Origin of the sequence: Novosphingobium sp., from assembly GCF_040398825.1 — a bacterium.
Lineage (GTDB): Bacteria > Pseudomonadota > Alphaproteobacteria > Sphingomonadales > Sphingomonadaceae > Novosphingobium.
Genome location: NZ_JBBATI010000007.1, coordinates 57,044 through 114,714 on the forward strand (window position 1 = coordinate 57,044; position 57,671 = coordinate 114,714).

The 57,671-nt window shown below is 64.4% G+C and carries 48 protein-coding genes (2 of these 48 running past the window's edge); 20 read left to right on the forward strand and 28 right to left on the reverse strand.

The features are described from left to right. Nucleotides 1-836, reverse strand: the 5' end (the start) of a protein-coding gene (locus ABWP89_RS05725) for a hypothetical protein (RefSeq protein WP_353227853.1). The gene continues 844 nt to the left of window position 1, outside the view; the window shows 836 of its 1,680 coding nt (coding positions 1-836); it begins with the start codon at nt 834-836; the stop codon falls past the left edge of the window. 188 nt (nt 837-1,024) lie between these two features. Beyond that, on the reverse strand, nt 1,025-1,867 hold the full coding sequence (locus ABWP89_RS05730; protein WP_353227854.1) for a PhzF family phenazine biosynthesis protein: 843 nt from the start codon (nt 1,865-1,867) through the stop codon (nt 1,025-1,027). A 124-nt stretch (nt 1,868-1,991) separates the two neighbouring features. On the opposite strand from ABWP89_RS05730, the gene ABWP89_RS05735 reads away from it, so the two are divergent. After that, the gene (locus ABWP89_RS05735) at nt 1,992-3,269 is read left to right on the forward strand and encodes a class I SAM-dependent methyltransferase (protein ID WP_353227913.1); all 1,278 of its coding nucleotides are present in this window, start codon (nt 1,992-1,994) and stop codon (nt 3,267-3,269) included. Nucleotides 3,270-3,905: 636 nt separating this feature from the next. On the opposite strand, the gene ABWP89_RS05740 is transcribed toward ABWP89_RS05735, so the two are convergent. Beyond that, on the reverse strand, nt 3,906-4,514 hold the full coding sequence (locus ABWP89_RS05740) for a hypothetical protein (RefSeq protein ID WP_353227856.1): 609 nt from the start codon (nt 4,512-4,514) through the stop codon (nt 3,906-3,908). A gap of 261 nt (nt 4,515-4,775) precedes the next feature. Between ABWP89_RS05740 and ABWP89_RS05745 the strand changes: the two genes are divergently transcribed. After that, nucleotides 4,776-5,348, forward strand: a complete 573-nt coding sequence (locus tag ABWP89_RS05745) for a hypothetical protein (RefSeq protein WP_353227857.1) — start codon at nt 4,776-4,778, stop codon at nt 5,346-5,348. A gap of 39 nt (nt 5,349-5,387) precedes the next feature. Here ABWP89_RS05745 and ABWP89_RS05750 read toward each other — a convergent pair whose 3' ends face one another. From ABWP89_RS05750 to ABWP89_RS05760, 3 genes are all read right to left on the reverse strand, one after another. Continuing rightward, nucleotides 5,388-6,209: a class I SAM-dependent methyltransferase gene (locus ABWP89_RS05750; RefSeq protein WP_353227858.1), complete on the reverse strand. Its 822-nt coding sequence runs from the start codon at nt 6,207-6,209 to the stop codon at nt 5,388-5,390. A gap of 101 nt (nt 6,210-6,310) precedes the next feature. Beyond that, nucleotides 6,311-8,527: a C2 family cysteine protease gene (locus tag ABWP89_RS05755; protein ID WP_353227859.1), complete on the reverse strand. Its 2,217-nt coding sequence runs from the start codon at nt 8,525-8,527 to the stop codon at nt 6,311-6,313. A gap of 141 nt (nt 8,528-8,668) precedes the next feature. Next, nucleotides 8,669-9,682, reverse strand: a complete 1,014-nt coding sequence (locus ABWP89_RS05760; RefSeq protein ID WP_353227860.1) for a hypothetical protein — start codon at nt 9,680-9,682, stop codon at nt 8,669-8,671. Nucleotides 9,683-9,927: 245 nt separating this feature from the next. On the opposite strand from ABWP89_RS05760, the gene ABWP89_RS05765 reads away from it, so the two are divergent. After that, entirely contained in the window at nt 9,928-11,142 is a 1,215-nt protein-coding gene (locus tag ABWP89_RS05765) for an argininosuccinate synthase (protein ID WP_353227862.1), read from the forward strand. A 159-nt stretch (nt 11,143-11,301) separates the two neighbouring features. Here the strand turns inward: ABWP89_RS05765 and ABWP89_RS05770 are convergent, their stop codons facing one another. Beyond that, a complete protein-coding gene (locus tag ABWP89_RS05770; RefSeq protein WP_353227864.1) occupies nt 11,302-13,332 on the reverse strand; it encodes a tetratricopeptide repeat-containing sulfotransferase family protein in 2,031 nt (676 codons plus the stop codon). Between the two features lie 554 nt (nt 13,333-13,886). On the opposite strand from ABWP89_RS05770, the gene ABWP89_RS05775 reads away from it, so the two are divergent. Further along, nucleotides 13,887-16,379, forward strand: a complete 2,493-nt coding sequence (locus tag ABWP89_RS05775; RefSeq protein ID WP_353227865.1) for a TonB-dependent receptor — start codon at nt 13,887-13,889, stop codon at nt 16,377-16,379. 91 nt (nt 16,380-16,470) lie between these two features. Here the strand turns inward: ABWP89_RS05775 and ABWP89_RS05780 are convergent, their stop codons facing one another. The 7 genes from ABWP89_RS05780 to peaA are packed head-to-tail and all read right to left on the reverse strand — an operon-like array spanning nt 16,471 to nt 24,717. Then, nucleotides 16,471-17,091, reverse strand: coding sequence for a S8 family serine peptidase (locus tag ABWP89_RS05780; RefSeq protein ID WP_353227866.1), 621 nt, complete (start codon nt 17,089-17,091; stop codon nt 16,471-16,473). Then, nucleotides 17,091-18,764 (reverse strand): ABC transporter ATP-binding protein, encoded by a 1,674-nt coding sequence (locus tag ABWP89_RS05785; RefSeq protein ID WP_353227868.1) that lies wholly within the window; start codon nt 18,762-18,764, stop codon nt 17,091-17,093. The genes ABWP89_RS05780 and ABWP89_RS05785 overlap by 1 nt, the downstream gene beginning before the upstream one ends. Nucleotides 18,765-18,811: 47 nt before the next feature. Next, nucleotides 18,812-19,852, reverse strand: coding sequence for a hypothetical protein (locus tag ABWP89_RS05790; RefSeq protein WP_353227870.1), 1,041 nt, complete (start codon nt 19,850-19,852; stop codon nt 18,812-18,814). A 36-nt stretch (nt 19,853-19,888) separates the two neighbouring features. Then, the gene (locus tag ABWP89_RS05795) at nt 19,889-21,013 is read right to left on the reverse strand and encodes a YncE family protein (protein ID WP_353227871.1); all 1,125 of its coding nucleotides are present in this window, start codon (nt 21,011-21,013) and stop codon (nt 19,889-19,891) included. A gap of 52 nt (nt 21,014-21,065) precedes the next feature. Then, nucleotides 21,066-21,410 (reverse strand): quinohemoprotein amine dehydrogenase subunit gamma, encoded by a 345-nt coding sequence (qhpC, locus tag ABWP89_RS05800; protein ID WP_353227872.1) that lies wholly within the window; start codon nt 21,408-21,410, stop codon nt 21,066-21,068. Further along, nucleotides 21,407-22,864 (reverse strand): quinohemoprotein amine dehydrogenase maturation protein, encoded by a 1,458-nt coding sequence (peaB, locus tag ABWP89_RS05805; RefSeq protein WP_353227873.1) that lies wholly within the window; start codon nt 22,862-22,864, stop codon nt 21,407-21,409. Before peaB ends, qhpC begins: the two co-directional genes overlap by 4 nt. After that, nucleotides 22,861-24,717: a quinohemoprotein amine dehydrogenase subunit alpha gene (gene peaA / locus ABWP89_RS05810; protein WP_353227874.1), complete on the reverse strand. Its 1,857-nt coding sequence runs from the start codon at nt 24,715-24,717 to the stop codon at nt 22,861-22,863. Before peaA ends, peaB begins: the two co-directional genes overlap by 4 nt. Nucleotides 24,718-25,068: 351 nt before the next feature. On the opposite strand from peaA, the gene ABWP89_RS05815 reads away from it, so the two are divergent. From ABWP89_RS05815 to ABWP89_RS05850, 8 genes are all read left to right on the forward strand, one after another. After that, nucleotides 25,069-25,722 carry a TetR/AcrR family transcriptional regulator gene (locus ABWP89_RS05815; protein WP_353227875.1) on the forward strand — a complete coding sequence of 218 codons (654 nt, stop codon included), beginning with the start codon at nt 25,069-25,071 and terminating at the stop codon, nt 25,720-25,722. Nucleotides 25,723-26,047: 325 nt separating this feature from the next. Then, a complete protein-coding gene (locus ABWP89_RS05820; protein ID WP_353227876.1) occupies nt 26,048-27,235 on the forward strand; it encodes an amine dehydrogenase large subunit in 1,188 nt (395 codons plus the stop codon). A gap of 81 nt (nt 27,236-27,316) precedes the next feature. Then, the gene (locus ABWP89_RS05825) at nt 27,317-27,874 is read left to right on the forward strand and encodes a MauE/DoxX family redox-associated membrane protein (RefSeq protein ID WP_353227877.1); all 558 of its coding nucleotides are present in this window, start codon (nt 27,317-27,319) and stop codon (nt 27,872-27,874) included. 9 nt (nt 27,875-27,883) lie between these two features. Continuing rightward, nucleotides 27,884-28,486, forward strand: coding sequence for a thioredoxin domain-containing protein (locus tag ABWP89_RS05830; protein ID WP_353227878.1), 603 nt, complete (start codon nt 27,884-27,886; stop codon nt 28,484-28,486). A 159-nt stretch (nt 28,487-28,645) separates the two neighbouring features. After that, nucleotides 28,646-29,188 (forward strand): methylamine dehydrogenase light chain, encoded by a 543-nt coding sequence (locus ABWP89_RS05835; protein ID WP_353227879.1) that lies wholly within the window; start codon nt 28,646-28,648, stop codon nt 29,186-29,188. A gap of 56 nt (nt 29,189-29,244) precedes the next feature. Further along, nucleotides 29,245-29,817, forward strand: a complete 573-nt coding sequence (locus ABWP89_RS05840) for a cytochrome C (RefSeq protein WP_353227880.1) — start codon at nt 29,245-29,247, stop codon at nt 29,815-29,817. After that, nucleotides 29,814-30,773, forward strand: coding sequence for an XdhC family protein (locus ABWP89_RS05845; RefSeq protein WP_353227882.1), 960 nt, complete (start codon nt 29,814-29,816; stop codon nt 30,771-30,773). Before ABWP89_RS05840 ends, ABWP89_RS05845 begins: the two co-directional genes overlap by 4 nt. Nucleotides 30,774-30,797: 24 nt before the next feature. Then, entirely contained in the window at nt 30,798-31,361 is a 564-nt protein-coding gene (locus tag ABWP89_RS05850; RefSeq protein ID WP_353227883.1) for an NTP transferase domain-containing protein, read from the forward strand. Between the two features lie 13 nt (nt 31,362-31,374). On the opposite strand, the gene ABWP89_RS05855 is transcribed toward ABWP89_RS05850, so the two are convergent. Continuing rightward, nucleotides 31,375-31,737 (reverse strand): thiol-disulfide oxidoreductase DCC family protein, encoded by a 363-nt coding sequence (locus tag ABWP89_RS05855; protein ID WP_502915242.1) that lies wholly within the window; start codon nt 31,735-31,737, stop codon nt 31,375-31,377. 43 nt (nt 31,738-31,780) lie between these two features. Then, entirely contained in the window at nt 31,781-32,416 is a 636-nt protein-coding gene (locus tag ABWP89_RS05860; RefSeq protein ID WP_353227885.1) for a TetR/AcrR family transcriptional regulator, read from the reverse strand. Nucleotides 32,417-32,490: 74 nt separating this feature from the next. On the opposite strand from ABWP89_RS05860, the gene ABWP89_RS05865 reads away from it, so the two are divergent. Genes ABWP89_RS05865 through ABWP89_RS05875 form a run of 3 tightly spaced genes read left to right on the forward strand, consistent with a single transcriptional unit; the run spans nt 32,491 to nt 35,523 of the window. After that, nucleotides 32,491-32,865 (forward strand): c-type cytochrome, encoded by a 375-nt coding sequence (locus tag ABWP89_RS05865; protein WP_353227886.1) that lies wholly within the window; start codon nt 32,491-32,493, stop codon nt 32,863-32,865. Beyond that, a complete protein-coding gene (locus ABWP89_RS05870) occupies nt 32,862-34,277 on the forward strand; it encodes a D-arabinono-1,4-lactone oxidase (protein ID WP_353227888.1) in 1,416 nt (471 codons plus the stop codon). Before ABWP89_RS05865 ends, ABWP89_RS05870 begins: the two co-directional genes overlap by 4 nt. Continuing rightward, nucleotides 34,270-35,523, forward strand: a complete 1,254-nt coding sequence (locus tag ABWP89_RS05875) for an alanine racemase (RefSeq protein ID WP_353227889.1) — start codon at nt 34,270-34,272, stop codon at nt 35,521-35,523. Before ABWP89_RS05870 ends, ABWP89_RS05875 begins: the two co-directional genes overlap by 8 nt. Here the strand turns inward: ABWP89_RS05875 and ABWP89_RS05880 are convergent. From ABWP89_RS05880 to ABWP89_RS05900, 5 genes are read right to left on the reverse strand one after another with little or no spacing between them, the layout of a single operon-like run. Beyond that, nucleotides 35,520-37,028 carry a M28 family peptidase gene (locus ABWP89_RS05880; RefSeq protein WP_353227890.1) on the reverse strand — a complete coding sequence of 503 codons (1,509 nt, stop codon included), beginning with the start codon at nt 37,026-37,028 and terminating at the stop codon, nt 35,520-35,522. The two genes, ABWP89_RS05875 and ABWP89_RS05880, sit on opposite strands and share 4 nt — an antisense overlap. Nucleotides 37,029-37,071: 43 nt before the next feature. Then, nucleotides 37,072-38,139, reverse strand: a complete 1,068-nt coding sequence (locus ABWP89_RS05885; protein WP_353227892.1) for an alcohol dehydrogenase family protein — start codon at nt 38,137-38,139, stop codon at nt 37,072-37,074. Continuing rightward, nucleotides 38,136-40,967: a M16 family metallopeptidase gene (locus ABWP89_RS05890; RefSeq protein ID WP_353227893.1), complete on the reverse strand. Its 2,832-nt coding sequence runs from the start codon at nt 40,965-40,967 to the stop codon at nt 38,136-38,138. The genes ABWP89_RS05885 and ABWP89_RS05890 overlap by 4 nt, the downstream gene beginning before the upstream one ends. Nucleotides 40,968-40,982: 15 nt before the next feature. Then, entirely contained in the window at nt 40,983-42,113 is a 1,131-nt protein-coding gene (locus ABWP89_RS05895; protein WP_353227894.1) for a M42 family metallopeptidase, read from the reverse strand. A gap of 17 nt (nt 42,114-42,130) precedes the next feature. Then, nucleotides 42,131-43,867 carry an amidohydrolase gene (locus ABWP89_RS05900; RefSeq protein WP_353227895.1) on the reverse strand — a complete coding sequence of 579 codons (1,737 nt, stop codon included), beginning with the start codon at nt 43,865-43,867 and terminating at the stop codon, nt 42,131-42,133. A gap of 161 nt (nt 43,868-44,028) precedes the next feature. Between ABWP89_RS05900 and ABWP89_RS05905 the strand changes: the two genes are divergently transcribed. Next, complete coding sequence (locus ABWP89_RS05905) at nt 44,029-44,841, forward strand: phytanoyl-CoA dioxygenase family protein (RefSeq protein ID WP_353227896.1); 813 nt, start codon at nt 44,029-44,031, stop codon at nt 44,839-44,841. A gap of 23 nt (nt 44,842-44,864) precedes the next feature. On the opposite strand, the gene ABWP89_RS05910 is transcribed toward ABWP89_RS05905, so the two are convergent. From ABWP89_RS05910 to ABWP89_RS05920, 3 genes are all read right to left on the reverse strand, one after another. Beyond that, a complete protein-coding gene (locus ABWP89_RS05910; protein ID WP_353227898.1) occupies nt 44,865-47,276 on the reverse strand; it encodes a penicillin acylase family protein in 2,412 nt (803 codons plus the stop codon). Nucleotides 47,277-47,361: 85 nt separating this feature from the next. Beyond that, nucleotides 47,362-48,441: an ABC transporter substrate-binding protein gene (locus ABWP89_RS05915; RefSeq protein ID WP_353227899.1), complete on the reverse strand. Its 1,080-nt coding sequence runs from the start codon at nt 48,439-48,441 to the stop codon at nt 47,362-47,364. A gap of 66 nt (nt 48,442-48,507) precedes the next feature. Continuing rightward, nucleotides 48,508-49,197 (reverse strand): GntR family transcriptional regulator, encoded by a 690-nt coding sequence (locus ABWP89_RS05920; RefSeq protein WP_353227901.1) that lies wholly within the window; start codon nt 49,195-49,197, stop codon nt 48,508-48,510. A gap of 291 nt (nt 49,198-49,488) precedes the next feature. On the opposite strand from ABWP89_RS05920, the gene ABWP89_RS05925 reads away from it, so the two are divergent. Continuing rightward, complete coding sequence (locus ABWP89_RS05925; RefSeq protein ID WP_353227902.1) at nt 49,489-50,901, forward strand: aminotransferase; 1,413 nt, start codon at nt 49,489-49,491, stop codon at nt 50,899-50,901. Nucleotides 50,902-50,913: 12 nt separating this feature from the next. On the opposite strand, the gene ABWP89_RS05930 is transcribed toward ABWP89_RS05925, so the two are convergent. Further along, nucleotides 50,914-51,510: a TetR/AcrR family transcriptional regulator gene (locus ABWP89_RS05930; protein ID WP_353227903.1), complete on the reverse strand. Its 597-nt coding sequence runs from the start codon at nt 51,508-51,510 to the stop codon at nt 50,914-50,916. 231 nt (nt 51,511-51,741) lie between these two features. Here ABWP89_RS05930 and ABWP89_RS05935 point away from each other — a divergent pair, with 231 nt between their 5' ends. Continuing rightward, nucleotides 51,742-52,065 carry a CC_3452 family protein gene (locus tag ABWP89_RS05935; RefSeq protein ID WP_353227904.1) on the forward strand — a complete coding sequence of 108 codons (324 nt, stop codon included), beginning with the start codon at nt 51,742-51,744 and terminating at the stop codon, nt 52,063-52,065. Nucleotides 52,066-52,274: 209 nt separating this feature from the next. On the opposite strand, the gene ABWP89_RS05940 is transcribed toward ABWP89_RS05935, so the two are convergent. The 3 genes from ABWP89_RS05940 to ABWP89_RS05950 form a co-directional block, all read right to left on the reverse strand. After that, nucleotides 52,275-52,559, reverse strand: coding sequence for a GIY-YIG nuclease family protein (locus ABWP89_RS05940; protein WP_353227905.1), 285 nt, complete (start codon nt 52,557-52,559; stop codon nt 52,275-52,277). Between the two features lie 458 nt (nt 52,560-53,017). Then, a complete protein-coding gene (locus tag ABWP89_RS05945) occupies nt 53,018-55,138 on the reverse strand; it encodes a xanthine dehydrogenase family protein molybdopterin-binding subunit (RefSeq protein ID WP_353227906.1) in 2,121 nt (706 codons plus the stop codon). Then, nucleotides 55,135-55,608, reverse strand: a complete 474-nt coding sequence (locus ABWP89_RS05950) for a (2Fe-2S)-binding protein (protein ID WP_353227907.1) — start codon at nt 55,606-55,608, stop codon at nt 55,135-55,137. Before ABWP89_RS05950 ends, ABWP89_RS05945 begins: the two co-directional genes overlap by 4 nt. Before the next feature lie 173 nt (nt 55,609-55,781). Between ABWP89_RS05950 and ABWP89_RS05955 the strand changes: the two genes are divergently transcribed. Continuing rightward, nucleotides 55,782-56,522, forward strand: a complete 741-nt coding sequence (locus tag ABWP89_RS05955; RefSeq protein WP_353227908.1) for a gamma-glutamyl-gamma-aminobutyrate hydrolase family protein — start codon at nt 55,782-55,784, stop codon at nt 56,520-56,522. A gap of 33 nt (nt 56,523-56,555) precedes the next feature. After that, on the forward strand, nt 56,556-57,671 hold the 5' portion of the coding sequence (locus ABWP89_RS05960) for an NAD(P)/FAD-dependent oxidoreductase (RefSeq protein WP_353227910.1). Its footprint extends 213 nt past the window's final position; 1,116 of the gene's 1,329 nt are visible here — the first part of the coding sequence; its start codon is at nt 56,556-56,558; its stop codon lies beyond the right edge, outside the window.

Below are 57,671 nucleotides of genomic sequence, written 5' to 3' on the forward strand. Positions count from 1 at the left end.
TGGTTCTGTTGCCAGGTGCCGAACTGTTGCGCCGCTTGCTGATGCTGGTCACGCGCGTCGTTCCAGTACCCCTGTTCTTGATCGCGGTGCTGGTTGTTCCACGATGTCCATTCGGCATTGGATTGCATGCGCTGCTGCCACGCGTTGCGTTGCGCGGCGATATCGGCGCGCCGATCACCCCAGTCATAGGCGTTGACCGCCACGTGCGGAGAATGGTTTGCCCCGCGCCACAATGTATTGCCGCGGTCGTAATAGCGCCCGGCATAGCGCGCCGATGGCGAATTTTCGCCAGCATCGATCCATTCGCCCGACGGTGAATAGACCCCGACCAGCGCGCCATTGTCATAGGCATAGGAATTGAGCGGATCGCGCACCAGATAGGGCCGGTCCGACCCGGCATTGTAATAATAATAGCGATATCCGCCCGCGACCGGTTCACTGATCACGCGCGCGCCATCGCCCGTCGCCCAGGTCCACGGTCGCACGCCGCTGCTGTCAAAACTGTAATCGGGCGGGGCATTTTCGACGGCATTCTGCTGATAATAGGCGCGGTCGAGATAGCCATAGCCGTCTCGCCGGTTGGCCAGATGGGCCACCCGGGTCCGCCGCCCTTCGGGCAGCTCGGTCACTGGCGGTGCGGTGGCGATGGGCGTGGGCACCGCTGTTGCCAGTGGCAGCGCCGTGGGCGCCGCATCAACCGCGGCCACCGTGCTGCCGCCATCCGACGGAGCGGCACCGGGTGCCGCCTGGCCGTTGCAGGCGGCCAGTGCGCTGGTCAGCAACAGCGAAGCGGTGGTGGCGGCAAACGCACGGCGGCGTGACCTCAAAGCAGGCATGGCAGGGATATCCTTGTGCAAACGGATGCCGCCGAAAATCGACGGTCACATTACGGCGGGTGATCCCGCAGGCCGCAATCGCGGCAAAAAACCAGCCCCCTGCCAAGGACTGGTTGTCACTCTATGCACCACAAGGTGAGCGGGCGCTGAACCGCGCGCACAACGCGGGTTCATCCGCGACCGGAAAGTTACAGCGTCAGATCTTCACCACGGGAAATGATCCGCGCGCGGCCGCCGACCCAGACGGTGCCGTCGGCGTCGATGGTCACCGCAATCCGTCCGTCGGCGCCAATTTGCTGCCCCTGCCCGGCGGCATAGCCCGGCGCGGCGGCGTGGCCATGCGCCAGCAGATATTGCGCGACCGACGCGTTCAGGCTGCCGGTGACCGGGTCTTCGACCAGCCGCCCTTGCGCATTGGCAAAAAACGCGCGGGCCTCAAACTGGCACTCATGCCCGGCGGGCCACGCCCCGACCAGCCCGACATCGGTCGGCACCGGCGCGGTGGCCACCGGCGCGGCATTCAGCACCGCCTGCGCCGATGACAGGTGCAGCAGGCGCCAGCCGGGACCATTGTCGGCATGGACCGCGCCGATCACATCGGCCGCGTCGACGCCTGCGACGCGGATCGCCTCTGCCCGTTCGGCATCATTCAGCGGACCACCGCGCAACAAGGGTGGCGCGCGAAACGCCAGCATATCGCCGGTCACGCGCACCGTGATCAGCCCGGCGCCGCATTCCTGCACCACGCCATCAGCGCGCGCGGGCACACCACCCGCCGCCAGCCACGCCGCCGCGCTGCCCAGCGTCGGATGCCCGGCAAACGGCAATTCTCCCGCCGGATAGAAAATCCGCACACGGTAATCTGCGCCGGCGGCGCTTGGAGGCAACAGGAACGTGGTTTCGGAAAACCCCAGCCACCGCGTCAGCGCCAGCATTTGCGCCGTGTCCAGCGCCTCTCCACCGCGCACCACCGCCAGCGGATTGCCCGACAGGCTGCGGTTGGCAAACACATCGACCAGATCGAGTTTCATGACCCCGGCATAACGGCGCGAAGCTTGGCGGGCAACCGTGCGCGCTTGCAAAGCCCGCCCAAGTGTCGCAGGTAAAATTACCGTTTTTCCCTGCCAACTGCGATGACAGGTCTTGTTCATGTCGATGTTCCTGCTTGATGCCGCACTGAAACGTCTGGTCCACCAGGGCACGTTGACTGTGACAGAGGCCAGTGGCCGCCAACGCCGTTATGGCACCGCCACCCCCGGCTGGGACGATCTGGGCCTGGTGCTGCATGACAAGGGCGTGCCGGGCAAGATCGCACGCAACCCCAGCCTGGGCTTTGCCGAGGCCTATATGGACCAGCGCGTCGATATCACCGGTGGCAGCATCATGGATTTTGTCGGCCTGATCCGCCGCAACAACCCGTGGGACAGCGGCCGCAACCTGGACAATCCGGGGCTGTGGATGAAAACCCGGCTGGCGATTGTCGGCCGGCTCAACCGCATCAACGCGCGCGCAGCGTCCTTGCGCAACGTGTCACACCATTACGACATCGACGACCGGCTGTATGACCTGTTCCTCGATTCCAATCGCCAGTATTCCTGCGCCTATTGGGCCGACGGGATCACCACGCTGGAAGCGGCGCAAGTGGCCAAGATGAACCACATCGCCGCCAAACTGGCGCTCAAACCGGGTGACCGCGTGCTCGATATCGGCTGCGGCTGGGGCGGGCTGGCGATCCATCTGCACAAAGTGACCGGGGCAAAAATCCACGGCATATCGCTCAGTAAGGAACAGATCGGCTATGCCAAGGCCTGGGCCGCGCGTGAAGGCGTGGCCGATGCCGTCACCTTCAGCCTGACCGATTATCGCGACCAGCAGGGCAAATTCGACCGGATCGTGTCGGTCGGCATGTTCGAACACGTCGGCACGCGCAATTTCCCGACGTTTTTCCGCACCTGCCACAACCTGCTGGAAATGCACGGGGTGATGCTGCTGCACACCATCGGCCGGGCCGCACCGCCGGCGATTACCGATGATTTCACCCGCAAATACATTTTCCCGGGCGGCTATATCCCGTCCCTGAGCGAAACCGTCGCCGCGATCGAGCCGAACAAGCTGATGCTGGCCGATTGCGAGATCCTGCGCCGCCATTACGCGCCCACGCTGCGCGCGTGGTTTGACCGTTGCGTGGCGCAGCATGATCGCATCGTCGAACTGTTCGATGAAAAGTTCTACCGCATGTGGCTGTTCTATCTGGCGGGTGCGGCGACCGGGTTCGAACATGCCAGCCTGGTGAATTTTCAGCTGCAGCTGGTGCGCGACCGCGATGCCGTGCCGATCACCCGCGATTATATCGAAGCGACCGAAACGCGGCTGAATTCCGGCCAGTATGGCGCAAACGTGGTTCCGCTGCGCCGCGATACAACCCCCGCCTGACCGGGCGACCGCAACGAATCCCCTGCCGGCACAGCGACACGCAGACCTCTGCACAGCAACGCGCAAACCCCTGCACGACGCAACGTCGCGGCCAATCTGGCCGTGCCTGCGCCCCCGGGTGGCATCAGCGTGCGCAGCAGCGTGTGCACCGCACCCGAGTTATATCCATTTCGGCGGGTCCCTAAGGGAAATATATTAAGCATATTTTTCCAAGAACTTAATCATGGATTACGGCATTTTGCGACAGTGCCGCATCCGGCCACTCGGTCCGATCTCCAGTGAACTGGAGATGCCCTTAGGCAAAGCGCGTGTTTCACTCTGCCCTGTCACCGCGATGGTGGCGCCACAACGGGACCAGTTGTCCCCGGTTCCCGTGGTGTGAAGGCAGATATGCGACAGGCGGATTGGCCATAGCTCCGGAGGGTTGCACAGGGCATGGGTTGTTCTGGCAACTGCTATCCGTCGGGACCACGAAGGGTGCGTTCCCGACCCGCCGACCCAATGGTACAACCGCTCGCGATGCAGATCGAGGGTGGCCCGGTACCGTCGCTGAAACCGCCAACGCATCCCGCCGGGGTGACCGCACAGGAGCAGCCGCGATGCGCATGATACGTCACGATCACCCTGACGGTGGGATCAATCCGCGATGACCGCCCTGGCCTGCAACCGGTGCAAACGATCGGCCAGCACCCAGTAAAATTCGGCAATCGTCGCCAGCGCGGCATCGCCGATCACCAATGCCGTCGGCGACGCGTGGCCGCACCGCGCCCGGCCCATAGTCGCCGCCGCCAGATCGACCGCCGGACGGCTGGCCGCCTCAACCGCCATGTCGCCAGTGGCCATCGCCCGGATCCGGCCGATCGCGCGCAGACGCGGCATGTCTGCCGCGAAATGGGTGCGCAATGCGGTGATCCGGAAAATGGTGTGCGCGGCATCCCCTTCGCGTGCATAGACGCCGGGGGTCTTGCGTGTGCCGCTGTCCAACCATCCGCCGGCCCCGTCGGCCACCCCTGCGTCGACCAGCACCGACAACATCCGGTCCAGTTCGCGCAGGCAATTGCCCGCGCGGCGCATGGCCACCCCGCGATGCGGTGCGCGGATTGCGGGCACCCCATGCGGCCCCTGCCCGCGCGCGATCAGAAACCGGCAACCCGCCACCATCGCCGCATAGGCCGGGCCAAAACTGCCGGATGGCACAACCGCCGCGGGTGGAACCGCCGCGTACCCGGCGCCGCGATCCGTCACGCGCACCTGTTTCTGGAAATGGGGCAATGTTGACAAAGGATCACGCATCGCACTCCGGGGCAAACCACCGCGCCACAGCCTGGCACTTGCCAACGCCGGAAACACTGCGCTGACCGGGTAGCTGCACTACACGTCCTGCCGATGCCCGTCCAATTGAATGTTGCGGTGCAGCGTGACCAAATAGTTGCGCATGCCATCCCATTTTCTTGACCTTGTCATTGTTCGCACGCATTTATCGGCATCCAAACGAGGAGGCATGCCGTGGCCAGCAAACCTGAACGCAAGTGCAAGGGTAACTGCAATCACGCCACCGGCAATCTGACCAGCGTGCTGACCTGCATGGCCGTCAACGAAGGCCTGGCCATTGATCAGTTCCGCCATCCTTATTGGGGCAAGGCACGATCGGCCAACATGATCGGGGCCGGTTTCATGATCGGTTTCAAAAACGCCGCCGGTGATGGCTGGCGGCTGGATTTTGACACCAATCCAGCCGCGGAAAGCAAATTCTTTCACGTCAATTACGAAGGCGCCGACGGCACCAAAGTTTACCACTATCTCAAACTTGTCGATGCGCAGCCGTTCAAATTTCTGGATCTGCCGCCGGGCTTCAAAAAAATTACCACCCCGTTGGAACAGATGAAGCGCCTGTGGTTCACCTGGACCAAATACGCAATCGGCATGGGCACCGCCAAACTGGATGCGCAAGTCATGTTGAACATGGCGGCGGCCTACAAGGATTTCGGGATCAACACCGCCGATCAGTTCATCGACCGGATAAAAGGCGCGAACACTTATGAGGACATTGCGTTCCTGCTGACGAACGCCAAATCCTGACAGGCCGGCAACGCAACGCGCGCTGGCGTCGCGCGCGCCTTATTTCGGCTTGACGAATTTCAGCGTCAGGCGGTCGCTTTCGCCGATGGCCAGGTATTTTTCGCGGTCCTTGTCGCCCAGTTCCAGCGTGGGCGGCAGGGTCCACACGCCTTCGGGCCAGTCGTGGGTATCTTTGGGGTTGGCGTTGATATCGCTTTCCCCGGCCAGCCGGAACCCGGCGGCTTCGGCCAGATGGACCACGGTTGAACGCTTCAGATAGCCGGACTTCTGTTCCGCTGCGCTGTCGGCGGTTTCGGGCAGATGGTGGTCTTCGACGCCCAGCACGCCGCCGGGCTTCAGCATGCGGTAAAACGCCTTGAACGCGCCGTTGGCGGTGGCGCTGCCGTCCATGATCAGGTTGTGCACGTTGCGGAAGGTCAGCACCACATCAGCGCTGCCATCGGCCACGGTCGACGTTCCCGCCGCCGGATCAAGCGTGGCCGCGGTCCCGCCATGATAGCGTTCGCCACCCTCCGCGATCAGCTTTGCCAGCCCGTCCTGCGCCTTTTGGCTGTGCTGCACCAGGCCGATATAGTGGCCCTTGCTGGCCACCAGCGGCGCCAGAATGGCGGTGTACCAGCCGCCGCTGGGCTGAAATTCCACCACCGTCTGGTCGGTGCGCAGCCCGAAAAAGGCCAGGGTTTCGGCCGGGTGGCGGTACTGGTCGCGCTTGGTCTGGGCGGGCGTGCGATGCGTATCGGCCACCGCTGCCGTGATCGCGGCCAGATCGGCCGGTTGGGCCATGGCGGCTGATGAAACGATCATGACGGCTGAAAACGCCGCCAGCGGCAACAATCCCCGGCCCAGAACACGCGCGCGCATGGCAATACCCCTAAATCCATTAACCCGGGCGAGGTGTATCATCCCGTGCGGCAAAGCATAGCTGTTCTTGCGGACACAGCGCGCCTTTCCGGTTCGGGAAATCAGCGCAGGGCGGCGGCCAGATGCAGGCCGTGCAGCGCGGCCGTGCCTTGCGCGGCCGCGGCCAGCAGGCTGTCCGCCACCAGCGTTCCGGCAGATTGCGGCACGCTGGCGATTGCCTGCGTCAGTTGCGCGGCGGCATAGGCCGACGCGGTGGCACCACTGGGCGAACTGCCCCTGGCGACGATAAAGCCGCTGGAACGGCTGTTGCCGGTGGTGCCGCCCCACAGCTGATCGATGGTCTGTTCAAAAATTCCGTTCCAGCTGGAACCGCCGCTGGCGCCCCACGGGTTTTGCAGCACGAAACAGCCGGTCGCCTTGTCATAGCCGGTCACCGCGAATTCATGGCTGCTGACCAGATCGGTCTTGCCGTTGGCGGTGTCCTTGTTGTCGATAAACGATCCGAACAGCACTTCTTCGCCCGCCGCCAGCGCGGCGATCACCGCGTTTTTGACCGTGGTGTCCCATACCGCCTGCGACGTGGTATAGGCGGCGATGTAATTGGTGACCGTCTTGCCGGTGATCGCGGTCAGACCTTCGGCCCAGCCGCCGCTGATCGAATCGTAGGCATTGGCGGCCCCGTGCACTTCGTTCTTATAGGCGATGAAGGCCTTTTCCAGCAGCGTGACCCATTCGGCGCCCGTGGCGGTGCCGGCGGTCCAGCCCGATTTGGGCACCTGGCCATTGACGGTGAAATAGATCGGCGCACCGCCCGGTGTGTACAGCCGCACCCCGCAGGTGCCGTTGCCATTGTCGGTGAACATCGATGCGATCAGGCCGGGCTGCACTTTCGCGACATCCAGCGTGGCCGCGATCAGATAACAATCGCCGATCCCGCCCTGCACCGGATCGGCCGACGTCGGCCCGCTGGTGCCGAACAGATCGGCGGTTTTGGTGACCCAGCTGGTCGCCGTGGTGGTGGACCAGCTTGGCAGATCGGTGCCCAGAAACCATTTGCCCAGCAGTTCGTCAAACTGCTTGGCGCTGCTGCCCACCGCCAGGTTGCCCAGCGTAACACTGGTGGTGGCGCCGCCGGTCCAGGTGGCATTGGCGGCGTTGCCGTTCACCATCGCCGCCAGCACGCCATACAGATACGATTGCGTGCCCAGCACACTGCCGACCGCGGTGGTCAGCCGTTTCAGATCGGCCAGTTGCGCCGCAGACAGCCCGGTGCTGCCGATCGCCTTTTCCGTGGCGGTCAGGATCGACAGCAGCGCGGGATAACTGAACAGCGACTGGCCTGCCGCGCTTACTGCCTTGACCTGTGTCAGCAGGCCGCCGGTGGTCAGCCCCGACAGCAAGGTGGCCGTGGTGTTTTTTGCCAGCGTGACCTCTGCCGCCTGTACCGATGACAGCGCGCCGATCTGCGCCGATGACAGCCGGATATAGATCGCCGCAACATTGACCGGGGTAAGCCCGGCCAGCGCTGTCAGACTGATCGCCTGCACCCTGCTGCCCAACGCCATCAGCGCGCCGGGCGAGAGGTAGCCGAGCTTTGCCGCCGTCAGCCCGGCAATCTGCGCGCGGGTCAGCGCGCCGATCTGCGCCATGGTCAGATCGGCCAGTTGCCAGCCGCTCAACGCGGCCACCGTCGCCGGCGCCAGCCCGGCAATCGCCGTGGCTGACAGCCCGCTGATCGCCATGCCCAGCGCGGCAAGCTGCGCCGATGTCAGCCCTGCCGCCGCCGCCGCGGTCAACCCGCCCAGCTGCGCCGCCGACAACGATGCCAGTTGCGCCGGGCTCAGCACCGCCACTTGCGCCGCGCTCAGCCCGCCGATCTGCGCCGGCGACAGCGTGTCAACTTGCGCCAGCGTCATCGCGGCGATCTGGGTGGGGCTGAACGCGGCGACCTGCGTTGCGCTCAATGCCTTGATCTGGGTGCGGCTCAGCGCCGCAATCTGTGCGGTGGTCAGCGCGGCCAGGTGGCTGGTGCCAAGCCCGGCGATCGTGGCGGTGGTCAGCGCGGCGATACCGCCGACCGGGATGGCCGCGGTCGCCGCCGCCGACAGCGCGTTGATCTGCGCCGCGCTCATCCAGGTCCAGCTGATGCTGATCGCCGCGACCTGCGATGCCGAAAAGCCGGCAAAGGCCGCCGCTGTCAACCAGTCGGTATGCGCCAGCGCCGCCACTTGCGCGACGGTCAGCCCGGCGATCTGGCCGGCGGTGGCGCTTTTGTAATCGGCGGCGGTCCAGCTGGCCGTGTTTGCGCTCAAGGTCATGCGTGCCGCATCCGTCCCCAATGATCAGGACATCAGCCATCGCGCACAGAATTTAACGAGTTGCCCCGCGCAAGTCGTTAACGGAGCATGAAATGGGGCTGGCGCGCGAATTGACGCGCGGCCCAGCCCCGCATGGCCCGGTCAGCGCCCTTCGACAAACGCGCCGACGATGGCGCTGTTGGCGCGTTCGATCACGTCCTTTGCCGGCGGGGTAAACAGCGCCGGGCTGGAATGGATGACGAAATCGCCGGGCGTGCTGTCGGCCGGGCCGATGTCCGCGTCCGAAATCACCGGCTGTTGCAGGGTCAGCTGGGTGGGAAAGCCGCCCGAATGCGAATTCCACACCCGCACCACGGTGGCATCGTCACCCAGGATACCGGCGGCAACGGTGGCGCCTTCTTCAAACCCGGTCGACACGCGTTTGCCAAACCCGCGGCGGTTGCCGCTGCTGCTGTACACGCCATAATCGACCACCAGCGTCACCGCGATCGCGTTGACATTGGCATCGCGCGCCACATAGGGCGACCGTTGATAGGCCTGCGTGCGATCGAGCGCGCGAAACGCGGTCATCTGCTGCCCGAACATGCCCGATGTGGCGCGGTGGTCGGTGTCCCCCGGCATGAAATGCAGCTTCATGCCGGTCGGTGCGACATAGGCGCCAAACCGGCCGCGCGTGCCGTTGGGCAGCGCCGTCCAGGTGGCATATTCGGGCGAGGCCGCGGCCAGCGCGGCCTGATCGACCACTTCGAACCCGGCCGATTTCAGCTGAGCGACGAAATCGGCATAGGCGTGGTCCGCAATGGCCTGCTGGGTGGCCAGATCGATCCCGTTGAGGTGGGTGTGAATGCGGCTGGACGAATGGCTGATCATGCCGAACGCGCCCGACGCACCGCCACCCTTGGCCTTCATTTCAAAATCGTCGGGAAAGGCGACGTTGAACACCGTGATCGCCACCCGCTGCATGCTCTTCAGCTGGCTGCCGTTGGAATTGGTGATCTTCAACGGCTCGATCGCTTTGCGCGTGTTGAGCCAGCCGCGCTGCACCACCACGCCGTGTTCAACCTGCTGCGCGTGGGCTGGACCAAAGGCCGGCAGCGCCGCACACAATGCCAGCGCTGCAGCAATGGCGCGCAGATGTCCGTTTGTTGGTGTCATGGTACCGGTTCTCCCGCTTGTTCGCGCCGGGCGGCATTTGCGCGCCGCCGTTCGTGAAGTGTCTTGTGCGATGCTGTTGCAGCACTTTTCACCGGCGCACCACTTACAAACATTGTCATGTGCCGGGGGGTTGCCGCGCCATGCGCAACGCACCGGCGAACATCCGTGGTTGTTGCGTCAACCGGCGCTGCCTGTTACGCGCGCCCCCGCACCTTTACAGTCCCATGCTCTGCCAGGAATTGCTCATGTCCGATATCAAGCGGGTCGTCCTTGCCTATTCCGGCGGGCTTGACACCTCTGTCATTCTGAAATGGCTGCAAGTCACCTACAATTGCGAAGTGGTGACCTTCACCGCCGATCTGGGCCAGGGCGAAGAGCTGGAGCCGGCCCGCGCCAAGGCGGAGCTGATGGGGATCAGGCCCGAACACATCTACATCGATGATCTGCGCGAAGAATTCGTGCGCGATTTCGTGTTTCCGATGATGCGCGCCAATGCGCGGTACGAAGGCGATTATCTGCTCGGCACGTCGATCGCGCGCCCGCTGATTTCCAAACGCCTGATCGAAATCGCGCGCGAAACCGGCGCCGATGCGGTGGCCCACGGCGCCACCGGCAAAGGCAATGACCAGGTGCGGTTTGAACTGTCGGCCTATGCGCTCGATCCCAATATCCGCGTGATCGCGCCGTGGCGCGAATGGGACCTGACCAGCCGCACCGCGCTGATCGCCTGGGCAGAGGCGCACCAGGTGCCGGTGCCCAAAGACAAGCGCGGCGAAAGCCCGTTTTCCACCGACGCCAACCTGCTGCACACCTCGTCAGAGGGCAAAGTGCTGGAAGACCCCTGGGCCGAAGTCCCCGACTATGTCTTTTCGCGCACGGTCAACCCCGAAGACGCGCCCGATGTCCCCGAATATATCACCGTGGATTTTGCACAAGGCGATGGCGTAGCGGTAAACGGCGTGGCGATGAGCCCGGCCACACTGCTGACCGCGCTTAACGACTATGGCCGCAAGCATGGCATTGGCCGGCTCGATCTGGTCGAAAACCGGTTCGTGGGGATGAAAAGCCGCGGGATGTACGAAACCCCGGGTGGCACGATCTATGCCGTGGCGCACCGCGGGATTGAATCGATCACGCTCGATCGCGGCGCCGCGCATCTGAAGGATGAGCTGATGCCGAAATATGCGGAGCTGATCTACAACGGGTTCTGGTTCGCGCCCGAACGCGAAATGTTGCAGGCGGCAATCGACCACAGCCAGGCCAAAGTGAACGGCACCGTGCGGCTGAAACTGTACAAAGGCACCGCGTCAGTGGTCGGCCGCCAGTCGCCCGACAGCCTCTATTCCGAACGCCACGTAACGTTTGAGGATGACGCCGGCGCCTATGACCAGAAAGACGCCGCCGGGTTCATCAAACTGAACGCCCTGCGCCTGCGCCTGCTGGCCCAGCGCGACCGCTGAAAGTCCTTCCATCTTTAAAAGCCCTCCCCCTCAGGGGGAGGGTTGGGCGGGGGTGTCCAACGCTGATATGGCGCACAACAATTCGGGCGTCGGACACCCCTCCCCAACCCCTCCCCTGATGGGCGGGGCTCACCGCGATTCAACGCAATTGCATCACGATCAGCCAAGATCCCCAGGTACATCGGGATAGGCGGTTTCCACCGCACCCAGCGCGTCGCGCAACGGGCCCAGCCACGGTTCAAACTGCCGCCAGTGATCGACCCCGTCGGTAAAGATCGGTTGGCGCACCTGTTCGGAACTGGCGGTACGCACCGCGCGCGGGTTGCGGTAAAACGCCAGGCAGCTTTCTTCGAACGGCACGCCGACATGCGCCAGCAGCGCGCGCACTTCGCCTTCGGTATCGGCCACCATGCGTTCATAGATCACGCGATGGACAGCGCCCGGCATTTCGCGGTCAAACGCCGCCATTTGCGCCACATAGGCACGATAATACCGACCAATTTCGCCCAGATCATACGTAAACAGCTGGCCCCGCGCGAAAAACTGTTTGAACCCGGAAAAGCAGCATCCCATCGGATGGCGCCGCGCATCGATGATCGTGGCGTTGGGCAGGATCAGCCGGATCAGCCCGGTGTACATCCAGTTGTTGGGCATCTTGTCGATGAAACGCGGGCGCCCGTCCTTGCGATGCACCATGGTGCGATCGATATATTCGTCACCCAGCCGCTTTACATCCGCCGGTGCCAACGACCGGAGCAGTTCGGCAAAGCTGGCAAATTCGCCATCGTCGACCCGCGCATGCAGCCGGTCGCCGATCATCATCATGTCGGGCAGTTCCATCGTGCCTTCGATCTGCGAATGGCTCGACAGGATCTGTTCGACCAGCGTCGATCCCGCGCGCGGCAGCCCGACCACAAAGATCGGATCGTTGGCCAGGCAGCCCTGCCCGGCACGGCTGGCAAAGAACGGCGCGGTAAACAGCTCTGCATGCGCTTTGGCGCCGTCGATCAGGCGGGCCTCGTCATAATCCAGCCCCTTGCGCCGCAGTGCATTGGCGCGGGCATAGGCGGCAAAGCTGCGGTCGGCATCGCCGGCATCCTCATGCGCCTTGCCCAGCGCAAAATACATCTGGCTGGCCTGTTCATCATCCTCGACCGCGCCCTCGGCGGCCTCCATCGCGGCAATGTCGGCCGCATCCAGCCGCACGGTTTTCAAATTGGCCAGGCTGCCCCACGCCTCCCCCAGCGCGGGATCGAGCGCCAGCGCGCGGCGATAGGCGGCCACCGCATCGGCCTGGTGGCCCAGCGTCTTTTCCACATGGCCCAGATTGAGCCATACGCGCGGGCTTTCCACCCCGCGCGCCACCAGGCTGCGATAGATGGTGGCGGCATTGTCCTGTTCACCCAGCCGCACCTGCAATGATGCCTTCAACAGCGCGTGGCTGACATTATCGGGTTCATCATCCAGCAGAATGGTCGCCTGCGCCAGCGCCTCTGCCACGTCGGGCCCGGTATGCAGAATGCGCGTCAGCAATTCGCGCGCCGCGCCAAACCCCGGCGCGATTGCCAGTGTCTGTTTCAGCAGGTCGATCGCCTTGTTCAGCTGCCCCTGCCGCCACGCCACTTCACCGCGCAGGCGCAGCGCCGCCGCATCGCGCGGCATGACCATGATGCGGTGGTCCAACAGTTCCTCCGCCTCGGCAAAGCGCTGGTCGTGCATCGCGACCGCCGCCTTGATCAGCATGGGATCGCGCGCGGCGGCCTCCACCGCCTTGGCATCGGCGTGGCGCGCCTCACGCTCGCGCCCGGTTGAGCGCAACGCGCCCGCCAGCGCGTGCCAGGCCGGCAGCAGATCGGGCTTGAGCGTGACCGCACGTTCCAGCGACGCCACCGCCCGACCGGTTTCGCCCAGCCCCCCCTGCACCAGCCCCAGTTCAAACGCGGTTATCGCCGACCGTGGCTGTGATGCCAGCAGGTGAGCCAGCACACGGCCCGCTGCCGGCAGATCGCCCAGCAGCCGCAGCGCCTGCCCTTCGATCAGCAGGGCCTGCGGGTGGCCGGGCACAGCATTGAGGATTTCGCGTGCCTGCCCCAGCGCCACGCGCGGATCACGGCCCAGCATCGCGGTCGCATGGGCAAACGCGGTATCCAGCGAAACGGTGGCTTCGTCTGCCGCGTCGGGTCCTGCCATCGCCACTGCTCCCTTATCCGGTTTCGTCGGGTTTGCGCCGCACCACGCCCCGGCACCGCATCTGCCGGTTCAGGTGCAATTCGCGCGCGGGCCCGGCGCGCGAACCTGCTGGCGGCAGTCCTGCGATACTTGCCCGGACTTGTCGAGTCAGCGCGGCGCAATCGGCCGCCGTGCCGATCCACCTTTTTACGAGCGGCCATCACGATCGTTCTTGACCGGTTTATGATCACTGTCAGACTTGCACCACGTTCAGACGCGGGCATGGCCGGCCGTCCGGGCCGCAGGTAACGCTGCGATGGCAGCAACCTGCACGGCATCGCGCCGTGCTGTCGGCAATGCGCAAGCATTGGGCGACACCAACAGCTTATACGACACAAAACCGCGGCTTTTCGGCCAGTGTATCGGCCACGAATACTAGATTCAGCGTACATACCCATGAGGGAAGTACGCCTAGCCTGCATTTCTGCGATCACTGATCGCTTGAGGGAAACGGTACCTGGTACGATTGCTTTGCAAAAAATTTCATAACCAAATCAATAGAGCGGGGGCTTTTGATGACAGTAATCAAATCGACGCACAGAACGCGTTTCCTGGCTTTGCTGGCAGCTTCGACAATGCTGTCGGGCGTGGCCCAGGCGCAAACCGCACCGGCGCCGGCCGACACGCCGCAGGCCGCCGCCGAATCCAGTGGCGTCGGCGAAATCGTGGTGACCGCCACCCACAAGTCGGAAAGCCTGCAAAAGGTCGCGATCAGCTTGCAGGCGTTGGATGCCAGCAAGCTTGAACAGAACCACGTCGCCAATTTTGCCGACTATGCCAATCTGTTGCCATCGGTTTCGTTCGATACATTGGGGCCTGGTCGCAGCCAGCCATTCTTTCGCGGAATTTCGGTAAGCGGTGGTCAGGCATCGACCGTTGGCACCTATCTGGATGATATCCCGATCACCTCGCCGTCGGGAAACAATCCCGAAGTGCATATCTATGACATCGAACGCGTAGAAGCGCTGTCAGGGCCGCAGGGGACGCTGTTTGGCGCCAGTTCACTGGCCGGGACGATCCGTATCATCACGGCGAAGCCCAAATTCGACAAAATCGAAGCGGGCATAGATCTTGAAGTCAACAAATTTGGCAAAGGCAAGGTTGGCGAAACCGCCGAAGGATTTATCAACGTACCGCTGGCGTCCAACGTTGCGGTTCGCCTGATGGCATTTTACGAAAAGACCGGTGGATATATTAACAACACCCATGGAGTTTATCATTATAAGTCCGCTCCGATCACAATTGATAACACCAGTCTTGTTCGGAATTCATACAACCCTGATGAAGAATATGGTGGACGCGCTGCAATAAGCTGGCAACCCGCACCGGATTGGACGATTACACCGGCAATTACGTACCAAAATACCAATTCGGCCGGCGGTTACAACTACGATCCACGCGTCGGCGATCTACAAGTTCACGATTTCAGCCCCACATATTTGAAGCAGCATTGGTATCAGGCCGAATTATCAATTCAAGGTAAAATTGGCGATTTCGATATTGTTTCTGCGACAGGTTATTTTTCAAAAACATCTTCGAATGCGAATGATTATACCTATTATTCCGTCACCTACGACACCAATGTGACCGCGGGAATTGTGGCAAATTACTACATCAATTTCAAAGACAAGAATGGGAATTTCATTAATCCGACGCAGCAATATTACGGGCATGACCACGAAGTGAAATTTACGCAGGAAGCAAGGCTATCAACACCAAAAAGTTGGCCTTTCCAACTGACTGCCGGTGCATTCTATCAATACCAGCGCATCAGTAACGATGACAATTATTATATTCCGGGTATAAGCACAGCACTAAACACGGGCGTTCCCGATACTTTTCCACCATTTTCACCTGCTGTCGGCGGAAGCTATTCTCCAGACACCTATTATCTGGTTGAAGAAGACCGGCATTTCAAAGACGGTGCCGCCTTTGCCGAGGCCAATGTCAACCTGACGTCAACGCTGAAAGCCACCGGCGGGATACGCTATTTCATCTCCGACAATGGTCTGCGCGGGTTTGCCGGCACCTGGGGAAGCGCAGATTCGGCCAAGGCGCACCAGGCCACTGGCACAGGTGGTTGCTGGAACGAAGATCCCGCAGTCCTCTATGGCAAGTTCATCCATAACGGGCGGCTCAGCTGCATCAACACTGACACGATGTATCACCAGACCGGCCAGACCCACAAAATCAGCCTGACCTGGCAATTTGAACCCTCGAAAATGATCTATACGACATATTCGACCGGTTTCCGTCCGGGCGGCGGCAATCGACTTGCCAACGCCGTTCCCTATAAATCCGATTCGCTGTCCAACTTTGAATGGGGTTGGAAAACGCGGTTCAGCAACAATTTCCGCTGGAACGGTGCGGTTTATTACGAACAGTGGAAGGGTATTCAGTACGGGGTCATTCCGCCCGGCTATCAGGGCGCACCGGTGACGGTCAACGCCGGCAATGCCCGCGTTTACGGCATCGAAACCGATGTGGAATGGAAACCCATCGACAAACTGACACTGTCGGCCAATGCCGCGTACAACGATTCGGCGCTGGCCAACAATTTCTGCAAGCTGAAATCCAGCACCGACCTGTCGATCCGCCCCAGCTGTTCGGCGGATGATGGCCTGAACGATGTCGCTGCGGCCAAGGGCACCCGACTGCCACGGCAGCCGCAATTCAAGGGCAGCGCAACCGCCCGTTATGACTTTACCATTGGCAAATCGGCGACGTTTTTCCAGGCACAAGTGCTTCACCAGTCGGGCAGCACATCGGACCTCGACGTGTCCAACGACTTGCTGCTCGGTGATACTGCCGGATTTACCACGTTCAATTTTTCGGCCGGAACTAAGATCGACAAATTCGCAATCGAGGCGTACATCCAGAATGCCTTTGACAACCGCGGCATCCTGTCAAAAAATACTTTCTGTTCAATTCAGTATTGTTCGGGATCATCGCGCAGTTACCCGACCAAACCGCAATTTTTCGGTTTGAAAATCGGTTACAAATATTAGATCATCTTATTTTTGATTGCGAAAGGGAGGGGTCGGAACCCCTCCCTCTTGTATGTTGCCGCACGCACGTCCAGTGCGCGTGTCGCCGCAATCAGTCCAACCGCCCGGCCGCAATCAATCCGCTGATCTGCGCGGTGGCAAAGCTGACGCCGTGCAGGTTTCGCAGCTGTTCCACACCGGGAATCGGGCGGGGATAGCCAGCGGCATACCATACTCCCCCATCCAGCCGGGCGACACCGCGCGGCATATCCCAATCCAGCCCGACCGCGACCACCCCGGCGCATTGCCCGGGCCAGCATGGTGCATCATCGCCCCCCACCAATGGCGCGACCAGCCGGGCCGCACCGATCCGGGCGACCGCATCGTCAAACAGCGCGGCATGGGTCGCATTCGGCGTGCCCAGGCTGCAATTGATCACATCCGCGCGCTGTTCCGCCGCCCACACGATCGCCGTTACCAGCGCGCGCGCGCTGGCGCGCAACGCGCCCTGAAACACCCGGATCGGCAGGACATCGGCATCGGGTGCCAGTTCCTGAATGGCAGCGGTTACCGCCGTGCCATGGCCCAACTGGTCAGTCGCCTTTTCCGGCCCGTACGCTATCGTGCCATCGGCAGCGATCGCCACCCCGGGCAGTATGCGGGCCGCCACGATGTGCGGGTGCACGGGGTAAACGCCGCTGTCGATTACCGCGATCCGCACGCGTTCAGCCATCAGACCACCCGCGCCTGCCCACCGGAAAGCGTGATCACCATATCCGCCATGTCTGCCAGCGCGGGTTTGTGGGTTATGATCACGATTGTTGCATCGGGCAGCACCGCGCGCAGCCCCAGCGCGACGCGCGCCTCGGTTTCCACATCCAGCGCCGCGCTGGGTTCATCCAGCACCAGCACCGCCGGGCGGCGCAACAGCGCCCGCGCCAGCGCAATACGCTGGCGTTCCCCTGCCGACAACGCCTGCCCGCGTTCGCCCACCGGGGTATCCAGCCCCTGTGGCACCCGCGCGATCAGATCGCCCAGTCCCGCAGCATCCGCCGCCGCCCCGATCGCTTCGCGCGTGGCGCCATCGACCGCAAAGGCAATGTTTTCGGCAATCGTGGCGTTGAACAGGAACGGCGTCTGGTCGATCAGCACCACCGCCCGGCGCAGATCGGCCAGCGCCAACCCGCGCACATCCACCCCGCCGATCCGCACCGTGCCCGCATCGGGATCGCGAAACCGCACGATCAGGTCGGCCATGGTCGATTTGCCCGCGCCGCTCTGGCCCAGGATCGCCACCAGCGCGCCGGCCGGGATCACGCAATCGACCCCCGCCAGCACGGCATCGCGATCGTGGCGGAAATGCACGCCGGCAAATTGCACCGACAACCCCCCCATTGCCAGCGCGCCTGCCGGCAATGCCAGTGGCACCGCCGGTTCGTGCACATCGGGGGGCGTATCAAACAGTTCAAAAATGCGCGCCAGCGACACCCGCGTCGATGCCAGCCCCGCAGACAGCCCCAGCAGCGATTGCACCGGGCCAAACAACCGCGACTGGTACGCCATGAAGGCCACCAGCGTGCCGATCGTGGTCGCGCCGGTCAGAATGCGCCAGCCCCCATACAGCGTGACCGCCGCGCTCGACAGCGCCAGCACCGCGCCGGGCACTGCGCCCGCCAGAAATGACGCCATCTGCATCTGCAGCATCGCGGTCACGAACGCGCGGTTGCGGGTGGTGAACCGCGCCGCCTCATGCGGTTCGCCGCCCAGCGCGGTGATCACGCGCATGCCCATCACCGTATCGACCAGAAAACTGCCCAGGTCCGCGCCGCGTTCGCGCATCGTCCGCGTGATCGCCACCAGCCGCCGTTGCAGCCAGACAAACGCCGCCGTCGCCACCGGCACCAGCACCGTGCCGACCACGAACAGCCGCCAGTCGAGCCAGGCCATCATCGCCATGGACCCGATCAGGAACAGCACATTGCCCAGCACCGCCAGCAGCGTATCGCCCGCCGCGCGCTGCACATCGCTGACATCGCTGTTGATCCGGCTCATCAGATCGCCCAGCCGGAACCGCGCGTAGAACCGGGGCGACAGCGTTTGCAAATGCGCCAGCAGCGCCAGCCGGATGTCGAACAGCATCGCCGCCGACAGCGCGACATAGCGGTACGATGCGATGATATTGAGCACCGACCCGGCGATGGTAACCACCACCACCAGCACTGCAATCCGCACCAGCACGGGAAAGTTGTGCGCCAACAGACCATCGTCGATCATCAGTTTCGACAGCCACGGCTGCACCAGCCCGACCCCGGTGGCCATGAGGCTGATCATCAGTACCCCGACCAGCCGCGCGCGATAGGGCAGCAGCCAGGGTATCAGCCGGCCATACGTGCTCCAGTTCGCCACCGGGGGTGAAACGGCAGGCGGCGCAGCAGCAGAAGGTGCGGGAGTGTTCAGGCTGCGCACCCGCGCGCGACCAGCCGGTCCCCGGCCAGCACGAACCGCGCCTCTCCCGCCGCGGCCAATTGTTGTGTGCACCAGGCGTGACCCTGGGCCAGCGCGGCCGCCTCTGCCTGCCACCACGCGCCCGTGCCGCCGCGGGTATAGAATGGCCAGGCCGTGCCCAGATGGCGCCGCATCGCCGCGATCAGCATCAACCGGTAATGGCCTACCAGCGCGGCTCCATCGTGATCGGGATCGAGCGCGGGCCGATCCGCGCCAACCATCGCCGCCGCCACCGCCGCCGCCAGAATGCCGCCGCGCACCGCCGTCGCGGTGCCATCGCCGCAGATCGGATCAAGCGCCAGGCCTGCGCTACCCACCGTCAGATGCGCAGCCGTCGCACAGGGATCAGCCAGACGCGGCGCGGTTTCAAACCGGCCGGCAACCGCGCCGACCTCTGCCACCACATCAGCAATCACAGCGCTGTCACGCAACGCCTCCGCCGGGTCGGCCCCCACCGCCAGCAGCCACCCGGCATCGCCGCCGGTGGGGATCAGAAACAGCCAGCCCGCGCCCAGTGCCTCGACATAGGCAGCGCTGCGATCGGCATGGCGTTGCAACATTACCGGCGCGGCGGCCGCCTCACGCTGGCCAAACCGCAACAGGCGGGCATCTGGCCCCGGTGTTGCGGTCAGCGCGAATTGCGCGGGCATGGGCGAGCCAACGCCCTGCCCACCCACCAGCACGTCGCGCAAACGATCAGCCGCGACCACCACGGCGGAATGGGCAAAGCATTGCGCGGTATCACTGCCCCAGCGGACAATCCGCCGCGTGATCGGGTGTGCCATGGCCAGCATTTGCGCCATTTGTGCCTGCCCCGCAAACACATCCGTCAGCAGCGCTTGCGCCGCGTCGCCCAGCATCACCAGCGGTCCACGTGCCGATGCCGGAACCGCATCAGCACCGGCCTGAATGCCGATGCCGCGCTGGGTCAGGCAATGCATGGCGGTGGCCAGACCGATACCGTGGCCCGCCACCTGCACGTCGGGCATCACATTCAACACTTTAACAACGCTGGCACAGCGGGTTCACTTCAGCGCGACCATCCCGGCCATGGTCGCATCGGCACCCAGATCCCAGGTCTTTTCGTATTTCAGGCTGGCCGCATCATAGACTTCGATATCATAGCTGGCGCCATAGATGTACAGCTTCACCCCGTCCTGCGACATGCCCAGCGTGAACCGCGACCGGCAATGGAATTCCTGCTTGTCCGCCAGATTGAGCGTGGTCAGATCGAATTTCCAGAATTCGCAGCGTTTGTTGCCGGTGGTACCGGTGGTCGCCACGGTATAGGCGGTCTTGCCGTCGGGGGTGACCTCCAGCCCGGAAATCTGGTTGGTGATCGGCCCGATCGGGGTGAAGGTGAATTTGCGCGCAGTCAGGTCAAACCGGCCCAGGCCGAAAATCTTGTTGTGCACAAACGGGTCAGACGCGGTGAACAGCGACACCAGTTCGTTGGGCGTGGTCAATTGCAGGCCTTCGACCCCGCCGCCGAACGCAACGTTTTCATATCCCGTGGCATCGGCCTTTTGCACGTCGATGCGGTCCACCACCTTCAGGCTGGCGGTATCGACAATCAGCACTTTGTCCTTGAACAGGTACAGCGTCTTGCCATCGGGCGAAATCATCATCGGCGCGCGATAGCCGCCCGCCAGCGCGTCATCCTGCGGTTCCAGATCAGCGGTGCGCACGATCTTTTTCTGCACCAGGTCGATCACCGCAAACTGCTGTTTGGACACGACATAGCGATCCACCAGTTTGTCGGTGCGCAGGATCGTGGTATAAAAATAGCGCCCCGATGCATCGGGCACGCCGCCGTTGAAGCGATAGCGTTCGGTCGGGGTGTTCAGGCTGAACTGGGTCAGCACTTTGTGCGTATCGGCATCGAGCACGATCACGCCGCTGGTGGTGATGGTGGTGGCAAAGATCTTCTTGCGATCCTCGCTCAGCCGCAGCGACACCGGCAGCCCGGCATCGAGCTGGATGCGGTCCTTTACCGCGCCGGTCACGTCATCGATGGTGAACAGCTTGTCGGGATAGGTCCCCAGCATCAGCGTGCCGGCATGGGCCGGGCCAGCGATCAGGCCAAGCGTGCTACCCACCAGCGCGCAAGCGGCCAGCAGTGGTGTGAATGTGCGCACCTGAGTCAACATGGCAAGCCCCCGCCCAAAGGAAACAGTTTGTGCGGTAAAACCGCGCCCCAAATCAGGGAAACACCACGTCCAGGCTGCGCCAGTCCTTGGTCGCCGCCGCACAATTGCTGGCCCAGTCGGCCGAATAATTGACGTGGTCGGCCATCTGCACCGGCCAGAAACAGGTGACATAGCAGTCATAGATATCGCGTTCGGCGGGCTGGCACAGCCCGGCGGTGCCGCCGCTGGCGTCGACTTCCCAACCTGGCGAAAACGACAGCGAACAGCCCAGCGGCACATGCGGGCGCGGCGCCTGTTGCAGCGCCACGACATCCTCTTCGATGGCGGCAGCGTCAAAGGCGGCCAGATCGGCATCGATCCGGCGCGCCTTGGCGTTCAGTGGCTTCAAGTGCTTCATGACAAGCCCTTTCGGTCGGCAAAGCGTTCGAGGAATTCTGGATTGCGTACTGCCAATGTACCATAAATATCCAGCACGCGATCGGTCCATTGGCGGATCCAGTCGCAATAATGCAGGTTGGCGTGGCCGGTATCGCCATAGCGGACAAACGCCTCGTGATGACAGCCGCCGGCGCACAACGGCCGCGCCCAGCACGAAGTGCATTCGTACTTGGCACCAACGTGGCCGCGGGTCAGGAAATCGCTGCGCTTGGCCTGGTCGATGCCGCTGTCGATATGGCCCATCACGTGTTCATCAGCATCGGTAAAGCGGTGGCAGGGCGACAGGTCACCCGACGGGCTGACCCCCAGCAGGCCCAGCCCGGCGCCGCAGGGATGCGATTTGTTGGTGCCGACGACCAGTTCGCTCAAGGTTTCCGACACGTTGGAAAAGCCGTGCATCTGCCCGCGCAACGCAAATTGCAGCCATTCTTCGGACAGGGCATGGAAACCCGCCAGCACCGCGCTCATGCCATCGCCGTTCAGCCCGAAATCGTGCCCGTCATCGGTGGTGGTGACCGGCGCAAAGCCGATCTCGTGAAAGCCGATTTCGTGTTTCAGGTGGTGATAGATGCCGACCACATCGGTCACGCCCGCGCTAAGGGTGACGCGCGCCGCGATCGCGCGGGTCTTGTGCCGAGCAATCAGCGCCTTCAACCGGGGGGCGATCACGGCATAGCTGCCCTTGCCGCTTTTATACACGCGGCGGGCGTCCTGCATTTCTTCGGGCCCGTCGATCGACACGGTCACGCCAACGGCATTGTCGGCCAGAAAATCGATGATCGGGTCGGTCAGCAGTGTGGCATTGGTGGTCAGGCTGTAAGTCACCCGCTTGCCCAGCAGCGCGCCTTGCGCATCGGCATAGGCCACCGCGTCTTTCAGCAGGCGGAAATTCATCAGCGTTTCGCCGCCGAAAAACGTGATGTGCACCGCTTCGCGGCTGCCGGCCGACGAAAACAGGAAATCGACCGCCGCGCGCGCGGTTTCGGGGGTCATGTACTTGGTCTTGCCAGTCTGCGTCGAAATCTTGTCGGCGCCAAATTCATAGCAATAGGTACAGGCCAGATTGCACTGGTTCGTCACGTTGAGCACCAGCGCCTGCAGCGGGAAATCGGCCGGCGGGGTATCGACCACCGGCGCGCGCGCGACCACGTTTTCCGCCTCGATCACGCGCACCTGGCGCAATTCGCGCAACAGACCTTCAGCATCGGGGGTGCCCATGCCCTGGCCGACCAGCGCGGTGACCAGATCGTCATGCGCCACCGGACCGTCGTTCATCTGCGCGAGCACGCGGGTGATGGCGTCATCCAGCGCAAAGATCGCGCCAGCCTGCGGCATATAGACGAATTCGGCCCCGGCGGCGGCGAAGCGGTGCATTTCACCGGGGCGATAGCGGTGCGCCAGCAGCGTGGTCACTGTGCCACCCCCGGCTGGTCAAAGCGTTTGAACGAAGGAATGGTTACGACCAGATAGGCCTTGGCAGTCAGTGGCGCACCATTGGCGTCCTTCAATGCCCTGGCCTTGGCCACCACCCACACATCACCATAATTGTCGCGGTTGCCCGACCGTTGCGGGTTTGGCCCATCGGCATTGGGGGTGAACAGCCCCGCCGGGGTTATATTTCCCACGAATTTCAGGTCGTCATCGTACCAGGTCGACCGGAATTCCTCCAGGCTGAAATCGGCATCGACCACGCCGACCTTGACGTCGTCGGCGGTGTGCGGTTTGCCATCCGGCCCGTTGTCATAGCCCCAGGCTTCAAACTGGCCATAACCGGCGGGATGCGCCACCCCGCCCAGCCGGCCCAGCGCGCTGTCGGGTGCGACCGCGATATACGAAATGGTGTGCCACACCGGCAGCGCCGCCGACAGCACGGCCGAACCGACCGTGACATCGCGCAGGCCTGACGGCACATCGGCCGCAGCATCGACATTGACCACCAGTTCGCCTGGCGACGCCGAAGCAATCTTGCTGACCGTCAATCCGCGCCCCAGATCGATGTCATGCGGTGTCAGCCCGGCGGGAAAGGCATCGCCGAGGATGCGCAAGCTCTGCCCCTTTGCCCCGGCACGAATCCCGCCGGGGGAGATCGCCGCGATCACCGGCGCGCCATCGGCGCGGGTGAGCGTGACGTCATAGCCGAATTCCTGATATTCGCCCCAGAACCAGCGCCCGGCGGCGCTTTTGCGATCCGCGGCAAACTGCATCACTTCGCGCACCGGTTGTTCGGGCGCATCGGGCGCCAATTTTGCGGTGGTTGCGCCCTGCGCACGGCCGCGCCACGAATATCCGGCATAGACCGTGCCGCTGCCGCTGGTGGTGACCGGCGGCGCCTTGTCAGTCAGCGATTGCAGCGTGGTGCGGGTGGCAAAGCTGTCGGGCGTCGCGCCTGATGCGACCTCCATGATACCGAAATAGCTGCCCTTCCCCGCCAGCGTGGCACTGATCAGCCACTTGCCCGCCAGATGCGGCACTTGTGCGCGCTGGCTCCACGCCGCCCATTCCGGCGTGTGCAGCGGTGCAGTCTTGCGCAGATAGGCCAGCGCAACCTGGCCCGAAGTCAGCGGAATAGCACCCGGCTTGTTGACCACCGGGGTGGTGTGACCAAACACTTCACCCGGTTCATCGGTCGCCGGCCGGCGGTATTGCGAATCCGCCTGCGAATAGAGCGCGACGTGGAAATCCTGCAGCAATTTCCATTCCGTCGATGACCGCCGCCACGACAACGGCTGCGCAAAGGCATGGCACGCGGCGCAGGCGGTGCGGACCGATTCGCTGGGAATATTGGTTTCGTCCACCATCCGCTTTTCGACGTAATACGATACCGGCCGCGCTTCTTCTGGGGCCAGGCCATGGCTGTTGGCCAGATAGTGGACGATGTGGCGGGCTTCATCAGGGGTCACGCTGGCGCCGTTGAGCCGGACCATGCGCTTGATCGCTTGGTCCCATCCTTCGGGCGTGGTGCGCGACCACGAAATGCGCGACAGATTGCCCTTGGCGTCGGCAGTATGGCAACTGCCGCATTTTTCGCGGGTTAGCGCGTCGGTCACCGGGATGCCGTCTTCGGTTTCGGCCATGGCTGACGATGATGCGCCTGACGCTGATCCGCCAGCACTGGACATGCCCTGCCCCGCTACCGCGCTGGCGGTGGCCAGCGCCGCGGATGCCAGCAACAGCCGTGCGCCCCGTTTCGATGTTGTGCGTAACGCAGGCACCGTGGCAGTGCCGGGCGCCGGGGCGATGTCCTGTTCGGATGAAGGGCTAGCCATGCGTCAGTCGTCCCCCAGGCAACACGTACCAAACTGCAACAGATGTCGGCACGCAATGCAAAATGCTTACCCGCGCGGCCCGCAATACTGCAGCAGCGCTCCCGATTCGCGTAACCTGCCAGAAATAAAAACTGAACAGATGTCCAAGGTTGGTCAAACACTTTGTTGACGCCCATCGGGCAAATCCGCAAAAAGGGTGGCGCGCAGGTATTTCACCGCAGGGTGGTGCCGAAGCGGTGGGTGTTGCAGCAGCGCTTGGGAAGCCCGGCCAATGGCTTTTCGACCAAGAGTTTAGGACAGGTTTTGACGTCGCCGATGCTCGACCACCACACAGTGCAACCGGAACCGGTCGTGGCCGGACGCCCGGGCACGTATCTGCGTGGTACCGAAACCGTCGACGCCATCCTGAAAGCGGCGCTGCGCGTGCTGATCAACGAAGGTGCGGGTGCGTTCACCATCCGGCGGATCGCGGCCGAATGCGGGACGAAGGTCGGCAATGTCAGCTATCACTTTCCGCGCAAGGAACTGCTGATCCAGGTGCTGCTCGACGATCTGCTCGACCGGTATGACAAATTGCTGGAAGACCGGGTGCGCCAGCCCGATCTGACCGCAGAACAGCGGTTGCGGCTGATCATCGTCATCTGTCTTGAGGATATTGCCGGGTTGCGCACCACCCGCCTGTTCACCGAACTGTGGGCGCTGGCCAACCACAACCCGTTCATCGCCGACCGGGTGCATGTTTTTTACCAAAAGGTGCACGATTTCATTGGTGAATATGTCGCGGAGCTTAACCCTGCGCTGGGCCCGGACGACGTGCAGACGGTCGCACTGTACATCAGTGCGTCGATGGAGGGCACGACCCCGTTTGCCGGGTACCAGAAACCGTGGGCAGACCGCATGCCGGCCGTGACCCGCATCGCCGCAAACCATCTGGTCATGCTGGCCCGCACGGTGACCGCGCAGGATATTGCCGGCGGCATCGACAATGGCGCAGCGTGCGGTTGAAACGCGCCAACACCATTGGCGCGGGCGGGTGATGCGCGCCAACAAAGATGGCGCTGGCGCATGAATCGCGCTTGACTAAATTTGGACAGGCGTCAAATCTTGGATCACAGATAGGCAGGGCAAGGCCGGGTTGCACGAACAGGCGCAACCGGCCCGCGACAGGCAAAGCGGTGTTTGCGTGAAGGGTTGTCCCAGGCACGCACAGCAGGGTTTGCCGTCACATTGTCCGAAACACCGTGTCCAAAGGGGGCCAGCCACGATGAAGTCCGCCGCGCATTTCCAGTTCTCCGGAACCAGCCGTTCGCCTGTTGCAGGTCGTGTCCCGTTGCGCCCTGTCCGCGCCGCCGCCTGCGCCGCGGCGTTTGGCATTGCCGCGCTGCTGGCCGGCACGGCGCTGGCCAAGCCCGATTCGGTCGAATCCGAAGAATCGAGCGTCAACACCCTGCCCGCGCCCAAGCAGAGCTGGATTTTTGTGTCGCGCGGGTTCGTGATGCCCGCCACATCGATCTATGACAGCGCCAATGGCAAATACCTGGGCCAGATCGAAACCCCGGTGCTGGGTGACCTGGCCATCGATCCCGAAGGCAAGCATTATTATGTGGCCGAAACGGCATGGACCCGCCGTCTGCACGGCACACGCCAGGATTTCATTTCGGTCTATGACGCCAGCACGCTGAAGCTGGAGGGCGACATCGATCTGCCCGGGCGCATGCTGGTCGGCGGTCGCGAACACAATTTCGTGCTGAGCGAAGATGGCAAGACCGCCTATGTCTATAACTTCAGCCCGATTTCGTCGGTCAACGTGGTCGATCTGACCAAGCGCAAGTTCGTCAAAAGCTTTGAACTGCCGGGTTGTGCCGACCTGATCACCAACCCCGGCGTCGGGCTGGCGGCGCTGTGTTCGGATGGGTCGATGGCGTCGATCAACCTGACCGGTGGCAAAGTCGATATCACCCGCACCGAACCGTTCTTCAGCGCGACCGGCGATCCGATCTACGACAACGTTCAGGTCGATCAGGCCAAGAACGAAGTCGTGATGTTGAGCTACACCGGCCTGATCTATACCGCCAAGCTGGGCGCCAAGCCGACCGTGGGCACGCCGTTCTCGATTCAAGAGGCTGCCGGCCTGCGCAAGGGTGAAACCAAGCCACTGGATGTGAACTGGTATCCTGGTGCGCGCGATCAGGGGATTGCGCTGCATCGTGCATCGGGCCATGCCTATGTGCTGATGCACAAGGGTGAATACTGGACGCAAAAGGCCGGTGGCGAAGAGCTGTGGGATGTCGATCTGGCCGCGCACAAAGTGGTCAAGCGGCTGGTGATCGAAGGCCGCCCCACCGTGGTCAATGTCACGCAAGGGCCATCGCCAAAGCTGGTGCTGGTTTCAGAAGGTGGCAATGATGGTGAAGGCGCAGGCTTTGCCGGCACCGTTACGATCCTTGATGCCGTGACCGGCGAAGTGAAACAAACCCTGAAAGACGCCGGTTCGGGTCTGGTGCAGACCATTCAATAACCGGCAATTCCGCCGTCTTTGTTACATCCAGCACACCGCATTCAGCATTCAGCATTCACCATTCAGGGCAGCATTCGCATCATGAGCACGATCCTCGTCGAAACCGGTCTGATTGGTGCCATCGGCACCGGGATCGTGTTTGTCGAGGCGGGCCTGGCCAAGCTGCGCCATCGCGAACTGGTGCCCGGGGTGGTGGCCAATTACCGGATACTGCCGGATGGGCTGGTCAACCCGGTAGCAGCCGCGCTGCCGCTGGCCGAACTGGGGCTGGGGCTGGCGCTGTTTGTCAGCGTGGTGACGGGCGGCGGCCTGCGCATCGCGGCACTGCCTGCGGCGGCCCTGTTCGTGGTGTTTGCCGCCGCCATGGCGATCAACATCGTGCGCGGGCGGCGGATGATCGATTGCGGTTGCGGCCGATCGCAACTGCGCCAGCCGCTCAGCTGGGGGCTGGTGGTGCGCAATCTGGTGCTGGCCGCGCTGGTGGCGATCCACGCCATCGGCGTGGCGCCAGGGGAAACCGTTGCTTTGGCCGATATCGCGCTGGCGCTGGTGGCGGGCACCGCGATGTTCCTGATAACTGTGTTGTTCAATGCCCTTGCCGCACTGGCAGCCTCGCCGCTGGCGAGCGGACGGAGATAGATTAAGGCCATGCTGACTGCGCTTGTACTTTCCGCGGTGTTTGGCTGGGTGGTGATCCTGGCGCTGGTGATCGCAGTCCTGGCGCTCGCGCGGCAGGTTGGCGTGTTGCACATGCGGGTGGCGCCGGCCGGCGCGCTGACCACCGCCGGCGGGCCTTCGGTCGGCGCGAAATCGGGGGCGATCCCGGCGACGACCATCGATGGCGCCAATGTCACCGTTGGCGGCGCGGCACCGGGTTCGTCGTTGCGGCTGCTGATGTTTGTATCGGCATCGTGCCCACTGTGCAAAAACCTGATCCCGATGGCCAAAAGCTTTGCCCGCGATGAACGCGTGCAGCTGATTTTCGTGGGCGATGACACCCCGCAGATTCAGCGCGAAATGATCGAAAAGCAGGGGTTGGGCGGGTACCAGTTCATCAACGGACCCGATGTCGGGCAGGCCTTTGCGGTGGGCAAACTGCCCTATGCCGTGCTGCTGGATGCCGATGGCGTGGTCCTGTCAAAGGGGCTGGTCAACAGCCGCGAACACCTGGAAAGCCTGATCATCGCGCATGAAATGGGTGTGAATTCGGTGCAGGATTACATCGACGGCCTGAAAGCGGTGCCGGCGTGATGCGAAACCTGTGCGACGCTACTATGGTTTGATGATACCTGTTTGGACATATTTCAATCTGGACCAATTCGTGGTGACCGGCAGGGGTACCAACCCTGCGCAAACCCGATGCGGCCCTGCCTGACCAACCGCCCAACCGACCGGACAACGGGGGAAACTATGACAATTTTCAATGCAGACAGCTTTGGCGAAAAGGTGCTGCGGCGCTTTGCCGGTGGCACTTCGCGGCGCGGCATGCTGGCCCGCATCGGCGTGGCGCTGGTCGCGGCACCGGTGTTCCCGTTGCTGCCGGTCAGCCGCGCCGAAGCAGCCAAGCCCGACCGTTCGCCCGAGGCCAAGACGGTGTTTGCCCGCAACGCACAGACCACCGACGATACCAAGTGCACATACTGGCGCTATTGCGCGATTGACGGCGCATTGTGCACCTGTTCGGGCGGCGGCATCCACACTTGCCCGCCGGGCGCGGAACCTTCGCCGGTGTCGTGGGTGGGTACCTGCATCAACCCCGACGATGGCAAGGCCTATCTGATCGCCTATCGCGATTGCTGCGGCAAATCGTTCTCGGCCAAGTGCAACTGCGACGGCACCGATCGCGAAACGCAGACCTACGTGCAACAGCTCAACAACGACATTATCTGGTGTTTCGGCGTCAAGAACATGGAATACCATTGTTCGACAGCGGTGCTGGTGGGCGCTGCCTGATTGCGATGCGTGGCAGTGGCGTCCCTGTAACCCTGGCGCGGGCGCGATCGGCGCGGATGATCGCGCTGGGTGTGGGTGTGGTCGCGCTTGCGGCTGGCCTCACCCTGCCGGGGTTCGGTCCCGCCACGGCCGGCACCGGAATGGCGGAACCCGCGCCTACCACGATCGATCCACACAGCGTGATGACCGATCCGGCGCAGGCGCGGCTGGACTACATCGAAAATTGCGGCGGGTGCCACGGTGTCAATGGCGATACCGTGCCCGCACATCTGCCCGAACTGGAAGGCCGGGTTGGCTGGTTCATGTGCACTCCGCAGGCGCGCGCCTATCTGCTGCGGCTGCCCAATGTTGCGCACAGCCGGATCAGGGACAATGGCGAACTGGCCGACCTGATGAACTATGTGGTGTTCGTGCTGGGCGAAGGTTCGGTGCCGAAGGGTACTGCCCCCTTTACCGCCGATGAAGTGGCGCGCGAACGCCTGCACGCGCTGACCAACACCAACCTGACCGCAGAACGGCTGCGGCTGGCCAACCAGCTGATCACCCAGTGTCATGCGCCGGCGTCGATCAAACTGCTCTATCCCGGCGACGCCCGCCCCGGCATTCCCGATCAAGGCAGCAGCCAGTGATTGCCGCGCGCCCGATCGACGCCCTGCGGCTGATCGAGCGTGGAGAGCGCGAAGGCGTGCCGGGCGTGCTGGTCACGCTGACCGGGATTGAGGGCAGTTCGTCACGCGCAATCGGCACGCAAATGGCGGTGCTGGCCGATGGGCGGCAGGTGGGATCGTTTTCGGGCGGTTGTGTCGAACGCGCGATCGCGGCCGAGGCGCTGGATGTGCTGGCCCAGGGGCAACCGCGCATGGTGCGTTATGGCGTGGGATCACCCTATTTCGATGTGCGCCTGCCCTGCGGCGGCGGGATCGATCTGCTGTTCACCCCCCGCCCCGATGCCGCGCTGGTGGCCGAAGTAATTACACGGGTGGATCAGCGTGTGGCGGCGCAATTGCAGCTGGGCGATCATGAGCAGACCTATCTGCCCGGATTGCGGATGGTCGCGCTGGGCCATGGCGAAGACCTGCTGGCACTGGTGCGGCTGGCGCGCGCCTATGGCATCGAGGTAATCGCACATGCTCCGCGCGTCGGCGATGGCGCTTCGCGCAGCGGCGATGGCGCTCCGCGCAGCGGCGATGGCGCCACCACGAGCGACCTGTCCGATGAGGGCATCCGGCCGCTGCTGAGCCCCAGGCAACTGCCGATGCTGGCCACCGACGCGTGGACAGCGATCGTGTTCGTGTTCCACGATCGCGATTGGGAAGAATTTCTGCTGCCCCAGGCGCTGGCGCTGCCGGCGTTCTATCACGGCGCGGTCGGCAGTCGCCGCACGCACCAGACGCGGATCGACCGCTTGCACGACGCGCGGGTGCCGTCGTGGCAGATCGATCGCCTGCGCGGTTCGATCGGGCTGATCCCTGGCACGCGCAACCCGGCCACGCTGGCGTTGTCGATCCTGGCCGAAGTGGTGCAGGACTATGATGCCTGTGCCGCCACCATGGCCTGGCAACCCGGCGTGACCACTTCTGCGTGACCACTTCTGCCTGATCCCTCCGGCGTGATCCCCGCCCAAATTGCGCTGGTACTGCTGGCGGCCGGGCGCGGCACGCGGTTTGGCGGGGCAAAACTGGCGGCCATGCTGGCAGGCAAGCCGGTTGCGCGCCACGCTGCCGACATGCTGCTGGCACACCCGTTCTGCGCCCATTTTGCCGTCGTCAGCGCGGATACGCCCGCCCTGCCCGGCTATGTCCCGATCCTGCTCGACCCGCCAGGCGCGCCCCAGGGACGGTCGGTTGCGCTGGGGGTGGCGGCCGCGCGTGCCGCCGGCGCCGCCGCGGTGATGATCGCGCTGGCCGACATGCCGCTGGTCCCGCCGGACCATATTGCCGCGATGATGGCGGCATTCAATGGTGACCGCCTGTCCAGCCTTGGGCCGGATACCCCGTTGCCGCCGGTGCTGTTTGGTGCGCAGCATTTTGATGCGCTGTGTGCGTTGACCGGTGACCGGGGCGCGGGCGCACTGCTGCGCGGTGCGCCGACTCTGCCGCTTTCGACTTCAGCCGCACTGGATATCGACCGCGCCGAAGACCTGGCCCGCGCCACCGCGCTGTTGCAGCCATGAACCGTGGCGGATATCAGCCCAACCAGCGTTGCAGCACAGGCCGCCGCCGCAAAAACCAGCGATAGCCGCGTTCGAGTAACCAGCCGCACAGTGGCCAGCGCGCAGCCAGGCCCAGCGGTCGCAACACGGGAATCGCCCGCCACATCGCCGCAAACGCCGCCGCGCCCGACAGCATCATATCACCCTCACGCGCATGAAACCGCGCCAGCAGATCGGCACGGTCAAGCGGGCAAGTCACCGCCGGATCGGCCACATCGACGAAGCCGATCCGCCCCGCGCGGTCCAGCCGCCGCATCAGCGCGATTTCACGGCTGCACAATGGGCAGCCGCCATCATACCAGACGGTGACTTGTGGCAAGGTTTGGGGCGTGTTCACCATGCGACCATGCCGCACCGTCCCGGCCCGCACCACCTGCCAATCAAGGCAGTGGTGCGATCATGCCGGCGTGTTCGTGGGCCAGGATGCGCGCAGCATCATCCACGGTCTGCGCTTCGTCGGGGTCGGGCCGCTCGCACAGCATTTCGATCACCGCATAGCCGAATTCCACCATCAGCCGCACACGCCGGCGCGCCGCATCACCATCGATGTGCGGCCATTGTTCTGCCACCCACGCGGACAGCATGTCGGTCACCGCCGCGTGGCTGGCGTGCCGCACCTCGGCCAGCACCGGCGTGGCGTGCAGCGCGCGCATGATCCATGCGCCCGCAATTTCGCGGCGGGTCGCCGCCAATTGCCCGTTCAGCATCGCGCGATAGCTGCCCGGCAGATCGTCGGGATCAAATTCCAGCGTCACCCACTGGTCAAGCGCGGCATTCTGGCTGGCCATCAGGCGTTCGCCCAGCGCCTTCAGCACCGCATATTTGTTGGGGAAATAGCGATAGATTGCCGGCGGGGTCAGGCCGGCGGCAGCGCAGATGCGGTTGGTCGACAGCCGTTCAAAGCCCAGCTCTTCCAGCAGCAGTGCGGCGGTATCGAGCAATTGCGCAACCGTCGATGCGCCGCGCAGCTGCACCGGCCGGGCGCGCGGATCGGTGGCGGGAACAGGAATATTCATAGCAACAATGTTAGCCGGCTTGACTCCGAAATGGAACCCCATAAAGATAGTGATAGCTACTGTATGAGGCAAACATGCGATTATTTGACGCCATGGCAATCACCGCGCTGTGCGCCGTGCTGGCGGGCTGCAGCCCACCGGCCGCGGTGGCCACGCCGCCCACTGCGGCAGAAATCGCCTATGCCGAAACCGCTGCTCCGGCCGATCCCGCGCTGGCCGCACGCTATGCCCGGTCGTGCAAATTGTGCCACGCGGTCGCTGGCGCGGGTGCGCCGCTGGTCGGCAGCGTCGCGGCGTGGCAGCCACGTATGACGGCGCGCGGCATCGATGGCTTGCTGGCATCGGTGCATGGCGGGCGCGGCGCGATGCCCGCGCGCGGGCAATGCGCCGATTGCAGCGATGCCGATTACCGTGCGCTGATTGCATTCATGGCGGGGGCAAAGCCATGACCGGAATATCACGCCGCACGATGTTGCTGGGCGGGGCCGGCGCGGCCGCGCTCCTTGTCCCCGGCGTGCCCTATGCGCTGTGGCGCGGGCGCAATTTCACCCGGCCCGATTTCAATGCGGCGCCGCTGGCCCCCGGCGAATGGGCCAACTGGTCGGGCGCGCACCGCATCACGCCCAAATCACTGGCGGTCGCGCAGTCAGAGGCCGACATTGTGCGCGTGGTGAAAACCAGCCCGCCCCCGATCCGCGCGGTCGGCAGCGGGCACAGCTTTACGCCATTGGTGCCCACCCCCGGCACCATCCTGGATATCGGCCCGGTATCGGGCCTGATCGCGCACGACACCGCCGCCAAAACCGCCACGCTGCACGCCGGTACCATCCTGCAGGTGGCCGCGCGCGCGCTGGATGAGGTGGGCCTGGCGCTGCCCAACTTGTCGGACATCGATGTGCAGACGCTGGCCGGGCTGTTTGCCACCGGCACGCATGGCACCGGGCGCAACCTGACCGCGCTGCACGATGCCATTGTCGGTTTCCGGCTGGTGCCCGCATCGGGCGAACCGATCGACGTGACCGCCGCCAGCGATCCCGACCTGTTCGCCGCGGGCAAAGTGGCGATGGGCACACTGGGGATCATGTCGCAATTCACGCTGCGGCTGGTGGACCGGTTTGCGCTGCACCGGCGGGTGTTCGTGACCCCGATGGAGGAGATGTTCGACCAGATCGAGCCGCTGTCGCATCAGCACCGCAATTTCGAAATCCTGTACTTGTCGGGCACCGGCAAGGCGGTCGGCATCACGCATGACCTGTGGACCGGCCCGATCGGCGGCCGCCCGCCCAGCACCGACGAGGAAACGTTGAAGGGCATGCGCGATCTGCGCGACCAGTTCGGCTGGTTCCCGTGGCTGCGGCGCAAAATGAGCGACAATCTGATCACGTCGGGCGTGCACGAAGACACCACCGACCGATCGTGGAAATTGCTCAGCACCAGCCGCAACACGCGCTTCAACGAAATGGAATACCATGTTCCAGAGGCTAACGGGCTGGCCGCGCTGCGCGAGATTATCGCCACGATGGACCAGCGGCCCGATGCATTCTTTCCCATCGAAATGCGCCTGACCCATGCCGATGACGCCTGGCTGAGCCCGTTTAACGGCGGCACGCGCATGTCGATCGCCATCCACGCCCCGGCGGAGGAAAGTTTCCGGATGTTTTTCGACGTGTTTCAGCCGATTTTCCGCAAATATGGCGGACGGCCGCACTGGGGCAAACTGCACAATCTGACCGCCGCCGATCTGCGCGCGCTCTATCCGCGCTTCGATGATTTCTGCGCCGTGCGGCAGCGGATGGACCCGGCGGGCCTGTTCCTCAACCCGTTCACCGCGCGGATTTTCAAAGGTACGCCCCATGGCTGAATTCAACCGCCGCACCATGCTGATCGGCGGCGCGGCGGCGACCGGCGTGGCCGCCTGGGCGGCGCGGCCGCGCGATCACAGCGGCACACGCGGGCACTATTTCACGCAAGTGCAAGCGGCGCTGGTGGCCGCGGGGATAGCCACGCCGACGCTGGTGATCGACCGCCAGCGGCTGGATGCCAACATCGCTACGCTGAAATCGGCGCTGCCACCGGGCATGGCCTATCGCATTGTGGCCAAATCGCTGCCCAGCCCCGATCTGATCGCGCATGTGCGCCAACGCGCCAGCACCGACCGGCTGATGACATTCAACCTGCCGACGCTGATCGCGCTGAACCGCACAATGCCCGATGCCGGGCAATTGCTGGGCAAACCACTGCCGGTGGCGGCCTTTGCGCAGGCGTTGACTGCGCTGCCCGCGCCGGACAAGGTCACCTGGCTGATCGACAGCAACGCCCGGCTGGCGCAATATGCCGCCACCGGCGCGCCGATCAATCTTGCGCTGGAACTCGATGTCGGATTGCATCGCGGCGGGTTTGTCGCGGGCGATGACTTTGCCGCCGCGCTGCACACCATCCGCGACAATCCGGCGCTGCACCTGGCCGGGCTGATGGGCTATGAACCGCATGTTGCCGCACTGCCCACCGCGCTGGGCGTGCGTAATGGCGCGCTGCATGCCGCCTGGGACGCGTATGCCCGCGCGGTGGAACAGGTGCGTGCAGTGCTGGGCGCCGGTGTGGCCGCCGCCATGCTGCGCAATGCGGCCGGCAGCCCAACCTATCGCCTGTACCGCGACACGCAGGTCGCCAACGAGGTTTCGGCCGGATCGTGCCTGGTCAAACCCACCCATTTCGACACCGACGTGCTGGCCCCGCATGTGCCAGCCGCATTCATCGCCACCCCGGTGATCAAGGCGATGGACGGCACGCGGCTGCCCGGGCTGGAAACCGTGGGCCGGGTGCAGGCATGGTGGGACCCCAATCTGGCGCGCACAGTGTTCATCTATGGCGGCAACTGGCTGGCCGATCCGGTTGATCCGCCGGGCCTGCAAACCAACGCGCTGTTCGGCCTGTCATCCAATCAGCAGATGATGAACGGTGGCGCGCAGACGCAGCTGTCGCCCGACCAGTTCGTGTTTTTTCGCCCGCACCAGAGCGAGGCGGTGTTCATGCAATTCGGCGATATCGCGGTCTATGACGGCCACGCGATTGTCGCACACTGGCCGGTGTTTCCCGCATCAGCCTAATCGAGCTTGCGCATTTCGGTGTTTTTCCAAGGGTGGTTGGCGACGGAATTGGCAGCAGCCTCGGTGATGCTGTAAAAAAACGCGTTGAAATCGGCCGCTGCCTGCCAGTCGATCGGGGTCGTCAGGTCATCGGCGGGGTGGTGATAACGGCGCTCGTACCAGTCGTAATAGCGCATCAGCGACGGCTGGTCATACGTCGCCAGCACAAAGCTGAGGCCCGGAATACCTGCCCGCATGAACGGCCAGTTGTCCGACCGGCGCAGCAGGTTGCGCTCCGGTTCCGGGTCTTCCTGAACGGCGAAGCCGCTGGCGGTGGCGATCTGGCGCACCGGGTCGGCCAGATTGCTGTCGCTCAGTCCATGCACGGTCATCAGCTTCAGCGGATAGAGCGGCCTGATCTGATCGAGATTGATCATCGCCTCGACCGACGCCAGCGGCAGCGTGGGATGCTCGACAAACCAGGTTGATCCCAGCAACCCCTTTTCCTCGCCCGTGAACACCGCAAACAGCACCGGCCGCGCAAAGCCGTGGCCGGCCCGCGCCGCCGCCAGCCGTTCCAGTAGCGCGACATAGGCCGCATCATCCAGCGCGCCATTGTACAGCCCGTCGCCATTCACCGGCTCACCATGGCCATAGCCATCGAGATGCGCGCCCACGACGATAATCTCTGCCGCCAGCGCCGGATCGGTGCCCGGCAACAGGCCCAGCACATTGGCCGAATGCGTAACGGTATGCGTGATTGTCAGATCGGCCACGACCGGCCCCAGATCGGCATGCGGCAGATCACCACCGGCGGCACCGGTGGCCAGCACCTGTGCCGCATCCGGCAGCAGCCGGGGCAGCGCATCGGGATTGATGATGCCCGACAGGAACGGCGTGGTGGCCGGTGTTGCGGTTCCCGCGATCGTCACGCTGCGCGAATAGGCAAAGGGCCAACGGATCGGTTCACTGGCCAGACCCGGCGCCGCGATGGTGAGCATGCCCAGCGCGCCCGCGCTGCGCAGCGCCTTTGCCCGGTCAAAACTGGCCAGCCGTTTGGGCGCGGGGCGGCCGTAACAGACCACCAGTTTGCCCGCGACATCGGCAATATCGTCGGCCGCACAATATCCGCGAAACGTTGCCGCTGCCGACAAGTGCGGCGGGGTATCGGCGCCCGGCGACAGCAGGATGTCACGGTTGAACGCCAGCGTGGTGGTGCCAAAGGCGAAATGCGACTGCGCCTCATCCAGCCGCAGATCGTCAAGCGCAATGTCCTGAAACCAGCCGCCAGCGGTGCCCGCCGGTTTCAGCCCGGCCTGCGCAAAGCGGCGCGCGACCAGCGCGGCGGCGCGGTCATAGCCGGGTGACCCGGTGTCACGCCCGTCCATGTCATCGCCCGACAGTTCGCTCGTCAAGGCCCACCAGGCGCGGGTATCAGCGTCGACCGGGCCTGGCGTCTGCGCCAGTGCCGCCGTGCCGGACAGCATGGCGGCGGCGGTGAGTGCAAATGTCGCTATGATGCGCATCGGTAATCCCCCAAGTGTATTCGCGCGATGATCGCGGTCCGGTTCAGACCGTCAGCACGATTTTGCCGACGTGGCGTTTGGTCAGGAAATCGGCCTGTGCCAGGGCGATGTCGCGCAAGGGATAGGTTGCCGCCAGCAAGGGCCGGATGCGGCCAGATTCAATATGGCCCACCAGTTCGGCAAACACGCCCTGCCCCAGCACGGTGCAGCCGAACAGGCTGAGGTCTTTCAGGTACAGCGTGCGCAGATCGAGCGGCACGATCGGCCCGGCGATCGCCCCCGCCACCGCATAGGCGCCGCCGGGGCGCAGCACCCGCAACAGCGCGCCAAACTGTGGCCCGCCGGCGACATCGATCACCACATCGCAGCTGTCCGCGCCAAACGTGGCGACCAGATCATCATCGCGCCCGGCCACCCGTGTCGCACCCAGCGCCATGACCGCGTCTGCCTTGTCCGCCCCGGCCAGCGCCCATACCTCTGCCCCGCGTGCGCGCGCCAGTTGCACCGCCGCCGACCCAACCCCGCCCGATGCGCCGGTCACCACGACGCGTGCGCCCGCCGCCTGCCCCGCACGGTTCAGCATGTTGAGCGCGGCGCTATAGGCGCAGGGAAACGACGCCAGTTCGGCATCGGTCAGCGTGCAATCCACGCCGTGCGCCTGGGTCGAGGGCACCAGCGCAAATTGCGCAAACGCGCCATCGCATTCCGACCCGAAATAGCGCACCGTGCCATCAGCCGCGGGGAACACCGGTTCCACCAGCACGCGGCTGCCCACGCGATCCACGGCCACATCGGCACCCACCGCGACGATCCGCCCCGCCGCATCCGCGCCCTGGATGCGCGGAAAGGTGAACGGCGCGCCGCTCCAACCGTCGGACTGCGCGTCGTCAACGCCGGCGTCGGCGCCGGTGGCGGTATCGGCCTCCACCGCTTTGGAATACCAGCCGATGCGGGTGTTGATATCGGTGTTGTTGACCCCCGCCGCGCCGACCTGCACCAGCACTTCACCTGCGCGCGGCACTGGCACCGGCAGGTCTTCGCGCCAGACCAGCCGGTCGTACCCGCCAAACCCGGTCAGTACTACGCCATGCATCAGGGCGGGCACGGTCACTGGCCGCGCGCCTGTGCCGCCACCACCAGCGGCACAGGGTCGGCCGCCAGTTTGGCAAACAGCGCACGCACATCGGCGGCAGTGACCGCACGCAGCCCGTCGCCGGTTTCCACCACCGACTGCCGCACGCGCGGATCGCGCAACACCATCGGCAACCACGTCGCCCAGAAGCCGTTGCCCTGCATATCCTTTGCGCGGGCCTCGATCAGCGGGCGGCGCGCGCGGTCCAGTTCATCATCCGACACCGGTTTGGCCGCCAGATCACTGAACTCGGTCGTCAGCAGCGCGCGGAACGTGGCGAAATTGGCGGCCGGCGTTTCCAGCACCGCGCCAAGATAGCCCACCCCCGGCAATTGCACCGATGCCGCGCTGTCAACCATCGGGCTGTAGGTCAGTCCCAGCTTTTCGCGCACGGTATCGATCAGCCGGCCCTGCAGCACGGCCGCCGCCACCCGCGTGACATAGCTGGCGCGCGGATCGGTGAAATAATCGGGCAGGCGCCAGTATGCGCCGAAATAGGCCTGATCGGCGCGGCCATTGTGCGTGACCACGTGCGGGTCTGGCGATGGCGCCGGCGCGGCGATCTGCGGCACGACCGCCGCCATCGGCGCCAGCACCGGCCCGGCCGCGAATGTCCCCTGCATCGCCGCGATTGCCGCATCGACGGTCACATCGCCCACCACCACCACATCCGCCGGCCCGGCCAGTGCGGATTTGATCAGCGCGGGCACGTCATCAGCGCGGGTGGCGGCGATATCGGCGCCCGATGGCACATCGACATAGCGCATGTCGCCGCCGGTCTGCAGGCTGTGCAGCGCACGGCCAAACACCGCGCCGGCATTGGCATCGACCTGCCCGCTGATCATCGGCGCCAGCGCAGCCAGTTTTTCGCCCAGTTCGGGGCGGAAGCCGGGGTCGCGCGCCTCGGCTGCCAGAACTTGCATTTCGGCCACGAAATCAGCAGGTCGCGTCTGGCCGCCCAATGTGAAAAACCGCGTATCGGCCTTGAATTCGACCGCCAGCGTGCGCCCGCCGCTTTGCGCCCAACGTTCGATATCGCCCGCCGCCAGCCTGGCCGTGCCGCCCAGCGGTGCCAGCGATGTCGCCCACAGCGCATGCACCCGTGCCGCATCGGCCCCGGCGCGGCCATTGCCGAGCAGAACCTTGACCGTCACATGGTCCTTTTCAAACCTGGTCGGCTTTACCAACAGCCGCGCGCCATTGGCAAAGCGCACCGTGGTGGTGCCCAGCGCCACATCATCGCTGCGCGCCACCACCACGCCGGGGGTGCCGAACGTGGTATAGGGCCAAACCACCGCGGCCGCCTGCGCGCGCGTGGCCAGCGCGGCGTTCTGATCTGCGATCAGTGCCGCCGCCAGCGCCGGGGCGCCCACCGGGCCGGATTGCGCGGCGCGGAACAGCACCGGCCCCGATCCGGCAAAAATGCGCTGCAGCGCCGCGGCGATATCCGCCGGGGTCAGCGCCGCCAGCACCGGCCGTGCCAGCGCCAGATCCTGCGCCGGGCTGGTATAGAGCTGATCATCGTTGACCGTGCCGATCAGCGCATCGGCAATATCGCCATGCTTGCGCGTGGTGGCATTGGCGGCGGCGGCCTCCAGCATGGTCACAGTCTGCGTGACCGCGCGTTTCAGGTCTTCAGGCCCTGATCCTGCGCGCAGCAGCTGGCGCTGTTCGGTGATCACCGCCGCCAGCGCGGCCTGCCATTGGCCGGGCGCGTCGGAAATCTGCACAAACGCCAACGATGCCGCGCCATAGAGCGAAGGCATCGTCTGGCCCTGGCCGGCCACAAACGGGCTGCCAGGCTGCGCCGCGCGATCGGCCAGGCGGTTGTTGAAAATGGTCATCGCCACCAGCTCGGCCAGCTTTTCGCGGTCATAGCGTTCGGTTTCGGCGCGCGGGTCGGCGGCGCGCGGCCACGACAGGCTGAGCGTGTCGGGCGCGCCGGCGGCGATGAATTCGGTCGCCGCCTGCGCCGGTGTGGGCGTGCCCAGATCGACATGATCGGCCGGCGCTGCCGGTTTCCAGTCGGCAAAGCGGGCTTTGATCTCCGCCTCTACCTTCGCCACGTCGATATTGCCGACGACCACGATGGTCGCATTGTCGGGGCGATAGTTGGCGGCGTAAAACCGGCGCAACCGTTCCGACGTCGCGGCCTTGATCGTTTCGACCAGCCCGATCGGCCAGCGTTGCGGTACCCGCGTGCCCGCCAGCGCGTTGGTCAGGCTGGCCTTGAACGCCCGAAACGGGGGGGTATCGCGCAGCCGTTCTTCGGACAGGATCACGCCGCGTTCGGCCTCGGTCGCGGCCGCCGACAGCGTCAGCCGTTCGCCGATTTCGCGAAACAGCGTCAGCCCGGTCTCCAGCGCGCTCGCGTCCGCCTTGGGAAAGGTGAACATGTACACCGTCTGGTCCTGCGCGGTGAAGGCGTTGGTATCGGGGCCAAACCGCAGGCCCTGCCGCGCCAGCATCCGCACGACATCGCCATCGGCAATTTTCGCACTGCCACGAAACGCCATGTGTTCCAGATAATGCGCCAGGCCCTGTTCGTCGTCGCGTTCCTGCAGCGATCCCGATCCGATGCGCAGCCGCATCGCCACGCCATCAGCGGGCGTATCGTTGTGGGTGATGGCATAGCGCAGACCATTGGGCAGCGTGCCGAACCGCACCGCCGGGTCGGCAGCGCGGTGCACATGGTCCTGCACCCACTGCCCCGGCTGTTTGACCGGTTCGCTGTCCGCGTATGCCGGGCTCGCGAAAATCAACGCAGCGGCAAGCGCAAGCAGGCTGGCGGAACGACGCGCAATCATGGTCAATCTTTCAAATCAGGGGGTAAAGTCGCGCAGGTCGGCCACGGTTTTGGCATCCAGCCGTTTCAGCAGCGCCACCACCAGATCGACCATGCCATCAACATCGTGCCGGTTGATGACCCCGGTGTGAACGTGGGTATAGCGCGCCGGCACAACCAGATTGACCGTCGGCGCACCGCCAGCGATCGTCTGCATTTCCGCGCTGTCATCGCCATAGCCCTGCACCAGGTCCATCTGCAGCGGGATCGCCGCCGCACCCGCCACCTTGCGGATCAGCGACACCAGCTTGCGGTTGGGCAGCGCGCTGCTGTCGTACAGAAACAGCCCTGGCCCGGCGCCGAGCCTGATCTGCGATTCTTCCGGATGCGCGCCGCCGGCGTCGCCGGTCACGCCGCCCTCGATGGCAATGCCGATGTCGGGGTGGACCAGCGCGGTCGCCGCGCGCGCGCCGCGCAGGCCGATCTCTTCCTGCACCGTTGCCACAAAGAAAATCTGGTTGGGGTGGCCCTCGGCCTTCAACCGCTCCATCGCCAGCAGCAGGACCGCGCAACCGACGCGGTCATCCCAGGCCTTGCCGGCATAGTTGCCGGTGCCGTTCAATTCGGCAAATCCGCTGTCGGGCACCACCGGATCGCCCGGCGCAATGCCCAGCGCCGCGACCTCTGCCGGGGTGCGCGCGCCCACGTCCAGAAACACCGCATCGCGCTTGATCAATTGCCCGCGCTCGTCCGCCCCGGCCAGATGGATGTCGCGGATCGAGCTGACGGCATGGACCGGGCCCTTAGCACCGATGATCACCCAGCGTTGCCCGGCCAGCGCCTGGTCCAGCCAGCCGCCCAGCATCTGCATCGACAGGAACCCATCTGGCGTGACCCGGCGCAGCACCCCGCCCAGTTCATCCATATGCGCATCGACCATCACGCGCGGGCCGCTGCTGCCCTGGCGCGCAATCACCGACCCCAGCCCGTCATAGCGCAGATCATCGGCCGCCGCCTTCATCCGCGGCACCATGATCGCGCGCACGGCTTCTTCAAACCCCGACGGCCCCGGCGCATTGCTGAGATCGCGCAGCAAATTTGCGGTCGGGTCGGCATAAGCGGGACCGGCCACACCCAGCAGCAGTGCGGCGGCAATCAGCGTTTTCATGGGTTACCTCAATCGGATCAGGATTTGCTGTAGACCAGTTTGCCGCCGACGAAGGTCATGTCGACATGGCCATTCAGGAATGTTTCGGGCGGAGCGGTCAGCGGATCGAACGGCAGCACGATCATGTCGGCCAGCTTGCCAGGTTCCAGCGTGCCCTTGTCGTGTTCCTCACGCGACAGGTACGCGCCGTTGGCAGTATAGGCGCGGATCGCCTCGGCGCGGCCGACCGCTTCGTCGGGGCCGTGTACCATGCCGCTTGGCCCCTTGCGGGTGATCGCGGCGTACAGCCCGACCAGCGGCCCGACTGGCAGGTTGTCGCTGCCAAACGCCATGAAGATGCCGAATTTGTGCACCGGGGTGGCGATCGGATTGTTGTGCGCCAGCCGCCAGTCATCCAGCGTGGCGACATAGCGATTTTCCAGATTGTACAGGAAATTGGGCTGCTGCGCGATCCAGATGTGGTCTTTGGCCATCGTCGCCATCGTCGCATCGGGCGGCATAATGGTGAAATGGTCGGTAAACCAGCGGCGATCATCGGCGGCATGCGCCGGATCGGGGATCGTCTCCAGCGAATGGGCATAGGCGTTGATGGTCTGCACGATCGCCGCATCGCCGATGCAATGCAGCCCCAGTTGCCAGCCCAGCCGGTTGGAATTGTCGACCAGGTCCTGCAATTCGGCATCGGTATAGCGGCCCTTGCCGCGAAACCCCGGTTGCCCCTTGTAATCGACCAGCAGCCACGCGGTCGGCCCGGTAAACCCGCCATCGACCAGGTTTTCGCCAATCGCGCCCAGCCGCACACGGTCATCGCCATAACCCGAATGGTGGGGAAACGCCTTCAACCGTTCCGCGCCGGGGTACGAGATATACATTGTCACGCGCGGCAGCTGGTCGCCCATTTCGGCATAGAGCGCACGCGCGCGGGCAAAGGTCATGTCGCCGCTGGCAATTTCCGTTCCGTCGGCGGGTGGCGCCTTGCCGCCCAGCCCGACCGGTTCATCGTCGATCTTGCCGCTGGCATCGTGAAAACTGGTGATGCCGAGCTCCAGAAACCCCTTCAGCGTCTTGATCATCGGGCCCTTCATCTGTGCCCAGGTCGGGTCGGGGATAAATTTTTCGACGATATCCTGCCGTTCACGGATGATCCCGCTGGGTTCGCCGCTGGCATCGTGTTCGATCAGCCCGCTTTTGGGATCGGGCGTGTCGCGCGTCACCCCGGCCAGTTTGAACGCCAGCGAATTGGCCGCGGCCGAATGCGCGCCCGCGCGCACCAGCAGCACGGGATTGTCCGGCGCGGCGGCATCGAGATCGGCGCGGGTCAGGTTGCGCTTTTCCGCCAGCGCGGCTTCCTGCCAGCCATAGCCGGTGATCCATTTGCCGGGGCCCAGCTCGGCGGCCTTTTTGCGCACCATCGCCTGCAATTCGACAATCGAATGCGCCTGCAACGCTTCGATATCGCTGGGGCCGATCGGGATCGGGTGCACATGCGTATCGATAAACCCGGGCATCAGTGTGCGGCCATTTAGATCGATCACCTGGGCCGCGCTATAGCGGTCGAGCAGGTCCTCCGCCCCGGTGGCAACGATCCGCCCGCCGCGCACCGCCACCGCGCTGGCGGTGGAAAACCCCGCGTCGACGGTCAGCACCTGGCCATCGTGAAGGATCAGATCGACCGCCTCTTTCGCGCCTGCGCCGGCCGGCAGCGCCGCCACGCCCGACAGCAGTGCCGCCAGCGCCAATGCCCTTATCCGCATGACCATTCCCCCATCATTCCCGAACCCGGATTTACGCGCAACATGGCGCAGCCACAGGCCATGGGCAAGGCCTGCCGCAATAAGGAAAAATGGGCTTGTCGCCGTGCGCATCGCGGTGGATTGTCGTACTGGCCCACGACCACAGGACATACGACACCGCCATGACCGCCACACTTGCGCCGCTGATCGATCCCGCCACCTGCGATGCGTTTCGCGACGACGGCGTGGTCGTGCTGCGCGGGCTGTTCGGCGACTGGATTGAACCCTTGCGCGAAGGCGCGCGTGCCAACATGGCGCAGCCCAGCCCGCTGCACCGCAATTATACCAAGGCTGGTGCGCGGTTCTTTGGCGATTATTGCAACTGGGCGGCGATCCCCGAATTTCGCGCCTTTGTCGAAGGTTCGCCGGCGGGGGCAGTGGCGCGCGAATTGATGGGATCACGCATAGCCCGGATTTTCCACGAACACCTGCTGGTAAAGGAGCCGGGCGCAGACATCCCGACGCCATGGCACCACGACAGCCCCTATTATTGCGTCGATGGGCGCCAGACGGTCAGCCTGTGGTTGCCACTGGACCCGGTGCCGCGCGAAATCTGCCTGGAATCGGTGGCGGGCAGCCATGCCTGGGGCAAACTGTTCCGCCCGCGCCGGTTTGATGGCACCGCCTATGACCATGATTCGGCCGGGCTGGTCGAAATGCCCGACATTTCCGCCACGCGCGACCAATACCGCATCGTGTCGTGGGACCTGCAACCGGGCGATTGCATCGCGTTCAATTTCCTGACCGTGCACGGCGCGCCCGGCAACCCCACCGGCGGCGCGCGTCGGGCGTTTTCCACGCGCTGGTTTGGCGAAGACGCCCGCTATGCCGATCGCGGTGGCGCCACATCACCGCCCTATCCCGACCTTGCCACCCGCCTGCGCGCCGGCGACCCGCTGCCAGAGGACCTGTTCCCGGTGATCGCCCGCGCGTAAATCCTCCCCGAACCGTGGAGGATTTAGCGCGCGGGATCGAGGGAGATCACGCGCTCGGCCGCGGCCGCCACCGCCGCATCGCTGTACACGAACGGCACATAGCGCCCCGCCGCCCACAGCGGAAACAGATCGCGGTAATGCGCGCTGAACGGGTCACCCGATTGGCCCGGACTGTTGATCACGCGCGAATTGTCCCACGCGCCGACATCCATCACCAGCCGCACCGATGCGCCGCCGGTCACCGTATAGGCATTGCGCGCATCCCAGGTGGCCATCGGCGTGCTGCCCGATCCGCCCACCCCCAGCGGGCCGACAGTCATTTTGGCCAGCATGGTCGCAGGCACGCGTGGCGCAATCGCGGGGCTCCATTGCGCCAGGTGCAAGTCACCCCAGCGCCAATGCGCCGGGTCGGCCCCCAGCCGCGCCACCGCATCGCGCCACGCCGCCGCAAGCGAGGTGACCACAATGGTGCGCCGCGCCAAAGCCGGGTCCGGCCCGAGCCGCGCATCGCCGCGCGCCAGCCAGTCGATCACTGCGCCCGGGGCAGCGTTTTCCAGCGCCTTGGCCAGATCACCCTTTGCTACGGTGGTCGCTGCCACTGGTGCGAGTTGGCTGGTCAGCCACAGTTCCGCCAGCGCCGCCGCGCCGCTATCGGCGCGTTCATCGCCATCCCACCCCTGCAACAGCACAATCGCCTTTTGCGCATCGGCATCGTCGGTGGTCAGCCCGCGCAGCAGGGCCACCCCGCGCAACGCCAGCCGGCTGGTCGTATCGGTCTGCAACGCGGTCATATCGTCCAGCGTCAGTTTGGGTTTGGCCGCCAGCCGCGCCTCGATCTCGTCAATGCGCGACGGGTCTGACCACACGAAGCTGACCGGGCGGGTTTCGCTTGGCCAATCCTTTGGCAGGTTGATGGCGTTGGCGGTGGCAACAAACCCGCGCGACGGGTTGTGGATCACCGGCAGATCACTGGCGGCAATCATCCCGCGCCATTCAAAACGGCCATCGCCAGGTACCGGCAGCAGCCCGTCCCAGCCGCTGCGTTGCGGGATGAACGCCGCCGGGCGCCAGCCAATATCGCCGTGGACATCGGCATAGACCAGATTGAGCGGCGGCGCCGACCAATGCGCCTGCGCCGTGGTGAAATCGCCCCACCCGGTCGCGCCGTACAGCCACGACGCGTTGAAATAACCCGCGCCGCCCGGCTCGGTCCACACCGTTCGCAGCGCATAGGCATGGGTGCCATCCTGATGGATCACCGGGCCGTGGCGGGTGTAGGCCAGCGTGACGTTCTGCACCGTCAGCGCCTCTGGCGTGCCGCCGCGCACCGGCACCGCTTCCTGTTCGGTCTGGAACGGTTCCCACTGACCCTGGTACAGATAGGCGCCGGGGTGCTGCGGGCTGATATCGTAAACGTACAGGTCTTCCTGATCGGCCGGGAAGATCGTCAGGCCCCATGCAATGGTATCGTTGTGGCCAAAGCTGATGCCGGGCAATGATGGTTCGCCAGCCCCGGCAATGTGCAGGCCTGGCGCCGCCAGATCGACCAGATAGCGCAACGCCGGCACACCATGCGCGCGGTGCGGATCGTTGGCGACAATCGGGCGGCCCGTCGCGGAATGCGCGGCATCGATCGCCCAGTTGTTCGATCCCTCCTGGCTGGCGGCACGATCCCGGCTGTCGGCGAATACTGCATCGGGCAATCCGGCGGCCGACAGCGCCGGCGCGGCAAAGCTGACACCCTTGGTGCCCAGCAGGTAATCATCGAGCACATCGGCAGGAATGCTGCATGGGTCCAGCCCCGTGGGAACGCGAATATCATGCGCCGGTTCGATCCGCCGATGCAGCGTCAGGAATGGCGCGCCACCCTGGCACAGCAGCCGCGCGCGTTCGACCTCGTCCGCCACGTTGCTGACCAACGCATGGCTGCGGATGCGCACGACATCATCGGCGGCCCACAGTTCGGGGCGGGTGCGCGTGATCGTGAATTCGGGCGGCAGAGTGGTGCTTTGCGCGATGTAGGCATTGATCCCGGCGACGAACGCCTCGGTCTCTGCCTTGGCGCCGGCCGGATAGCTGGCCCATTCGGCCGCCATGTCACCACGATACAGCAACAGCCGGCTGGCGCGGTCCTGCGCCAGATAGGCGGGCCCGAAACTGGCCGACAACCGCCCCAGCCCGCGTTTGCGCCACAGATCGATCTGCCACAGCCGGTCGCGCGCGGCATTCCAGCCCTGCACGAAAAACGCATCATGCACGTTTCCCGCGCGGATATGGGCAATGCCCCAACGATCAACGGTCACTTTGGCCGGCGCGGTCAGGCCATGCAGCACCAGACGATCCATCTGTGGTGCGGCATCGGCCAGCACCGGTGCAGTCCAGGCCGTCGCCGCCAGCAGTGCCGCGGCCATCCCGGTCAGCTTTCGTCCGATCATCACCACCCCCATTGCCCCGTTCCGGCAACAGGTTGCGCCGGGCCGCGCCGTCTGACAAGCCCCCCGGCATGCGCACGCCGTTGGATCAGGCCGCGCGCACCCGCGTGATCACATCCTGAAACGCGCGATAGGCATCCTCGCCCAGGTATTGTGCATAGTGGCATTTGGCCAGCGCTGCGTCGGGCGGGAAAATCGCCGGGTTGTTGCGATAGGAATCGGGCATTTTGGCCAGCGCCGCCGCGTTGGGGGTGGGATAGGAAATGGTGCGCGAAATATCCGCACCGGCATCGGCGCTGAGCAGGTAATTGATGAACGCATGCGCGGCATCGGGGTTGGGCGCGCCGGTCGGGATGGCCAGCTGGTCGGACTGGATCAGGCTGCCTTCACGCGGCACGACAAAGGCCAGATCAGGGTCTTCGCGCATGACTTGCGCGATATCGCCGTTGTATTCGATCACGATGTCGATATCGCCCGCCAGCAGCAGATCCTGCCCGTTGTCGTCGTGAAACAGGGCGATGTTGGGCTTTTGCCGGATCAGCAGGTCCTGCGCGGCCTGCAGCGCGGCGGGATCGAACCGGTTGGGATCGCGGCCCTGATAGATTTCGGCCATGCGGCACAGATCGGGCGCGTCGGACAACAACCCGATGCGGCCCTTGTAACGGTCGGAATCAAACACCCATTTCCAGCTGTCGGGCACACCGCCGATCTTTGATTTGCGATAGCCGATGCCCAGCACCAGCCAGGTATAGGGCATGCCGTATTTGCGTTCGGGGTCATAAGTCGGGTGCAGGAACGGCGGCGCGATATTGGCCATATTGGGGATTTTGGCGTGGTCGAGCGACATCAGCATGCCCGCTTTCGCCATGCGTTGCAGAAAATCGTGGCTGGGCACGATCACGTCATACCCCGGGTTGCCGCCGCGCAATTTGGCAAACAGTTCATCGTTGCTGGCAAACAGGCTCATCTTGACATGGGTGCCACTGGCGGCCTCGAACCCGGCCAGCGTGTTTTTGCCGACATAGGTATCCCAGTTGTAGAAATTGATCTGTGATCCGGCGGCACGGTGGCACCCGCCCAGGCTGCCAAGACCGCCGGCAAAGCTGATGCCCACGGCGCTGGCGCCCAGCCCGGCCAGAATGCTGCGTCGTGACCGGGGATACGCCATCAAACCCTCCGTTTCGGGTGCCACTGCCTTACCAGCAGGGGCAATTGTGATCACAGTTTGACCACCCTACAGCTTCAACCGTTCCCAATCCTGCATCAGATCGGCGCAATCACCAATGTCCGCCGCAATCGCCGCGCCCAGTGCGCCGGCATCACCGGCAACGATCGCGGCAATCGCCTCTCGATGCTGATCAACGAGGTTGGCGGTGCCATAGCGGCCATAGACCACGCGCATGAACGGGCCGAACTGCATCCACAGGCTTTCAATCATGCGCAGCGCCAGAGGCAGCGGGGCCGCGCCATAGATCAGCGAATGAAACCGGTGGTTCGAATCCATATAGGCGCGCGCATCACCGCCGGCCAGCGCGGCATCGGTGGCATCATCAGCCGCACGAATCTGGCGCAGGGTTTCGCTGGTGATGTGCGGCAACGCTGCGCTGGCCACCATCGGTTCCAGCACGGTGCGCAGCCGCATGATTTCTTCAAACCGCGCAGTGGTCATGCGGGGGACCATGACCGCGCGTTTCGATCGGATTTCGACCGCGCCCTCGGCCGCGATGCGGCTGAGCGCGTCGCGCACCGGCATCTGGCTGACCCCCATTTCCTGCGCCAGTCCGCGGGTCGAAATGCCCACGCCCGGGACGATCCGGCCGGTGATCAGGCGATAGCGCAAATCGTTGTAGACCTGTTCACGCAACGATGCCGGGGCATCGACGCAATCGTCAAGATCGGGATCGGCGCCAGCAATGGATTTCATGCGTTCGATTGTCCTTTCGGTCGATCATCATGGTTGGCAGGCACTGCGCCGTTGCCGCGTGTTGGCCCGGTCGTCGGTGATGGAATGCCACCCTTTTTGCCGTACAAACAGGGGGGACCGGGCGATTGATGCCGATCCGCCCCCATTTTGCCTAAAAGGGTGCCGAATGCCGGCAGCCCTTGCATTGACGCAACGAAGCCGTCCGTCTATCTGTGATCTAAGCTATCCGGTGCGCAACAGGACCCCTGGGTGACCCGTGCCGGACCACGCGCATTTTGGCGAGAGAGATCCATGGCCACTGTCAGCACCGTTCCCGTCCGCAATTATGACATCCCCGCGCTACGCCAGCTTGACGTTGCTCACCATCTGCCCGCGCAATCCAGTTACGGATTGCAGGTGGCCATGGGTGGCAGCCGGATCATCACCCATGCGCAAGGATCGACGCTGTATGATGGCGATGGCCAGGCCATTCTGGATGGCATGGCCGGGCTGTGGTGCGTCAATGTCGGCTATGGGCGCCCCGAACTGGTTGAGGTGGCGGCGCGGCAGATGGCCGAACTGCCATTCTACAACACCTTTTTCCGCACCGCGACGGTCCCGCCGATCGAACTGGCGGCAAAGCTGGCCGGGCTGCTGGGCGGCGATCTGCAGCACGTGTTTTTCAACAACAGCGGGTCGGAATCCAACGACACCGTGTTCCGGCTGGTACGCACCTATTGGTCGATGAAGGGGGAACCCCAGCGCACGGTCTTTATCAGCCGCCACAATGCCTATCACGGGTCAACCGTTGCCTCGGCCAGCCTGGGCGGGATGGATTACATGCATGTGCAGGGCGGATTACCGATCCCCGGCATCGAACACGTGATGCAGCCGTACCATTTTGGCGAAGCTTTTGGCGAAGACGCCGAGGCCTTTGCCACGCGCGCGGCGCAGGCGATCGAGGACCGCATTATCGCGGTCGGGCCTGAAAATGTTGCCGCGTTCATCGGCGAACCCGTTCAGGGCGCGGGCGGGGTGATCATCCCGCCGCCAGGATATTGGCCTAAGGTTGAGGCGATCTGCCGCAAATACGGCATTCTGCTGGTCGCGGACGAGGTGATCTGCGGGTTTGGCCGGCTGGGCGAATGGTTCGGGTTTCAGCATTACGGCATCCGCCCCGATATCGTGTCGATGGCCAAGGGGCTGTCATCGGGGTACCTGCCGATTTCGGCGACCGGCGTAAGCCACGAAATCGTCGAGGTGCTGCGCGCATCGGGCGAAGATTTCGTGCACGGCTATACCTATTCCGGCCATCCGGTGGCGGCGGCAGTGGCACTGCGCAACATCCAGATCATGGAGGATGAGGCGCTGATTGACCGCACGCGTGAGGATACCGGGCCTTATCTGGCGCAGGCGCTGCAACGGTTAGCCGCGCATCCGCTGGTGGGCGAAGTACGCTCGCTGGGGCTGATCGGCGCGGTCGAGATCGTGGCCGAACCGGGCACCAACCAACGCCATGGCCAGAAGAGCGGAGGTTCTGGTGGCCAGGCCGGCCCGATCGTGCGTGACGCCTGTATCGCGCGCGGATTGATGGTGCGCGCGATCCGCGATTCGATCGTGATGAGCCCGCCGCTGGTGATCACCCACGCCGAAATCGACCAGATCGTCGACACCATCCATGCCGCGCTGGATGCGAGCGCAGACGCGTTGTCGGCGCTGGGATAGAAATTCGGGCGGTTACGGCACTGGCTTGTCACGACCCCGCGTGAACAGCGCATTCGCGGCACTGCCCGCGACCTGCAGCAGCGTTTCGCGGCTGGCCTGCGACCGCGCCATGGCCATCAGCCCCAGCACCATCGCCACCAGCGCGTTGGCGGCGGCGGCCGGGTCCGCGTCGCGCGCATAGTCGCCGGCCTCCTGCCCGTATTGGACCTGAAGCACGAACCAGCCGCGCACCTCATCGACCAGTTTCTGCGCCAGATCGAGCGTTTCCCTGGTATGGGCGAACCGTTCCATGATGGTGTTGCAGATCAGGCAGCCCTTGCGATCGGGGTCGTCCGCCAGCGCCGATGCAAAGCCGCGCATCCACAAATCGATCGCCGCGGCGCCTTTGACATCGGTCGGGATCGTATCGCGAAAGCCATCGGTGTAACGCTGGAAGACCCGGCGAAACAGGTCGTTCTTGTCCTTTACAAAGGCATAGATGCTGCTGGCGCCCAGCCCGGTCGCCTCATAAATATCCGACATCGACGTCGCCGCAAAGCCGCGCCGCCAGAACACATCCAGCGACCGGTCAAGAAAGGCTTCGGCATCGAAACTGCGCGGGCGCGCCATGGTTGCAAAATCTCCTAGGTACGAAAAAAAAACCTATCATTGATTGGAAATCGGGCTTGACCGATTCGGGAACGACCGTTACTGTATCGATCATTCCAGATCTAATCCATGCCACGCTTCGGCTGACAGTTCCAGCACTCCATCACCAGCCGTCCCTTGGGGTGGCCGGTCTTGGTGGCGATCCTTTTCGTGCCTTTATCTTAGCGTCGTACCAACCAAAGGAATTGACCAATGGCCCGCATTCTTGCCGCGTTGACACTCGCCATCGCCCCCGCCCTCGTGCTCGCCAGCCCTGCCGCGGCACAAAGCTCCGGCCTGTATTACCACGCCGTGCTGGAAAAGCCGGCAACGTCCAGCCGGCTCATTTCCAGCGAAGTGGTGTGGTACGCCACTGCCAACACGATGGAAGCGCCCATCGCCGGCGAGCTGCCCAAGCAGGTCTGCGCCACGCTGGCGCACACAGTGGGCGCGGTCACCGAATTTACCGCCGAGGGCAAAGCACTGTCGGCCGAAGACCTGGCCTATTGCAACAAGCGCGCGCGCAAGACGAAATAAGCTGAGCTTGGCCTTATGGCGGGCGATGACGGCGGTCCGGTTACCGGACCGCTGTTGCCAGCGTCATGTTGAAAGCGGCGGCGGAGGTGTGGGCGGGGTTGGTCCATGGAAATTCAAATGGGTTATCCCCTTCAAAAGTTTGAACTATCTACCCTACACCCGCTCATCCTGAGCTTGTCGAAGGACACGCGCGACACCCGTCCAAACACTCACTGCTGGCGGCTGCGCGCCAACACACACAGCCGATCCAAATCGCCCGCGATCAACGCTTCCTTTTTGGCCCGGCTCCAGCCCTTCACCCGGCGTTCGGCACGAAAGGCCTCGTCACGCGTCGGGAATGATTCCGACCATGCCAATAAAACGGGGCGTCGCGCGGCAGTGTAGCTACCCACCAATCCGCGCTGATGTTGTGCCAACCGCACATCAAGATTGTCGGTATGTCCGGCATAATACGACCCGTCATTGCAGCGCAAGATGTAGGCGTAGAAGGTCATCACCAAGACTTACCGGCAGCGCGCATCCTTCGACAGGCTCAGGATGAGCGGGGTTGGTTGGGTCGTTCAGCGTAATAAAATATCACGAATAGATATGAAACCGTTCGGCGCGACCGCACAACGCATTTTATCTTCGTTCCCGCAGGATCGCCCTGCTGATCAGCAAACAGAGTGGCAATGCAAGAACACTGACCAGAATCAGCAAGACCCCGAGATGGTAGGCTCCTTGGCGCTCAGCTTCTATCCACGACTTTGGCCAAGGAGCGCGTTGCCCGATGCAAAACACCAGAATGGGTGCAATCAACCCACTAAATATTGAAAAAGCAAAACCGCGACGAACGCTGAAACGCCGCCACAGCTTTGCTATTGCAACCGTCAAACCACACAAGACCGCAAGCGGGAGACTGAAAACCCCGGCCAGAAATCCAATAGCCGCCAAAAACTCCATCCCGCTCGACCTACGCCGTCTGCAACCCCTTCTGCAGCGGCAGCGCACGTACGCGTTTGCCGGTCGCGGCAAACACCGCGTTGGCCAGCGCGGGGAAGATCACCGCGTTGGGCGGTTCGCCCATGCCGCCGGGTTTTTCGTGGTTTTCGACGATCGCGGTCTGAATCACCGGCGCCTCGTTCATGCGCAGCACGCGGTAATCGTGATAGTTTGACTGTTCGACGCGGCCATTGGCGATGGTTACTTCGCCAAACAGCGCGGCCGATGCGCCAAAGATAACCCCGCTATCGATCTGCGCGGCGACGCCTGACGGATTGACCGCCTGTCCGCAATCGACCGCTACGGTCACCTTTTTGACGGTGATCTGCTTGTCCTTGTCCACCGTCACCTCGGCAACGGCGGCCATATAGGTATCCCACAAGTGGATCACCGACACCCCGCGACCGGTGCCCGCCGGCGTCTTTTCGCCCCAGCCCGATTGCACCTTTACCGTTTCCAGCACCGCGCGCGCTCGCGGATCATCGATGTGTGCCAGGCGGAATGCGATCGGATCGGCGCCGACCATGTGCGCCACTTCGTCCATCGCGGATTCCATCACGAACGCACTGCGCAGCGGGCCAACCCCGCGCCACCAGCTGGTGGGGACCAGGCTTTCCTGCTGCTGAAACGTCACGTGGCGCGCAGGTGAAGCATAGATCGGCGTGATCGCGCCTTCGACCGCGTCATCATCCACGCCCTTGAACGCCGCGCCCATCAGCCGGGCATAGATCGATGATCCGGCAATCTTGTGTTCCCACGCCGCGATCTTGCCATCGGCGCCCACCGCGATATCGATGTGGTCGGCATAGGCGGGGCGGTACCAGTCGTGAGTCATGTCTTCTTCGCGTGACCAGATCAGCTTGACCGGGAACGCCACCTGTTTGGCCAGATCGACACAGCGTTCGACCATATCGGCCTCAAGCCGCCGGCCGAACCCGCCACCCATCAGGCGGTTGTGCAGCGTGACCTGGTCCAGCGGCAGGCCCAACCGCGCCGCGGCCGCCTTGCGCGCGTCGGACGGGATCTGCGTGCCGGTCCAGATTTCGCATTGGCCATCGTGCACATGCGCCACGCAATTGGCCGGTTCCATCGTCGCATGCGCCAGGAATGGCTGGGTATAGGTCGCGCTGAACCGGTGCGCCGCGCCCGTGCGCGCGGCAGCCAGATCGCCCGACGTCGCCGCAACAAAACCGGGTTTATCCAGCGCGGCCACCACATCGGCCATGATGGCGGCCGAGTTCGCGCCATTCTGTGCCGTGCTGCCCGACCATTGCGCCTTGGCCGCGATCAGCCCCTGCCGTGCGGCCCAGGTGTTGTCGGCGATCACATAGACCACGTCCGCACCCTTGATCACCCCGGTCACCCCGGGCACCGCGCGCGCGGCGGCCTCATCCACGCCGGCCAGTTTGCCGCCAAAGATCGGGCACACCGCGATGCTGGCATATTTCATACCGGGCCGGACAACGTCGATGCCATATTCGGCCGTCCCGCGGACCTTGGCATCGCCATCCAGCCGGCGCACCGGCCGACCAATCACCTTGTAGGCCGATGCCGGGCGCACGGGCGCATCCTTTGGCAGCGGGGCGGCGGCAGCGGCGGCCACCAGCGCGGCATAGGGCAGCACTTTGCCGCTGGGCTTGTGCAGCACCGCGCCATCGTGCGCGTCGCAATCGGCCGCGGGCACACCCCATTCGGCCGCGGCGGCGGCGACCAGCGCGGCGCGGGCACGCGCGCCCGCCTCACGCAGCGGCTGCCACAGTTCACGGATAGAGGTGGAACCGCCAGTGCCCTGGTCGATCGGCGCAAACCGCGCGGCATCACCATCAGCCAGTGTGACCTTTACAGCGCCGGGCTGCACCGCCAGCTCTTCGGCGGCGAGCATGGTGATCGCGGTCAGGATGCCCTGCCCCATTTCGGTCTTGGGCAGCGCCAGCGTGACCTGGCCCAGGCCATCAACCCCCAGCCAGCCATTGGCGGCCAGCGCCGCTGGCGCGGCAGCACGGCTGCGGCTGCTCAACGCCACCGGCACCACCAGCGCACCGGTCAGCAGGCCGGAACCCAGCAGGACATCACGTCGTGTGGTGCTGATCATGCTTTTTCTCCCGCATGAATTTCGGCGGCGCGGCGGATCGCGGTGCGGATGCGCGGATAGGTGCCGCAACGGCAGATGTTGCCGCTCATCCCGGCATCGATCGCGTTGTCATCGGGTTTGGGATTGTTTTTCAGCAGCGACGCGGCGGCGACGATCTGCCCGGGCTGGCAATAGCCGCATTGCACCACGTCGATTTCGTTCCAGGCGGCGACCAGCGCCTTGCCCAATGGCTGTTCGGTCAGGCCCTCGATCGTGGTGATCGATTTGCCCACGGCATCGCCCGCCGGGGTCTGGCAGCCAAACATGCGCACGCCATCGACCAGCACGCTGCACGCGCCGCACAGCCCGGCGGCACAGCCGAACTTGGTGCCCGGCAATTGCGCGACATCGCGCAACAGCCACAGCAGCGGCATTTCGGGTGGCACATCAAACGCGCGCCGTTTCCCGTTGATGGTCAGCGTAACAGCCATGGTCGTCCCCAGAGTATATTGGTTATCGCGCCGTACAACGCCGCAAGCCCGCCACGCTGTCAAGCGCCCATCAACCAGACTTGACCATTTTGCGGCTTTCTGGCGTGGTCGGCTTCCGCCAAAGCCCGAACGCCCTTTTTCGCGATCCGCCAACCTTTGCGAGTTTCCTGCCCATGACCCGCCCGCTGCTTGGTATCGTCGCCTGCGCCCGCGAATTTGAAGATGAGCCGATCCACCGTGTGATCGACCGGTATCTGCGCGCGCCGGCGCAATGGTCGGGGGTCGATGTGGTGCTGGTGCCCGTGCTGGGTGACCTGGCCGATCAGCGCAATCTGGCCAGGCGGCTCGACGGATTGCTGCTGACCGGCAGCACGTCAAACGTCGAAGGCCACCACTATGGCGCGCCGCACGACCACGGCCCGTTCGATCCCGAACGCGACGCCACCAGCCTGACGCTGGCGCGCGTGATGCTCGACGCGGGCCGCCCGGTGTTTGGCGTGTGCCGGGGTTTTCAGGAACTGAACGTGGTGTTTGGCGGCACGCTGCGCCATCTTGATCCGGCGGCGCAGGCGCTGCACCACGCGCCGGCCGGGGTCGATATCGACGCCATGTTTGCGCATGGCCACGCGGTGACCCCGGTGCCCGGCGGGGTGGTCGCCGGCGCACTGGGGACCGCGCCGATCCTCGTCAATTCGGTGCATTTTCAGGCGGTGGACCGGCTGGGCGCCGGCTTGACGGCAGAGGCGCATGCCGATGACGGACTGGCTGAGGCATTTTCGGCCACGGTCGGCAGCGCGCAGCTGCTGGCCGTGCAATGGCACCCCGAATGGGATGCCGACCGCAACCCGCAATCGCGCTGGTTTTTCACTGCACTGGGCGCGGCAATGGGCGCCGGTGCCAGCGCGGCTGATTGACCGGGCACGGCTTGTCCGATAGGCCAGCTGGCAATGTCAGGCTCTCGATCACGCGAGCGCGCAGGTCCGGGCGGCGAGGATACCAGCCGTTTTCCACGCTCCTATTATGCCGACACGGTCGGCACGCCGATCGCTGCCCACGCGCTGGATGGCGATGCGATCACCGATCATTGCATCATCGGCGGCGGGTTTACCGGGCTGGGTGCGGCGCTGGCGCTGGCGCGTGCCGGGCAATCGGTGCGGCTGATCGAATCCGGCCCGATCGGCTGGGGCGCATCGGGGCGCAACGGCGGGCAGGTGCATGTCGGCTGGCAACAGGATCTGCCGTGGCTGGAGGCAAAGCTGGATGCCGCCATGACGCGCGAACTGTGGGCGGCGGCGCTGGACGCGCGCGCGCACCTGGATGCCCTGATCGCCCAGGCCCCCGACATGTGCGATTACCGCCCCGGGTTGATCCACGCCGACCACCGTCCCGCCGCCGTGGCGCAGACACACGCGCATGTGGCGATGATGCGCGATGCCTGGGGTTATGACAGCCTGACCGCGCTGGGGCGGGATGAATTGCGCGGGATTGTTGCCAGCGACAATTACCACGGCGGCAGTTACGACACGCGCGGCGGGCACCTGAATCCGCTGAAACTGGCGATGACCATGGCACGCAGCGCGCAAGGTTCCGGCGCGCACCTGCATCCGCACACCCATGCGCTGGCGATCGATCGGGCGGGTGACGACTGGCGGGTGACCACGCCGCACGGGGTGATCCGCGCGGGTAAAGTGCTGGACGCCACCGGCGCCTATGCCCGCGCGCTGGTGCCGGCCACCGATGCGCATGTCCTGCCCATCAACAATTACATCGCCACCACCGCGCCGCTTGGCCCCGCGCTGGCCCACAGCCTGATCGGCAATGGCGCGGCGGTGTCGGACGGGCGGTTCGTGGTCTATTATTTCCGCATGACGCCCGATCATCGCCTGCTGTTTGGCGGTGGGGAAAACTATGGCAGGCATTTCCCGCGCGATATTGCCGCGTTTGTCCGGCCGCACCTGGTGCGCATCTTTCCGCAACTGGCCGATGTGGCGATCGATCATGCCTGGGGCGGGACGCTCGCCGTTTCGCCCAACCGGCTGCCGTTCGTGATCGAACCCGCGCCT

Coding starts and splice junctions, on each gene's coding strand:
- ABWP89_RS05730 (WP_353227854.1), bottom strand. CDS start 1,867: ATGAAACTCGATCTGGTCGATGTGTTTGCCAACCGCAGCCTGTCGGGC.
- ABWP89_RS05735 (WP_353227913.1), top strand. CDS start 1,992: ATGTTCCTGCTTGATGCCGCACTGAAACGTCTGGTCCACCAGGGCACG.
- ABWP89_RS05750 (WP_353227858.1), bottom strand. CDS start 6,209: ATGCGCGCGCGTGTTCTGGGCCGGGGATTGTTGCCGCTGGCGGCGTTT.
- ABWP89_RS05755 (WP_353227859.1), bottom strand. CDS start 8,527: ATGACCTTGAGCGCAAACACGGCCAGCTGGACCGCCGCCGATTACAAA.
- ABWP89_RS05760 (WP_353227860.1), bottom strand. CDS start 9,682: ATGACACCAACAAACGGACATCTGCGCGCCATTGCTGCAGCGCTGGCA.
- ABWP89_RS05765 (WP_353227862.1), top strand. CDS start 9,928: ATGTCCGATATCAAGCGGGTCGTCCTTGCCTATTCCGGCGGGCTTGAC.
- ABWP89_RS05770 (WP_353227864.1), bottom strand. CDS start 13,332: ATGGCAGGACCCGACGCGGCAGACGAAGCCACCGTTTCGCTGGATACC.
- ABWP89_RS05775 (WP_353227865.1), top strand. CDS start 13,887: ATGACAGTAATCAAATCGACGCACAGAACGCGTTTCCTGGCTTTGCTG.
- ABWP89_RS05780 (WP_353227866.1), bottom strand. CDS start 17,091: ATGGCTGAACGCGTGCGGATCGCGGTAATCGACAGCGGCGTTTACCCC.
- ABWP89_RS05790 (WP_353227870.1), bottom strand. CDS start 19,852: ATGCCCGACGTGCAGGTGGCGGGCCACGGTATCGGTCTGGCCACCGCC.
- ABWP89_RS05795 (WP_353227871.1), bottom strand. CDS start 21,013: ATGTTGACTCAGGTGCGCACATTCACACCACTGCTGGCCGCTTGCGCG.
- qhpC (WP_353227872.1), bottom strand. CDS start 21,410: ATGAAGCACTTGAAGCCACTGAACGCCAAGGCGCGCCGGATCGATGCC.
- peaA (WP_353227874.1), bottom strand. CDS start 24,717: ATGGCTAGCCCTTCATCCGAACAGGACATCGCCCCGGCGCCCGGCACT.
- ABWP89_RS05825 (WP_353227877.1), top strand. CDS start 27,317: ATGAGCACGATCCTCGTCGAAACCGGTCTGATTGGTGCCATCGGCACC.
- ABWP89_RS05830 (WP_353227878.1), top strand. CDS start 27,884: ATGCTGACTGCGCTTGTACTTTCCGCGGTGTTTGGCTGGGTGGTGATC.
- ABWP89_RS05835 (WP_353227879.1), top strand. CDS start 28,646: ATGACAATTTTCAATGCAGACAGCTTTGGCGAAAAGGTGCTGCGGCGC.
- ABWP89_RS05840 (WP_353227880.1), top strand. CDS start 29,245: ATGATCGCGCTGGGTGTGGGTGTGGTCGCGCTTGCGGCTGGCCTCACC.
- ABWP89_RS05860 (WP_353227885.1), bottom strand. CDS start 32,416: ATGAATATTCCTGTTCCCGCCACCGATCCGCGCGCCCGGCCGGTGCAG.
- ABWP89_RS05865 (WP_353227886.1), top strand. CDS start 32,491: ATGCGATTATTTGACGCCATGGCAATCACCGCGCTGTGCGCCGTGCTG.
- ABWP89_RS05870 (WP_353227888.1), top strand. CDS start 32,862: ATGACCGGAATATCACGCCGCACGATGTTGCTGGGCGGGGCCGGCGCG.
- ABWP89_RS05875 (WP_353227889.1), top strand. CDS start 34,270: ATGGCTGAATTCAACCGCCGCACCATGCTGATCGGCGGCGCGGCGGCG.
- ABWP89_RS05880 (WP_353227890.1), bottom strand. CDS start 37,028: ATGCGCATCATAGCGACATTTGCACTCACCGCCGCCGCCATGCTGTCC.
- ABWP89_RS05890 (WP_353227893.1), bottom strand. CDS start 40,967: ATGATTGCGCGTCGTTCCGCCAGCCTGCTTGCGCTTGCCGCTGCGTTG.
- ABWP89_RS05895 (WP_353227894.1), bottom strand. CDS start 42,113: ATGAAAACGCTGATTGCCGCCGCACTGCTGCTGGGTGTGGCCGGTCCC.
- ABWP89_RS05900 (WP_353227895.1), bottom strand. CDS start 43,867: ATGCGGATAAGGGCATTGGCGCTGGCGGCACTGCTGTCGGGCGTGGCG.
- ABWP89_RS05905 (WP_353227896.1), top strand. CDS start 44,029: ATGACCGCCACACTTGCGCCGCTGATCGATCCCGCCACCTGCGATGCG.
- ABWP89_RS05910 (WP_353227898.1), bottom strand. CDS start 47,276: ATGATCGGACGAAAGCTGACCGGGATGGCCGCGGCACTGCTGGCGGCG.
- ABWP89_RS05915 (WP_353227899.1), bottom strand. CDS start 48,441: ATGGCGTATCCCCGGTCACGACGCAGCATTCTGGCCGGGCTGGGCGCC.
- ABWP89_RS05920 (WP_353227901.1), bottom strand. CDS start 49,197: ATGAAATCCATTGCTGGCGCCGATCCCGATCTTGACGATTGCGTCGAT.
- ABWP89_RS05925 (WP_353227902.1), top strand. CDS start 49,489: ATGGCCACTGTCAGCACCGTTCCCGTCCGCAATTATGACATCCCCGCG.
- ABWP89_RS05930 (WP_353227903.1), bottom strand. CDS start 51,510: ATGGCGCGCCCGCGCAGTTTCGATGCCGAAGCCTTTCTTGACCGGTCG.
- ABWP89_RS05935 (WP_353227904.1), top strand. CDS start 51,742: ATGGCCCGCATTCTTGCCGCGTTGACACTCGCCATCGCCCCCGCCCTC.
- ABWP89_RS05940 (WP_353227905.1), bottom strand. CDS start 52,559: ATGACCTTCTACGCCTACATCTTGCGCTGCAATGACGGGTCGTATTAT.
- ABWP89_RS05945 (WP_353227906.1), bottom strand. CDS start 55,138: ATGATCAGCACCACACGACGTGATGTCCTGCTGGGTTCCGGCCTGCTG.
- ABWP89_RS05950 (WP_353227907.1), bottom strand. CDS start 55,608: ATGGCTGTTACGCTGACCATCAACGGGAAACGGCGCGCGTTTGATGTG.
- ABWP89_RS05955 (WP_353227908.1), top strand. CDS start 55,782: ATGACCCGCCCGCTGCTTGGTATCGTCGCCTGCGCCCGCGAATTTGAA.